This is a genomic window from Anaeromyxobacter oryzisoli (genome assembly GCF_022690765.1).
Classification (GTDB): domain Bacteria; phylum Myxococcota; class Myxococcia; order Myxococcales; family Anaeromyxobacteraceae; genus Anaeromyxobacter; species Anaeromyxobacter oryzisoli.
In genome coordinates, this window is sequence record NZ_JALCZA010000025.1 from 1 (window position 1) to 54,638 (window position 54,638).

Consider the following 54,638-nt stretch of genomic DNA (forward strand, 5'->3'; position numbering starts at 1 on the left):
CGGGGCCCCGATGCGCGCGCGCCGGGCCGCCTCCGGCGCCGGTTCCGTCGGTGCGCGGGCGCGTCGCCCGGACCGCGCGCGCGGCGGGCGCTGCCCGGAGAGGGCGCATCGGCGTGCTCCGGGAGCGGGCGCGCGGCTCGCCCGCCGCGCACCGGCGCGGGGATCGCTCGCGGCACCCCGCTTGCTTGGCTGGCCCCGTCGGACGACATCGCTTGGTACACCAACAGTAAGGAAAGGACATCCCGTGACGAACAGGATCTTCTCCGGAGCGCTGCTGATCGCCGCCCTGCTCGCGCCGCAGGCGGGCCGCGCCGACGAGCCGGCCGCCGCCCCGCGCCGCCTCTCGACGCGCGTGAGCGCCGCCTACACCACCGCCTACGTGTCGCGCGGCCGCGTGCTCGAGGCCCGGGGCGGCATCGCCCAGCCGGACGTCGAGGTCGGGCTCGCCCTGCACGAGGGGACCGGCCTCCTCGAGAAGCTGTCGGCCTTCGGCGGCCTCTGGGCGAGCCTCCACGGCGACGACCGCTTCGCCGCGCCGGGCAGCTCGACGCGCGCCTGGTACGAGTTCGACAGCTACGCCGGCGTGTCGGCCGCGTTCGCGGGCGGCGTCACCTCGACCCTCTCCTACTGGTCGATCGTCAGCCCGAGCGACGCCTTCCGGAACTTCCAGTACGTGGAGCTGAAGGTCGGCTACGACGACGGACCGCGCTGGGGGACCCCGGGCGGCTTCTCGATCTCGCCGTCCGCGAAGCTCATCGTGCCCGTCCACAACACCGCCGGCACCGGGACGAGGAAGGGCCAGTACCTCGAGCTCGGCGTCGCGCCCGGCTACACACTCGCGGCGGGCAGCGCCTACCCGGTGCGGCTCTCGGTCCCCGTCGCCGTCGGGCTCGGCTTCGACGGCTTCTACGCGAAGGACGCGGACGGCGTCGCGCCGTACGCGGCGGGCGCGAGCGAGTCGTTCGGCTTCGCGTCCGCCGGCCTCGCGGCGAGCGTGCCGCTCGCGTTCGCGAGCGACGCGGGGGTGGGGAAGTGGAGCCTCTCCGCCTCGGCCACCTATTACCGCTTCGGCGACGGCGTGAAGGACTTCAACCGGCTCGCCGTCGCGACGACGAGCAAGGACGGGACGGTCGCCGGCTCCGTCGGCCTCGCCGCCGCGTTCTGACCGCCGAGCGCACCGCCGGCCAGACGATCGGCCCGGTGCGCCCTGCGCGGTTCTCGTGCGAGCCGGCCCGGCCGCGCGGCAGCTCGCGATGGCCCGCCTTCTGCACGACCGGATGCCCGCCAGATGGATTGCACGATCTCCGAGCCGATCGGCGCGACGCCGGCGCGGCGCTGCCCGCTCATCGAGCAGCGGCGCCCGGAATCCGGGCTCCGCGCCGGGGCGGGGCGGATCGAGACGGCGCAGGTGGACGGCGCGAGCGCGCTCGTGGCGTGCGCCGCGGCGAGCCCGCTCCAGCTCCTCTCGCCCTCCCCGCGCGGCCGCTGCGCCTGGGTCGTCCAGGCGAGCCACGGCGGCGGCCTCGTCGCGGGGGACGACGTGTCGCTCGACGTCGCGGTGGGGGCGGGCTCGACCGCCCTCCTCTCCACGCAGGCGGGGACGAAGGTCTACCGCTCGCGCGGCGCGGTCTCGTCCCAGCGGCTCACCGCCCGGATCGCCTCGAACGGCGTGCTCGCGGTGCTCCCGCAGCCGGTGAGCTGCTTCGCCGGCGCGCGCTTCCACCAGGACCAGCGGTTCGCCCTCGCCCCCGGCGCGAGCCTCCTCTGGCTCGACGCGCTGGTGGCGGGCCGCGTCGCGCGGGGCGAGCGCTGGGCCTTCGACGCCTACCGCGCGCGGGTCGAGATCGCGATCGCCGGCCGGACGGTGCTGGCCGACGCGCTCCGGCTCGTGCCCGGCGAGGGCCCGCCCGTGCCCCGCCGCCTCGAGGGCGTGGACTTCCTCGCGACCGTCGTCGCGCTCGGCCCCGCCGTCGCGCCGCACGCCGCGGCCCTGCGCGACGCCCTCGCCGCCGCGCCGGCCGACGGCGACGCGCCGGTCCTGGCCGCGGCGAGCCCGCTCGCGGACGGCGTCCTGCTGCGCGTCGCGAGCCGGAGCGCCGAGGCCGGCCTCGCCTTCGTCCGCCGGCGCCTCGCGTTCGTCGAGGCGGTCGCCGGCGCGGATCCCTTCGCCCGCATCCCCTGAGATCGGAGACCCGATGCACCTCAGCCCCAGAGAGCTCGACAAGCTCACCCTCCACCAGGCCGGGTTCCTCGCGCAGAAGCGGCTCGCGCGCGGGGTCCGGCTCAACCATCCCGAGGCGATCGCCCTGGTCGCCACCCAGCTCCTCGAGCTCGCCCGCGACGGCCGGCGGGTCGCCGAGCTCATGGACGTCGGCCGGCGGATGCTCGGCCGGCGGCAGGTCCTCGCCGGCGTCCCCGAGCTCGTCACGGAGGTGCAGGTGGAGGCGACCTTCCCCGACGGCACGAAGCTCGTCACGGTCCACCACCCCATCGCGGCCGAACACGGCGACCTCGCCCTCGCGCTCTACGGGTCCTTCCTGCCCGTCCCGCCCCTCTCGGCGTTCCCGGAGCTCCCCCCCGCCGATCCCGAGGAGGCGATCCCGGGCGAGGTGCTGCCCGCGCCGGGCGAGCTCGTGCTGAACGCGGGGCGGGAGGCGATCACGCTCTCCGTCACGAACCTCGCCGACCGGCCGGTGCAGGTCGGGAGCCACTACCACTTCGCGGAGGCGAACCCGCTCCTGCGCTTCGACCGCGCCCGCGCCTACGGCCGCCGCCTCGACGTGCCGGCGGGCATGGCGGTCCGCTTCGAGCCCGGAGAGACGCGCACGGTGGCGCTCGTGGAGATCGCGGGGCGCCGGATCGTGAAGGGCGGGAACGCCCTCGCGACCGGGCCGGTCACGGAGGAGGGCCGCACCGCGGTCGTCGCCGCGGCGAAGGCGCGGGGCTTCGCGCACGAGGAGGAGGAGCGATGACGCGGCGGATGGACCGGCGGCAGTACGCGCAGGTGTACGGCCCGACCACGGGCGACCGGGTCCGGCTCGGCGACACCGCGCTCGTGCTGGAGGTCGAGCGCGACCTCACGGTGTACGGCGACGAGTGCGTGTTCGGCGGGGGCAAGGTCCTGCGCGACGGCATGGGGCAGGCCGCCGGCGCGCCGGCCGGCGAGGTGCTCGACCTCGTCATCACGAACGCGCTCGTGCTCGACCACGTCGGCGTCACCAAGGCGGACGTGGGGATCCGGGGCGGCCGGATCGTCGCCCTCGGCAAGGCGGGCAACCCCGACGCGATGGCGGGCGTGACCCCGGGGATGGTGATCGGGCCCGGCACGGAGTGCGTCGCGGGCGAGGGGCTCGTCCTCACCGCGGGCGGCATCGACACGCACGTCCACTTCATCTCCCCGCAGCAGGCGTACGAGGCGATCTCGAGCGGCGTCACGACGATGGTCGGCGGCGGCACCGGCCCGGCCACGGGGACGAACGCGACGACCTGCACGCCCGGCGCGCGGCACGTCGCGCTCATGCTCCAGGCCGCCGACGCCCTGCCGGTGAACGTGGGGCTGCTCGGCAAGGGGAACAGCGCCTCGCCGGAGGGGCTCGCCGAGCAGCTCCGCGCCGGGGCGATGGGGCTGAAGCTCCACGAGGACTGGGGGACCACCCCGGCGGCCATCGACACCTGCCTGCGGATTGCCGATCAGCTCGACGTGCAGGTCGCGATCCACACCGACACCCTCAACGAGGCCGGCTGCGCCGAGCACTCCATCGCGGCCTTCGCCGGCCGCACCATCCACACCTTCCACACCGAGGGGGCGGGCGGCGGACACGCGCCGGACATCATCCGGGTGTGCGGCGAGCCGAACGTCCTCCCCTCCTCGACCAACCCGACGCGCCCCTTCACCGTGAACACCGTCGACGAGCACCTCGACATGCTCATGGTCTGCCACCACCTCGATCCCTCGCTCCCGGAGGACCTCGCCTTCGCGGAGAGCCGGATCCGCGGCGAGACCATCGCGGCCGAGGACGTCCTGCACGACCTCGGCGCGATCTCGATGATGAGCTCGGACGCACAGGCGATGGGGCGTGTCGGCGAGGTGATCACGCGCACCTGGCAGACCGCCGACAAGATGAAGCGCCAGCGCGGGCGGCTCCCGGAGGAGCGCGGCGACAACGACAACGTCCGCATCCGGCGCTACCTCGCGAAGTACACCATCAACCCGGCCATCGCCCACGGCATGGCCGACGAGATCGGCTCGGTCGAGCCGGGCAAGCTCGCCGACCTGGTGCTCTGGCGCCCCGCGCTCTTCGGGGCGAAGCCGGAGCTCGTGCTGAAGGGCGGGCTCATCGCCTGGGCGCAGATGGGCGATCCCAACGCCTCCATCCCGACCCCGGAGCCGGTCCTGGCGCGCCCGATGTTCGGGGCGTTCGGCCGCGCCGTCGGGGCGACCAGCGTCGCGTTCGTGTCGCGCGCCGCCCTCGAGGACGGCGCGGTGCACGGATACGGCCTCTCGAAGCGGCTCGTCGCGGTGCACGGGTGCCGGCACCTCGGCAAGCGGGACATGAAGCTCAACGACGCGCTGCCGAAGATGGAGGTGGACCCGGAGACCTACGAGGTCCGCGCCGACGGCGTGCTGCTCCGCTGCGAGCCCGCCGCCCGCCTCCCCCTCGCCCAGCGCTACTTCCTGTTTTGACGCCCGCTGCATCGAGGCGACGACCGTGACCCCGTGGTCCCTCTGGCAGCTCGCCGACTCGGCCCTCCCCACCGGCGGCTTCGCGCACTCCGGCGGGCTCGAGGCGGCGGTGCAGCTCGGGCGGTGCCGCGGCGCCGCGGGGCTGGACCGCCTGGTCGAGGAGGCGCTCTGGCAGGCGGGGACGCTCGCGCTCCCGTTCGTCGTGGCGGCGCTGCGCGCGCCGGAGCGGCTCGCCGAGCTCGACGCCCGCTGCGACGCCGCGATCCCCGGGCACGTCGCCAACCGGGCGAGCCGCGCCCAGGGCCGGGCGCTGCTCCGGGCGGCGCGCGCCTTCGGCCCCGCGGCCGAGGCCCTCGAGGACGAGGTGCGCCGCGACGGGCTCGCGGGCCACCTCGCCCCGGCGTGCGGGGCGCTCCTGGGCCGGCTCGGCGTCGCCGAGGAGGACGCCGCCCGGCTCCACCTCTACTGGGTCGCGCGCGGGATCGTCTCGGCGGGGGTGCGGCTCGGGCTCGTCGGACCGCTCGAGGCGCAGGCCACCCTGCTCCGCGCCAGCGCCGTCGCCGAGGCGGTCCGCGCCGCCACCGCCGGGCGCTCGCCCGAGGAGGCCGCCGCCTCCTCCCCGCTCCTCGACCTCGTGCAGTCCCACCAGGACCGCCTCTACTCGAGGCTCTTCCAGAGCTGACCATGAACGGACTCTCGCTCCACTCCGGCAACGATCACGGCAACGAGCACGGCCACGATCACAGCCCCGATCACGCCCCCGGCCCGGGCTCCTTCCACGACCGCGACCGCGACGGCGCGCGCCGGCGCGACGCGCTCTCGCGGCGCGCCTTCACCGTCGGCGTCGGCGGGCCCGTCGGGAGCGGCAAGACCGCCCTCGTCCTCGCGCTCTGCCAGGCGCTGCGCGACACGCGCTCGCTCGCGGTGGTGACGAACGACATCTTCACCCGCGAGGACGCCGAGTTCCTCGTCCGCAACCAGGCCCTGCCGCCCGAGCGGATCCGCGCCGTCGAGACGGGCGGGTGCCCGCACGCCGCGATCCGCGAGGACATCACCGCGAACCTCCTCGCCCTCGAGGAGCTCACCGCGGCGCACCACCCCGAGATCCTCTTCTGCGAGTCGGGCGGGGACAACCTCGCCGCGCACTTCAGCCGCGAGCTCGCCGACTACACGATCTACGTCATCGACGTCGCCGGCGGCGACAAGGTGCCGCGCAAGGGCGGGCCGGGCATCACGCAGGCGGATCTCCTGGTGGTGAACAAGACCGACCTCGCCCAGGCCGTCGGCGCCGACCTCGACGTGATGGCCCGCGACGCGGCGCGGATGCGCGGGGACGGCCCGGTGGTGTTCGCGCAGGTCACGCGCGGCGTGGGCGTCGCCGACATCGCCGCCCACGTCCTGCACGCGCACGCGCACGCGGTGGGCGCGCTGCACTGATCGGCGCCGATCGAGCGCCGGCGCCCCGGGGGGCCCGCCGATCGCGGGGGGGGCGGGCGCCCGGGCGGGCCGGGCGAGCGGGTGACCACGCCTGAGCCGGCGCCGGCCGCGCCCGCGGCCGCTACCCTCGGCACGGGAGGCTCACATGACCGGAAGCTGCGAGGTGTGCGGGAACCAGTACGACAAGGCGTTCGAGGTCGTCGCCGCGGGGTCGCACCACGTGTTCGACAGCTTCGAGTGCGCCATCCAGGCGCTCGCGCCGCACTGCGAGCACTGCGGCTGTCACGTCATCGGGCACGGCGTCGAGGCGAAGGGCGCGTTCTACTGCTCCGCCCACTGCGCCCACGCCGCGGGCGTGAAGGAGCTCATGGATCGGGCGTAGAGCCGTCCGCGACGCGGTGACGATCGACGACCGGGGTGGCGGGACCGCGCCGGCGCCGGGCCGCGGGTGCTCACCGCTCGCGTCGAGCTCGAGGAGCGCCCGTGCCCGTCGTCACGCGAGGACGACCCCGGTGAGCGGGTGGACGCCGAGCGCGCGGTTCTTGCGGACCGCGTCGAGGTAGCGCGCGTCCTCCGCGAAGGTGGTCGGGTGGATCACCGGGACCGGCTGCGGCACGAGCGCGTCGTCCACGTTCACGAAGGTGAACAGGCAGGAGTTGGACAGCGCCTTCGCGGTCCGGTCGCGGCTGATGCGCTCGATGCTCGCCTGGACCGAGACCGCGCAGTGGCCGGAGTAGACGATCCGGCTCGTGTAGTGGAGCATGTCCCCGAGCCGCACCGGGTGGAAGAAGTTGATCCGGTTCACCGCGGCGATGATCGGGCGGTCGGGGGCGATGCGGTACGCCGAGATCGAGCACAGCTCGTACGCGCGGCGGATCAGGTACCCGCCGAAGATCTTCCGCGGGACGTTCTCCTGCTCGGGGTACATCCGCTCCCACGAGTCCGTCACGAAGTTCCGCGCGAGCTTCCCCTCGAAGTCCGGCGCCTGCTGCGCCTCGTGCAGCGCGGCGAGCTCGTCGAACTCCTCGCGCGTCGGCGGCTCGTGCGCGGCGGCCTCGGCGATCCGCAGGACCTCGCGCTTGTGGATGGCCTTCTCGGCCCGGTGCCGCTCGCGCTCGTCCACCACCTCGAGCGGCGGGACGGGCAGGCTCCGCTCCTCGTGGATGGAGCGCGCCACCATCGTGAAGTAGCAGGACGCGACGTGCACCGGCGGGGCGCCCGCCTGCTCGATGCGGATCCCCACCTCCATCGAGGTCCGGCCGACGTAGTTGATCCGCGCGAGGAAGACGAGATCGCGCGTCACGTCGGCGGCGGCGCGCACGATGACGTTGTCGATGGCCGCGGTCACCACCCGCGCCGCCGGGTGGTGCCGGCGCACGTAGTCGAGCGCCGTCTCCTCCGCGAGCTTGTCGAGCACCTCGAGGAGGAGCCCGAAGCGGAGGTTCCCCTGGAGCGGCACGTCCATCACCATGAACCGCCGGCGGAGCGCGGGATCCGAGCCGAGCGGCAGCGTGTGCTGGCGCGACGTGTCGAGGGGTCGGGTCATGACCCCGATCCAGTAGTCAACCGCCGGGCGGCGCGCCAGCCACACCTCGGGGCGGGCGCTCGGCTTCGACGCGCAGGCGTGCGGCGGCACGCACGTGCGCTCCGCCGCGGAGCTCGGCATGACACGCATCGTGAAGTCCGACGACGACGAGGGGAAGGACGGCGAGCGGCTCCACCGGAAGGTCGCGCGCGACGAGGGGTGAAGAAGGGAGCGGCGCTCCTGCAAGCGCGGCGGAGCTCCTCGAAGACGTCCTCCCGTGATCCGACCGCGCGTTCGCCCGGGGACGGCGCGCCTTCTCGAAGACACGCCTTGGCGGGTGCCAGAACGGTCCGCAGGCCGCGCAAGACGCACACGCACCTCTTGCGCGCAGAGCCTGCGGCGCCGGCCCCAGTCGCTTCGAAGCCTCGTCGCCGTTTCCCGGAGAATTCAGCGGTTAGCGCCGCGAACGCGCTCGTTCACGACGCGTCGCGTGGTCACGCATGCAGTGCGCGCACCAGTCCCCAGGATGCGGACTTCGATCGTCAAGAACGCGATTCTGCGGCGGTTTGGCACGATTGCCCCTTGCGCGACACGGGCGCGATGTGCGAGCGATGAAGGCACCGAGGCCATCGTGTAGTTGCGAGGCCCACGGCCCCAGGACACCTGCAGTTGGCTGATCGCCGCGTCCCTGCTTCTCGGGACGCACTGACCGACCGCTTCTCTTGCCTCTGGACGTGACAGGCGCGGAGCAACGATGAACATCCTCGTCCTCAACTGCGGCAGCTCCTCGGCGAAGTTCGCGGTCATCGACTCCTCCTCCGGCGAGGAGCTCCTCTCCGGGATCGCCCAGCGGCTCGGGTCCCCGAACGCTTCCCTCGACTGGAAGCACGCCGGCCAGAAGCACTCGAAGGTCCTCCACCACGCGGAGCACGACGCCGCGCTGCGCGAGGTCGGCGAGCTGCTCGACGAGCTCGGGCTCGTGGACAAGATCGCCGGCGTCGGGCACCGCGTGGTGCACGGCGGCGCCCGGTTCTCCGGCTCGATCCCGATCACGCCGGAGGTGATCGCGAAGATCCGCGAGTGCATCCCCCTCGGCCCCCTCCACAACCCGCCGAACCTCCTCGGCATCGCCATCGCCCAGGAGCTCTTCCCGACGCTGCCCCAGGTCGCGGTCTTCGACACGGCCTTCCACCAGACGATGCCGCCGCGCGCGTACCTCTACGCGGTGCCGTACGAGTGGTTCGAGAAGTACGAGGTGCGGCGGTACGGGTTCCACGGCACGAGCCACCGCTACGTCTCGCAGCAGGCCGTGAAGCAGCTCGGCCTCGACCCGGACGACCACGCCATCGTCACGGCGCACCTCGGCAACGGCTGCTCCCTCGCCGCGGTCCGCGACGGCGAGAGCCAGGACACCACCATGGGCCTCACGCCGCTCGACGGCGTGGTGATGGGCACGCGGAGCGGCTCCATCGACCCGTCGATCATCGCGCACATGAAGAAGGCGCTGGGCTGCTCGGCCGACCAGGTGATGGACGCGCTCAACAAGCGCTCCGGCCTCCTCGGCATCTCCGGGCTCAGCAACGACATGCGCACGCTCCAGGAGGCGGCGGAGCAGGGGCACGTGCGCGCGGCGCTCGCCATCGAACTGTTCTGCTACTCCGTCGCGAAGGCGGCGGCCAAGATGATGGTCTCGCTCGGCCGGGTGGACGCCCTCGTCTTCACCGGCGGCATCGGCGAGAACGCGGTCCAGGTGCGCGCCCGCATCGTGGACCTCCTCGGGTTCGCCGGGTTCGCCCTCGACCCGCACGTGAACGCCACGCACGGCCGCGCCCAGCGCGGCCGCATCACGCGGACCACGAGCCCCATGGCGGCGGTCATCCCGACCAACGAGGAGCTCATGATCGCCCTCGACACCGCCGAGAGCGTCTCCAGCGCCGAGAAGAGCACCGCGGCCGCCTGAACCCCGCTCCCGGGAGACCTCGCCCATGCCCCACACCCTCCTCGTCGCGCCCGCCGGTCGCCAGGTGGGCCTCACCAGCGCGTGCCTCGGCCTCGTCCGCGCCCTCGACCGCGAAGGGATCCGCGTCGCCTTCGCCAAGCCCGTCGCCGCGCGCGGCGAGGACCGCTCGGCGGCGCTCCTCGCCCACGGCGCGAACCTCCGCCCGCCCGCGCCCCTCGCGCGCGCCGTCGCCGAGGAGCTCCTCGCCGCGGGCGACGACCAGACCCTCCTCGAGCAGATCGTGGCGCTCTGCAGCCGCGCCGCGCAGGGCGCGGACGTCCTCGTCGTCGAGGGGCTCGCCCCGGAGCCGGGCTCCGTCTACGCCACGCGCGTGAACGCGCTCATGCTGAAGGCGCTCGACGCCGAGCTCGTCCTCGTCGCCTCGCCGCGCGGCGAGACGCCGGCGGAGCTGGCGAGCGCCGTCGCGATCGCGGCCCACGGCGCCGGCGTCCCGCAGGGGCGCGCCAGCTGCATCCTCAACCGCGTCGTCGCCGGCGGGGCCGCCGCGGAGGCGCGGCGCCCCGGGCTCGACGCCGCCGCCGGGGACGTCGGCGAGGACGTCCTCGCCGCCTACCGCGCCGCCCTCGAGGCCGAGCACCTCCGGCCGGTGGCGGTGGTCCCCTGGCGCGCGGAGCTCGCGGCCCCGCGGGTGAAGGACCTCGCCCGGGCCCTCGGCGCGCGGGTGCTGCACGCGGGCGACGCCGACCGCCGCCGGATCCGCCGGGTCGCCGTCTGCGCGATGACCGTGCCGAACGCGCTGCGCGCCTTCGTCCCCGGCGCGCTCGTCATCACGCCCGGCGACCGGAGCGACGTCCTCCTCGCCGCCTCGCTCGCGGTCCTCGGCGGCACCCCGCTCGCCGGGATCCTGCTCACCGGCGGCCTCGAGCCCGACCCGCGCGTGCTCGACCTCTGCCAGGCCGCGCTCCGGACCGGCCTCCCGCTCCTCGCGGTGGACCAGGACAGCTACCCCGCCGCGAGCGCGGTCGCGGCGATGGACCCGCGGATGGCGGCCGACGACGCCGAGCGCGCCGAGCTCGTGATGAACGCCGTCGCGGACCGGGTGGACGCGGAGTGGACCCGGGCGTTCGCGCGGCCGCGGAGCGTCCGGCGCCTGTCGCCCCCCGCCTTCCGGCACCGCCTGGTCGAGGCGGCCCGCGCCGCGAACCGGCGCATCGTGCTGCCCGAGGGCGCGGAGCCCCGGACCGTCGCGGCGGCCGCGACCGTGGCGGAGCGCGGGATCGCCCGCTGCGTGCTCCTCGGGGCCGAGGACGAGATCCGCGAGGTCGCGCGGAAGCAGGGCGTCACCCTCCCCGCGTCGCTCGAGCTCCTCGACCCGGCCCGGCTCGCCCCCCGCTACGTGCAGCCGCTCGTCGAGCGGCGCAAGGCCAAGGGGATGACCCCCGAGCAGGCGGCCGCCGAGCTCGGCGACTCGATCATGGTGGGCACCATGATGATGGCCCTCGACGAGGCGGACGGCCTCGTCTCGGGGGCGGTCCACACCACGGCGCACACGATCCGCCCCGCGCTGCAGCTCATCAAGACGGTCCCCGGCTGCGACCTCGTGTCGAGCGTCTTCTTCATGTGCCTGCCCGAGCAGGTGCTCGTCTTCGGGGACTGCGCGGTGAACCCGAACCCCACGGCCGAGCAGCTCGCCGACATCGCGATCCAGAGCGCCGACTCGGCGAAGGCGTTCGGGATCGAGCCGCGCGTCGCGATGCTGTCGTACTCGACGGGCACGAGCGGCGGCGGCCAGGACGTCGAGAAGGTGAAGCGAGCGACCGAGCGCGCGCGCGCGGCGCGGCCGGAGCTCGCCGTGGACGGCCCGCTGCAGTACGACGCGGCGATCGTGCCGGAGGTGGGCCGCCAGAAGGCGCCGAAGTCCGACGTCGCCGGGCGCGCCACCGTGTTCGTGTTCCCCGACCTCAACACCGGCAACGTCACCTACAAGGCGGTCCAGCGGAGCGCCAACGTGGTGAGCATCGGGCCGATGCTGCAGGGGCTCGCGAAGCCCGTGAACGACCTCTCCCGCGGCTGCCTCGTCGAGGACATCGTCTTCACGATCGCCCTCACCGCGATCCAGGCGCAGCAGCGCGCCCGGCGCTGATCCGGCGGTCCCCCGCGGCGGCGCGGCGGCGTCCCCCGGTCGGGACCGCCCGCCCGCCCGTGGCGGGCCGTTCCGGGCGACCTTCCTGGTCCATGCCGCCCGGCCCGCCGGGGAGTAGCGCTCCCTTCTCCCGCGCGCGTGCGTGCGCGCGGGGTCGCCCGAGGAGCGCCGATGATCCGCCAGGACGTCCTCCAGCAGTTCCCCGAGCTGTTCGGGAAGAAGCAGGTGAACGGCCGCGAGGTGGACGTGGACGAGACGATCGCCACGCTCACCCGCGAGCTGCGCCCCGAGATCGCCGCGGTGCTCGGCGCCCGCCGGGCGCTGCTCGAGTCCTCCGCGCCCGTCCGCGAGAAGTACGCCTGGCCGCGGTGGGACGAGGCGTTCGAGGATCCGGTGACGGGGACGCCCCGGACCTTCCGCGAGATCGTCCAGGGGATGATCGACAACTTCCTGGGGCGCGACACGCCCCTGCGCTGGCGCCTCAACGACGAGGTGCCCATCCCCGCCGACGTCCACCCGTCGCGGAACCCCGGCCTCGAGCTCACCGGGCCGTGGTCCCCGCTCGACATGGCGTTCAACGCGCTGAACAGCCCCGCGCCCATGAACATGCCGGACTTCGAGGACGCCTCGCCGCCGCACTTCCAGCCCGACGGCACGCCCGCGAACCAGCCGGTGGGGATCTTCGCGGCGCTCCGCAACGCGAAGGACATCTTCGAGGGGCGCTGGGCCGGCAAGCCGTACGAGGTCGTGAAGAAGGGGAAGACGCGCGCCTACCGGATCGACCAGCCGCCGGCGCGGTGGCCGACGCGGCTCGCGCGGCCGCCGAGCCTCCACGTCCTGTACGACCACGTGACCGTGGACGGCACGCCCGCCCCGGGGCTCGTCGTCGTCACCGTCCTCTGGACGCTGAACGACCTCGACGCCCTCGCCCGCGCCGGCACCGGCGTCTACTTCTACGTCCCCAAGCTCCAGACCCCGCGCGAGGCCCTCGTCGTCGAGCGGCTCCTCTCGCGCCTCGAGGCGATCGTCGGGGTCCCGGCCGGCACCCTCAAGATCAAGATGCTCTACGAGGAGGGGAACGCCGGCCGCGCCCTGCCCGCCATCGCGTGGGTGCTGCGGCGCCGGCTGCTCGGCACGAACGTGGGGCGGTGGGACTACCTCGGGAGCCTCATCGAGATGTGGAAGGACGATCCGCGCGGCGTCTTCCCGGACCCGCAGACGATCGGGATGGCCACCCCGGGGATGATCGCCTACCAGCGCTACAACGCCCTCGTCATGCTGATGGCCGGCATGAAGGACGGCGCGCTCGAGAACGCGGCGCCCATCGGCGGGATGGCGGCGGTGATGATCTACCAGCCGGGCGATCCCTACGGCCGCGCGCGCTACAACCCGCTCGCGCTCCGCGCGATGGTCATCGACAAGCTGCGGGAGCGGCTGCTCGGCCTCATGTTCGTCCCCGACGCGCCGCTGCCCGCCGGGGCGCGGCCCACGCTCGAGGAGATCCTCGCCGGCCGGGTGAAGGGGCGCCTCCACGACGCCTACCGGCAGAGCTGGGTGGCGAGCCCGGAGGCGGAGTACGTCGCCGCCGGCAACGCGCCGCTCCGCGCCGGGCTCGAGGCGCTCCAGGCGATGGTGGACGCGCCGCGGGCCACCGCGGACGTGAAGGGGAGGCCGGTGCCGACGGTGGCGAGCGGCCTCGCCGACGAGGAGCGGAGGCTGTTCGAGGCGCGCGCGCTCCTCGACGCGAAGGGGCGGATCACCCCCGCCGTCCTCGTGCGGGAGTCGCTCGACGCGCCGGAGAAGCTCCTCACCCCCGAGCGCTGGGAGGCGATCTACGGCGTGCCGAAGGGGGACGTCACCATCGAGCACGTCCAGCACGCCTTCTACATGGCGGCGAACTACGGCTTCCAGATCCTGAACGGCAACTTCGCGGCGGCGATCGACGACTACGAGCTGAAGCTCCGCTTCATGAACGACCTCGCCACCTACCGGATCAACGTGTCCTGGCTCTGGGCCCTGGTCCATCACCAGGCCGCGATCACGCGGGACGGCCACCTCCTGCGCCAGGCCCTCACCGAGGACGGCGTCGTGCTCGGCGCCCCCGCCGAGCCGATCGCCGCCGGGACGCGCTTCACCCGCGAGCTGTTCGAGAAGGTCTGGGCCTACCACGACGAGTGGACGGCGGCGTTCTTCGCCGAGCTCGACCGCCGCGGAGAGCCCGGCCGCTTCGACCGCGCGAAGGCCCCGGTCATCATGGAGCTGCTCCGGCGCCAGCTCCTCTCGCCCCGGTACGTCCAGCACAGCGCCCGGGTCCTGTTCGTGATCGGGCAGGCGGGGGCGGCGGAGCGCGGCCCGCTCCTCGACGCGATCTTCGACCTCTCCCGCCCCGAGCTCGTCGCGCGCGTCCACGCCGGGACGATGGAGCCGCGCGCCCTCGCGGCGCACGACTACGTCCTCGACGTGTTCGAGGGGGCGGAGCGGTCCTAGCTCGCGGTGGCCAGCCCCGCCTCGTTGACCCAGCGCGCCGCGCCGCCGCAGTCGCGGGCGACGATCTCGGCCGTCTCCACGGCGATCTGGAGCTCCTCGTTGGTCGGGATCACCGCGGCCATCGGGCTCGTCGAGCGCGTGATCCGGCCCCCGAGCGGCTTCCCATGCGCCTCGTTCGCCCGCGCGTCGAGGGCGAAGCCGGCGAAGCCGAGCAGCCCCACGATCTGCGCGCGCACCCGGACGGCGTTCTGGCCGATGCCGCCGGTGAAGACGAGGGCGTCCACCCGGCCGAGCGACACGATCATGCCCGCCACGTTCTTGGCGACGGAGTAGCAGAACTTGTCGATGGCGAGCGCGGCGCGCTCGTGCCCCGCCTTCGCCGCGTCCTGCAGCGTGAGCATGTCCTTCGAGAGGCCGGAGACGCCGAGCAGCCCGGAGTCGCGGTTGAGGTGCTCGAGCACCTCGTCGGCGCTGCACCCGAGGGCCTTCTTCATGTGCGCGACGATCGACGGGTCGATCGCGCCGCTGCGGGTGTCCATCACCACGCCGTCCACCGGGGTGAGGCCCATGGTGGTGTCCATGCTCACGCCGTTGCGGACCGCGGCGAGGGAGCAGCCGTTGCCGAGGTGCGCCGTGACGATGGCGTGGTCGTCCGGGTCGAGGCCGAGCTGCTTCACGGCCTGCTGCGAGACGTACTGGTGGCTGATCCCGTGGAACCCGTACCGCCGCACCTCGTACTTCTCGAACCACTCGTACGGCACCGCGTAGAGGTACGCGCGCGGCGGCATCGTCTGGTGGAAGGCCGTGTCGAAGACCGCGACCTGCGGCAGCTTTGGGAAGCGCTCCTGCGCGAGCTCGATGCCGCGGACGTTGGACGGGTTGTGGAGGGGGCCGAGGGGGATGCACTCGCGGATCTTCGCGACCACCTCGGGCGTGATGAACATCGAGCCGGAGAACTTCGCGCCGCCGTGCACCACGCGGTGGCCGATCCCCAGGAGCCGATCGGCGAGCCCCTCCTCGTGGAGCAGGTCGAAGACGGCGTGGAGCGCGCCGTCCCGGTCGTCGCCGCGCACCCCCCGGAGCGCCCGCGCCTCCCGGCGCCCCTCGAGCGTGTACTCGAGGGTCGCCTCGGCCGCGGGGCTGACCTGGACGATGCCGGAGATGTGCTCGTGGCCGTTGGAGGAGTGGACGACCGCGAACTTGGTCGACGCGCTGCCGCAGTTGAGGACGAGGATGTTCATGGCGTGCGTGTGGCCGCCGCGGGGAGCGCCGGGGCGGGACACCTACACTCGCACTTCGGCGGGCGAGGGCGCAAGCGGTCCGCGCCCGGATCGCCCCGGGGCCCGCCGCCCCGCCGCGGGCGGATCGCCCGACCGCCCGGGCAGTCGCCCGCCCGCGCGGCGACCGTCAGCGGCGGCTGATCGGCTTGTACCGGATGCGCCGGGGCTTCGCCCCCTCCTCCCCGAGCCGCCGCCGCTTGTCCGCCTCGTACTCCTGGTAGTTGCCCGTGAAGAAGGTCCAGCGCGAGTCGCCCTCGGCCGCGAGGATGTGCGTGGCGATCCGGTCGAGGAACCAGCGGTCGTGCGAGATCACCAGCACGCTCCCGGCGTACTCGAGGAGCGCGTCCTCCAGGGCGCGGAGGGTCTCGACGTCGAGGTCGTTCGAGGGCTCGTCGAGGAGCAGCACGTTGCCGCCCGTCATCAGGGTCTTCGCGAGGTGGAGCCGGCCGCGCTCGCCGCCGGAGAGCGTCCCGACCACCTTCTGCTGGTCGGTCCCCTTGAAGTTGAACCGGCCGATGTACGCCCGGCTCGGCATCTCGAACCGTCCGACCTGGATCTGGTCGCGGCCGCCGGAGATCTCGTCGAACACGGTCTTCTCGCTCGAGAGGTTCTCGCGGCTCTGGTCCACGAAGGCGAGCTTCACCGACTTGCCGACGGTGACCTCGCCGGCGTCGGGCCGCTCGTCGCCCGTGATGAGCTTGAAGAGGGTGGACTTGCCGGCGCCGTTCGGGCCGATGACGCCGACGATGGCGCCCGGCGGGACGATGAACGAGAGGTCGTCGATCAGGAGCCGGTCGCCGAAGCCCTTGCTGACGCCCTCGAACCTGATCACCTGGTCCCCGAGCCGCTCCGCGACCGGGATGAAGATCTCCCGCGTCTCGTTCCGCCGCTGGTACTCGACCGAGGACAGCTCCTCGAACCGGGAGAGGCGCGCCTTGCTCTTCGCCTGACGGGCCTTCGGGCTCTGGCGGACCCACTCGAGCTCGAGCTTCATCGCCTTGACGCGGGCGCTCTCCTGCTTCGCCTCGAGCTCGAGCCGCTGCTCCTTCTGGTCGAGCCAGGACGAGTAGTTCCCCTTCCACGGGATCCCGCGGCCGCGGTCGAGCTCGAGGATCCACTCGGCGGCGTTGTCGAGGAAGTAGCGGTCGTGGGTGACCGCGACGACCGTGCCGGGGAAGCGGGTGAGGAACTGCTCGAGCCACTCGACCGACTCCGCGTCGAGGTGGTTCGTCGGCTCGTCGAGCAGCAGCATGTCCGGCTTGGAGAGGAGGAGCTTGCAGAGCGCGACGCGGCGCTTCTCGCCGCCCGAGAGGTGCTCGATCACCGCGTCCCAGGGCGGGAGGCGCAGGGCGTCGGCGGCGATCTCGAGCGCGGTGCCGGTGTCCGCCCCGGCGTTCGCGATGATCGCCTCGAGCCGGGCCTGCTCCTCCGCGAGCTTCTCCATGTCGGCGTCGGGCTCGGCGTACGCGGCGTAGACCGCCTCGAGCCGGCGCTGGGCGTCCGCCACCTCGCCCATCGCCGACTCGACCTCCTCGCGGACGGTCCGGCGCCCCTCGAGCTTCGGCTCCTGGGGCAGGTAGCCGATCCGGATGCCCGCCTGGCGCTGCAGCTCCCCCTCGAACTCCTCGTCCACGCCGGCCATGATCCGCAGCACGGTGGACTTGCCGGCGCCGTTCAGGCCGAGGAGGCCGATCTTGGCGCCCTGGAAGAAGGAGAGGGAGATGTCCTTGATGATCTGCCGCTTGGGCGGGACGACCTTGCTCACGCGGAGCATCGACATCACGTACTGGGGCATGGCGCTCGAGGTGGGGTTGGAGTGAGGGGCGGGAGCCTACCCGAAAACCGGCGCGGCACCGAACATGGCGATCGCGCGCGCGCCACGCCCGCCGCGCCGGGTGTACGCTCGGCCCCCCGCATGCCGCCGCCGTGCCGCTTCGACGCCGCCTACTTCCGCCGCTACTACGAGGGGGCCGGCCGCACCCACTCGCCGCGTGAGATCGCGCGGCTCGCGAGCGGCGTCTACGGCCTCGGCGCCTGGCTCGGCGTGGAGCTCGCCTCGGTCCTCGACGTCGGGGCCGGGACCGGGATCTGGCGCGGCTGGTTCCGGCGCCACCGGCCCGGCGTGCGCTACCGCTCGATCGACGTGTCGCCGTACGCGTGCGCGCGCTACGGGCACGAGCGGCGCGACATCTCCCGGTGGCGGGCGCGCGAGCGCTTCGATCTGGTGATCTGCCACAGCGTGCTCCAGTACCTCGACGCCGCCGCCGCCGAGCGCGCCCTCGCCAACATCGGCGCGATGTGCCGCGGGCTGCTCTACCTCGAGGCCGTCACCCGGGCCGACGTCGCGATCCTGGATCTCGAGAAGACCGACACGATCATGCACCTCCGCTCGGGCGCCTGGTACCGCGCCCGGCTCGCGAAGGACTTCGTCCAGGTCGGCGCCGGGCTCTGGGCGGCGCGCCGGAGCGGGATCCGGCTCTACGAGCTGGAGGGGCCGGGCCCGGTCCCCTCGAGCTCCCTGAGGCGCCGGGTGAGCTCCTTCTCCCGCAGGTAACGCTTCGTCACCTCGCGGATGATCGCGACGGGGCCGAGGATCTCGCCGGCGGGCCCCTTCAGCATCTGGATGGTGAACTCGATGGAGATCGTCCGGCCGTCCTTCGTCGTCGCGGGGACGGCGAGCAGGTCCCCCGCCCCGTACCGCGAGACGCCCGTCTCCATCGTCCGCGAGTAGCCGGCCCAGTGGCGCGCCCGCAGGCGCTCCGGGATGATGAGCTCCATCGAGCGGCCGATCGCCTCCTCGGCGGTGAAGCCGAAGATCGACCGGGCGCCCGCGTTCCACAGCCGGATGATCCCCTCGCGATCCCCCAAGATGATCGCGTCCGGACTGCCTTCGACGATCTGCCGGTAGAGCGGCTCGAGGTCCATGGGGCGATCCGATGCGAGAGGCCGGCCAGCGGACGACCCGCGACGATCCGCGAGATTCCGCGTGCGGCCTGCCGCCGGGCACCGAGCCGTGGGTGCCCCGCCCCCGAAGATCCGATGAGCCGGCGAGCGTGCCGCCACGAACACGCGCCGGGAAGCACGAGCGCGGCCGCCTCGCCCGGGATGGCGGACGGCCGCGCTGGGGGCCACCCCTCGCGGGGGCGTGCTCCCCGCCGGGACGGCGGGCGCCGCTAGCGCTTGCCCATCACCGGGTTCGAGTCCGGGTGGCAGGTCACGCAGTTCGTGACGCCGAGGCTGTTCGTGAGCCGGACCTGGTCGGGCGTGGGCGGCGGCGGCGGATCGATGTGGCAGTGGACGCACTCGGCGTAGAGCTCGGGCGGCGGTCCGTAGATCGGCACGTACCGCTGCCCGGGCACCAGCCGGTTCAGGATGATCGCCGCCATCTTCCCCACGTCGCCGGTGATCTTCCCGCAGCGGGTCTTCCGGTCGGTGGACGACGACAGCTTGCCGGAGGCCTTGCACCAGCTCGACACCGAGACGTGACAGAGGGGCGAGGCGGACACGCTCTGCGCCTGGTTCGGATAGCGGCGCTTCGGGTCGAGGTAGTCCATCTCGCGCGAGGGCAGCGCCGCCTCCTGGTACCAGCGCAGGAGGTCCCCGCCCATCTCGACCTCGTAGGCGGGGGAGGCGAGGGCGAAGATCGGCAGGGCGCCGGCGAGCGCGCCGCAGAGCGTCCCCGTCTCGACGCAGCCGGTCTTGCCCCACTTGAACATCTCGAGCGGCAGCATCTCCCAGGGCGAGCCCGGGCCGAGGCCGCGCTTGATCTCGCCGAGGAGCGCCCCCGCGACGCCGTAGGCGCAGCCGTAGTTGGTGCTCCGGTACGGGTCGTTCGTCCAGTAGCCGAAGTAGCCGGCGTCACGGACGGCGTCCGGGTTCAGCACCGGGATCGGCCACGCGCCAGCGGGCGGCGTCACCGCCTGGGCCCGCGCCGGCGCCCCGAGCGCCGCGGCGACCGACCCCGCCGCCATCGCGCCGCCCGCGCCGCTGAGGAAGGCCCGCCTGGAGAGACCTGCGTTCGGCTGCTTGGACATGGCTACCTCCGGAGAAGCTCGCGCGTTCCGCGAAGTCAGACGACCGTGACGTGCACGGCGCAGCCCATGCACGGATCGAAGGAGTGGATCACCCGGTAGAGCTCGACGGGCTGGCTCCGGTCGGCGATCTGCACGCCGACCAGGGCCTGCTCGATGGGGCCCGGCGCCTCGCGATCGTCGCGTGGCGAGGCGTTCCAGGAGGTGGGGGTGATGATGCGGTAGCCCGTGACCTTGCCGCCGGCGTACTCGACCCAGTGCGCGAGCGCCCCGCGCGGCGCCTCCGAGAGGGCGTAGCCGCTCCCCGAGGTCGGCATCGCCGTCACCGGCCGGTAGCCGCTCCCGTCGAGCGCGAGCCCGCCGAGCCACTCCCGCATCGCGACGGCGACCTTCTCGGTCTCGTACGCCTTCGCGAGGAGCCGATCCATCACCGACAGGCCGCCGCGGTAGTTGCCGCTGATCACCATCCGGGCGAGCGGGCCGACCTGGTAGACCTGGCCGTCGAGCCGCGGCGCCTTCACCCAGGAGTACGCGCCGGGCTTGTCCAGGCTCGGCGCCGCGCCCGCGCGCCCGGCCCGGCCCTGCCCGCCGCCGTAGTAGGAGTGCTTCACCGACTCGCCGATCGCGGCGACGTCCGCGCCCGTGAGGGGGAAGACGTGCCGCTCCGCGCCGCGGTCCGCCACCGGGGAGCGGCCGCGCCCCGTGTACTTCCCCGCCTCGAAGAGCTGGCCGCCGGCGCCGTCCGGGAAGGCGCCGAAGGAGAGCAGGCTCGGCGGGCCTCCGCCGATCTCGAAGTACTCCGGGTAGACCTGCGCGACGCGCATCACGTCGGGGATGTAGACGTCCTCGACGAAGGGGATGAGCTCGTCGAGGTACCGCCCGAACTCGGCCACGTTCTCGGCGGTCGGCTGCTGCGTGACCCCGCCGGGCGCGTAGGTCATGACGTGCGGCAGCTTCCCCGCGAAGAGCGCGCCCATCTCCTGGGCCATCTTCCGCATCTCGAGGGCGACGACGTAGTGGTCGGCGAAGACGTCGGCGTCCGCCTGGGAGAAGCGCTGGTCCACGGCGAACGCCGGCGTGAACGGCGGCATCGACGGTCCGTGCACGTAGTCGAGGAGCGCGAGGTGGTAGAAGTGGAGGAGGTGGTCGGAGACGAGCCCCGCCCCCTGCACGAGGTTGCGCAGGAGCACGGCGTTCCCCGAGACCTCCACCCCGAACGCCCGCTCGACCGCCTCGACCGCGGTGCGCGCGTGGGGGATGGGGCAGACCCCGCAGATCCGCTGCGTGAGGTGGATCGCGTCCCGGGGATCGCGGCCGAGCATGATGCTCTCGAAGCCGCGGAACATCGTGCCGGACGCCCACGCGGCGATCACCCTCCCCGTGTCGCTGACGTCCACCTGCAGGCTGAGGTGCCCCTCGACCCGCGTCACCGGCGCAACCGTGATCCGCTTCGACATGGTCGTGACCCTCGTCGCGCTAGGTGTAGCTGCCGGTCGGCGTCAGCGGCGACACCGGAAAGTCCGGCATCGCGCAGCCGATGCAGGGGTGACCGGCGGCCGCGCACCAGTTCCGGCCGTTGTTCCACTTGTGCCGCGGGCACATCGCGGTGGTCACCTTCCCGCGGCAGCCGAGGTCGAGCAGGCACCCGGGCTCGCCGAACGCCGTCGCCTTCGGGAGGTGCTTGCGCGGGCAGGTGAAGTGGACGGTGTGCGGGAAGCAGGTGGCGGGCCGGCCGTCGGCGTCGAGCTTGTACGCGCCCCCGGCGAGCACCCCGATGACGACCTGGAAGAGCTGCTCCGGCGGCGCGGGGCAGCCCGGGACGTTGATCACGGGCCGCGCGAGCCTCCCGGCGAGGACGTCGCCGAGCGGGCGAACGCCGGTGGGGTTCGCGCCCGCCCCCGCGACGCCCTTGTACGACGCGCAGGTGCCGAGCGCGATGACGCGGGCGGCCCGCGGGCCGAGGTCGTTCACCGCGTCGAGCAGGGTGATCGGCACGCCGCCGCGCTCGCCGATGACGCAGTAGCGCCCGCCCGCGGCGGTGGGGACGCCGCCCTCGACGACGAGGATGAACCTCCCCTGGTTCGCCCGCGCCGCGTCGTCCATCGTCCGGATCGCGAGCTCCGCGCCGGCCGCCATGACGAGGCTGTCGTACTTCGTCGAGACGTGGTTCACGACGAGGTCGCCGAAGGTCGTGGGCGTCACCGCGTTCAGGGCGGCGATGGAGCACCCCGAGCAGCTCGACCCGTGCAGCCAGATGAGCGGCGGCGAGGACTCCGCCGCGAGGGCCTGGTTCAGCCGGGAGAGGCCGAGCTCCGAGAGCCCCAGCGCCGCCGCGGACCGGCCGGTCCACTTCAGGAAGTCGCGCCTCGTGAACATGCGGTCCCTCTCCTTCCGCTGCACGCACGGCTTTGACGAGTCGAAGCGTAGGACCGCCCTCGCGCGCGCGTCGATGTGTGTCTATCGGGCCCATGTCGTCGTTTACCTACCGTCAATGCCGTGATCCGGTTCACCGAATCGGGTTTGACGATGCGGAAACCCGTGCCGTGGCGAGGGAATACCGCCGCGCCGGACCGGCGCGCCCCCCGGCGGGTGCCGGCGGCCCCGTGAGACGATAGACCGCGGGTCGCAGATCAATCCTGGCGCGGGTGAACTAGAGCGATTGATCGCGCGCAGCGCATCGTGGCGCCCGCACGTGCCACAACCTTCGAGGCCTTCCATCCAAGCAAGGAGTGTCGCGATGGCCGTGAAGAGGATCCTCGCCGCGCTGGTGCTGCTGCTCCTCGGAGCCGCCGCCCCCGCAGGCGCCCAGGAGATCAAGCTCGGCGTGCTGCCCCGCCTCTCCGCCACGGAGCTCAACGTCATGTTCCGGCCGCTCGCCGACCACCTCGGCCGCGCGACCGGCCGGAAGGTCACGCTCGTCATCGCCAGGGACTTCGACACGTTCCAGAAGCAGGTGCGGGACGGCGAGCTCGACCTCGCGTTCGCGAACCCGCTCGTCTACGCGCAGCTCAAGAAGGAGCGCGACCTCGTGCCGCTCGGCCTCGGGGCGGAGAAGAAGGGCGGCACGAAGTTCCGCGGCGTGATCATCGTCCGGAAGGACAGCGGCTTCTCCAGCGTCGCCGCGCTCCGGGGGAAGCGGCTCATCTTCGTCGACGCCGACTCGCTCGGCGGCTACATCTCGCAGGCGCTCCTCCTGAAGAAGCAGGGGCTCGACCTGAAGCGCGACTTCGTGCTGCTCCCGTTCGCGAAGAAGCACGACAACGTGACGATGGCCGTCTTCAACCGGGCCGCCGACGCGGGCGGGATCCGGGAGGACGACCTCGAGAAGATGAAGGGGAAGATCGACCTCGGGCAGATCAAGGTCCTCGCCTACACCGACTCGTACCCCAACTGGCCGCTGTTCTCGACGCCGCGCCTCCGTGCCGCGGATCGCGAGACCGTGCGCGCGGCGCTCCTCGCGCTGCGGCCGGGCGATCCGGTGCTCCAGGCCGCGAAGCTCACGGTGTTCGCGCCGGTGAGCGACAAGGACTACGACGCGCTCCGCGAGGCGGCGCGCACGGTCGGAGCGCTCTAGGGCGAGCGAGCGCCGGCGACGTCGACGACGCCGAGGAGGTCCCATGCGAAAGCTGATGCGGAGGTGGCGACTCGGGACGAAGGTGACCGCGGGGGTGATCCTCGTGCTCGCCCTCGTCTTCGCGGCGGTGATCGGGATGATCTCCGCGAGCGAGCGCTCCGTCTTCGAGCAGCAGCTCTCGAGCAAGGGCGAGAACCTCGCGCGCCTCGTCGCCAGCATCTCCCTCGACCCGATCCTCTCCTACAACTTCGACTACCTCGAGACCTACGCGAAGGAGATCGGCAAGGACCCCGACGCCGCCTACGTCGTGGTGCTCGACCAGGCCGGCAACCCCCTCACCCACGCCTACGAGGAGCCGAAGGACAAGGCGGGGATCATGGCGTTCTCGGCCGACGTGAAGCAGGGCGACGAGGTGCGCGGCTCGGTGCGGCTCGGCCTGCGCACCGCCGCCATCGAGGCGGGCATCCGCCGCTCGCGGATGCTCGTGAGCGGCCTCGGGGTCGGGGCCCTCGTGCTCGTCGCCGCCCTGATCCTGCTGCTCTTCCGCGCCATCGTGCTCGGGGGCGTGGAGAGGCTGCGCGGGAGCCTCGCGCGCGTCGCGGACGGCGACATCGGGATCGAGGTCGACACCGACGGCGCGGACGAGGTGGCCCTCGTGAACCAGTCCCTCGACGAGACGGTGGAGCGGCTCCGCGTCGTGGTCGGCGAGGTGAAGACGGCCGCGGACGCGGTCTCAGTCGCGAGCCAGGCGATGGCGTCGAGCACCGTCCAGATGAGCCAGGGCGCCGCCGAGCAGGCCTCCTCGTCGGAGGAGGCGTCCACCTCGATCGAGGAGATGACGAGCACGATCCGGCAGACCGCGGAGAACGCCGGGCAGACGGAGCGGATCGCGACCCGGACCGCCGACGACGCCCGCGAGGGCGGCCGGGTGGTCGCGGAGACCGCGGCGGCGATGCGCGCGATCGCCGAGCGGATCACCATCATCGACGAGATCGCCTACCAGACGAACCTGCTCGCCCTGAACGCCAGCATCGAGGCGGCGCGCGCGGGCCAGCACGGGCGCGGGTTCGCGGTGGTCGCGGCGGAGGTGAGGAAGCTCGCCGAGCGCAGCCAGGTCGCCTCGAAGGAGATCGGCGATCTCTCCAGGACGAGCGTCCAGCTCGCCGAGCGCGCGGGCGCGGTCCTGGAGAGGATCGTGCCGGACATCCAGCACACCGCGACGCTGGTCGGCGAGATCACCGCCGCCACGCGCCAGCAGAGCACCGGGACCGAGCAGCTCGGCCGCGCGATCCAGCAGCTCGATCGCGTCACCCAGCAGAACGCCGCGTCCGCGGAGGAGCTCTCGGCGACGGCGGAGGAGCTGGCCGCCCAGTCGCGGTCGCTCCAGAGCAGCGTCGCCTTCTTCCACGGCGCGGAGCTGCTGGCCGAGCCTCCACGCGCGCCGCGCGACGGCGCGCCCGCGGCCCGGGCGGGCTGACGTCGCGCCGGCCGGCCCGGTCCCCCGCCGCTCGACGACTACGTGAGGAAGCACTCCCGCGCGAAGGCGTCCCAGCGATCGCCGGCGAGGGCGCGGGCGAGGCCGCGCACGGGCGTGCCGCCGTCCTGCAGCACCTGCCCCAGCTCCGGGCTCAGGCGGCGCGCGAGGAGCTCCTCGGCGTCCTCGAGCAGCCGCCGGGCCGGCGCGTCCGCGTGGAGCTGGCGGAGGTTCGCGGCGAGCCGCGGCGCCTTCACCTTGAAGAGCCAGCCGGCGCCGTACGGGTCGTCGAGCGCGTCGCCGTTGGTCCGCGCGCGAGGGTTCACCGCCACGACGGTCCCGTCCACGGGCGAGAGGAGCGGGACGTCGCGTTCCTCGTCGCGGAGCTCGATGGCGGGCTCGCCCTGGGCGACCTGGCTCCCCGGGGGCGGGAGCCCGATCGACGCCGGGCCGACGAGCTTGTGGGCGAAGTCGTCGAGCCCCACCGCGACGAGGCCGTCCGGCTCGAGCCTCGCCCAGGTGTGCCCGGGGTGGAGGTGCACGCCCGGCGGGACGTGGAACCAGCCCGCCCCCGCCGGCCGCGACAGGGCGATCGCGCCGGCGGGGACGACGGCGACCGCAGGGGCGACGGCCGCGCGGGCGGGCGCCGCGGCCCGCACGACCGCGGTGGCCGCGCGCCGCCCGCCCTGCACGTAGCGCCAGAACGGGACGAAGAGGAGGAGGTACCCGATGGCCAGGCAGTACTCCATCAGCTTGGCGGGATAGATGGAGAGGAGCTCGTGTTCCATCGCATCCTCCGGGAGCGAGATCGGCGATCCGGCGACTACCGGAAGGCGGCGAGCTCGAACATCGAGAGGACGGCGGCTCCGACGAGGGCCAGCGCGAACGCGAACATCATGGCGTGCTCCTTCCGGCGGCGCGGTGGGTCGCTGCTCGAGCGCTCCGCCAAGCATCCCGATGGCAAGCGGCGCGCCAGATCCTCCCGGCCGTCGTTCGCGAACGGTGAAGGCCGGCCATTTCGCAGGGTTGAAGGGGGCGGGGCGAGCGGTGCGGCGCACCGGGCACGGGCGGCGGAGCGCCGTCGATCGTCGAGTTTCGCAGCGGAGCACGGGCGCCCCCCAGGCGACGCCCAGTCGATCCACGGGGTTGCCGCGCAGGGCGGCGGTGGAGAGGACCGCAACGGCGTGCAGAGTTTCGCGACTGCACGCCGGTCGCACGCGCGAGGGCGACCCCGGAGACGACTGGAGCCCGACCCTCGCGGGCCAGGCTCCGGTCACTTCACGATCGCGAGGCGATCAGATCGCGCGGACGTTCGCCGCCTGCAGGCCCTTCGGGCCGCGGACGACCTCGAACTCGACCTTCTGCCCCTCGGCGAGGCTGCGGAACCCCTCGGCCTGGATCGCGGTGTGGTGGCAGAACACATCCTCACCACCGCCGTCCTGCGTGATGAACCCGAAGCCCTTCGCGTCGTTGAACCACTTCACCGTGCCGCTCGCCATTGATTCTGAACTCGTTTCTCTGTGTGCCGGAGCGCGGCAGAAATGCCGCCTCGGTATCGCCTCGTAGCGAAGCGACCGTATGGTATAGCCGTTTAAGCGACCGCTGTCGAGCGGGATGCCCATATTCCTTTCTCTTTCCTCCACGCCCGCTCTGCCGCCTGGTTCTCCGGGCGCCGCGCGACGATCGCGGTTACGCTGGGGAGTGCCGCCGTCGGGGTGGAGCGGGGGCGATATCGGTCTCCGCGCGGCCTCCCGGGCGCCCGCACGACGAGCGGGCGCTCACGAAAGGAGAGTCGGGCGTGAACGGTGACATCGGCGATCTCAAGAAGCGGCTCCGGGACGCAGAGGCGTTACTCCAGCGCAGCGGCAGCGCCAGCATCGAAAACCTCCCGCTCGCGCAGGCGATCGACCGCACCCGCCGATTGCTGAAGCATGCGTCGCGGGGGCACGCGCCTTCCGCGGAGCTCATGCACGCGATGGAGCGGGTGGACGCGCTGACCGCCGGGTGACGCGGCGATCCCCGCTCGCCTCGTGGTTCGACGCGAGCGGGGATCACCACGATGGATGGATCCGGCCGGGGTGCCTCGCTGTGCACCTCGGCCGGAGGTGGTACCCCGGGCTGCCCACCGCCGCGCGCCGCGTCGGCGTTAACGTCGCGTCCATCCGCGCGCCGCGCCGGACCGCGCGGAGGGGAGGGAGCCCCGATGGAGATCGCCGCCGTCCGCATCGACAAGCCCGACGACGTGAACGTGATCGTCGGCCAGTCGCACTTCATCAAGACGGTCGAGGACCTCCACGAGGCGCTCGCCGCGAGCTCGCCGGCGCTCCGCTTCGGGATCGCGTTCTGCGAGTCGTCCGGGCCGCGCCTCGTCCGGCGCTCGGGGAACGACCAGGCCCTCACCGAGCTCGCCACCCGGAACGCGCAGGCGATCGGCGCCGGCCATTGCTTCGTCGTCCTGCTGCGCGAGGGCTTCCCCGTGAGCGTGCTGAACGCCCTGAAGCTCGTGCCCGAGGTGTGCGCGATCTTCTGTGCGACGGCGAACCCGGTGGAGATCCTCGTCGCGGCGACCGCCGCGGGGCGCGGGATCGTCGGCGTGGTGGACGGCGGCGTGCCGCTCGGCGTCGAGACCGAGCAGGACGTCCAGGACCGCAAGCAGCTCCTCCGCCGGTTCGGCTACAAGCTCTGACTCGCCTTTCGAGTCAGAGGTGATTCCCCGACCGGAATGAGCGAAACCCGAGTCTGAGGTCACTCCTTCGGCCCGCCCCGGCGAGCCGTCGCCGGCGCGGGCGGCCGGTGAGACGATGTCCTCGTGTCCGGCCTCGCGCTCGCGCTCTTCGTCGGGATCGTCGCGTTCCTGGGCATCGCGTCGGGCCTCCTCGCGTGGGAGGGGTTCGCGGCGGCGGGCCGCGTCGCCGCCCCCGCGCAGCGGCGGCGCGCGAGGTTGCGGCTCGGGGTCGGGATCGCCGGCCTCGCGGTGGCGCTCTGGCTCGCGCTCGGGCTGCTCGGCCACGCACACTGACGCGAATCCTTCACGGTGGGCGAGGCGAGGTCGGGGGCGAGGGCGACCGCAGCAATCCTCGAGGAGGAAGCCATGACGCCGCGCACGCTGCTCCCCGTGGTCCTCGCCGTCGTCGGGTCGCTCGGGCTCGCTCCGGCGATCCCTCGCGCGGACGCGCCCGCGCCGGTCGTGACGCGCGAGACGTTCGAGCGCTCGATCGCCGGGGGCGAGTGGCGCACCCTCTCCCCGTACGGTCGCGTCTGGCGCCCCTTGCAGGTCGGTCCCGGCTGGCGCCCGTACCTGTACGGCGAGTGGGTGTGGACCGACGAAGGTTGGCTCTGGGTCACCGACGAGCCGTGGGGGTGGGCCACCTACCACTACGGTCGATGGGTGCTCGATCCGGCGCTGGGCTGGGTCTGGATCCCGGGGCTCGAGTGGGCGCCGGCGTGGGTCGCGTGGCGGTTCGGGGACGGGGTGGTCGGATGGGCCCCGCTCTGGCCGGGGAGCGCGGACTGGTGGATGGACCCGCTCTTCGGGGATCCGGCCATCTGGATCTTCGTGCCGGAGGCCCGCTTCGTCGGCGTCCCCGCTCACCGGGCGGCGTTCCCGCCGGCGCGCGCCCCGACCTTCGTTCGCCGCACGCGCCCTGCACCGCCCGCGCGTCCGGTGCCCGGACGCCCCGTGCCCGGACGCCCCGTGCCCGCGCGCCCGATGCCCGCGCCTCCGTTCGGCGGGCCCCCGCGCGCCGAGGTGGGCCGCGTGACGCCGAGGCCGGTGCCCGAGGTCCGGATCGTCCCCGTGCCCACGCCTGCCGAGGCACAGCGCGCCCCTCGCGGCGGGACCGCGCCCGCGTTCAGGCCCGCGCGGCCGGCTCCGGTTCGCACGCCGGGGGGCGGGCGGGCGGGGGCCCCCCCCCCGCCCCCCGGCCGCCCCGCGCCCGCCCGGCCCCGTCCGGAGACGGAGCAGCGGAGGTGAGAGTCCTCGTCAGGGCCTCGGGCTCGGCCACGACCGGAGCGGCCTCGTGATCAAGATCCTCGTCGGCGTCGTCCTCGGCGTCCTGCTCGTCCCGTTCGCCGCCGCCATCTACCTGTGGTCCGGCTCCTTCGACATGTCGGCGACCCGACCGCCGGGGACGCTCGAAGCGCTCGTCGGGGACACCCTCGTGGCGCGCTCGCTCGAGCGGCGAGCGCCCGCCACGGCGCGGAACCCGCTCGCGCCCGGGCCGGAGACGCTCCGGATCGCGCTCGCGCACTTCCGGGAGGATTGCCTCTTCTGCCACGGCGCCCCGGGCGTCGCGCCCGGGGACGCGGCGAAGGGCCTGAACCCGCGCCCACCGGAGCTCGCGCGCCCGGAGACCCAGCGGGCGGCGGACGGCGAGCTGTTCGAGGTGATCGCCCACGGCGTGCGGATGAGCGGCATGCCGGGCTGGCTCCCGACCCACTCCGAGCGCGACATCTGGGCGCTCGTCGTGTTCGTCCGGCACCTCCCCACCCTCGGCGCCGAGGAGCGGGCGGCCCTCACCACAGGCGAGGCGGAGCGGGGCCGCGCGCCCGGCGCGGAGGCGCGACCCGAGGAGCCGGCGCGAAAGCATCATCACTCACCGTGATCGCGAGGCTGCTCGTCCCGGAGCCGCGCCAGGATGGCGTCGAGCGCCAACGAGTCCTCGCCGTCGGCCGCGACCACCTCCGGCGCGAGGGGCGGCTCGTAGGGCGTCCCCGTCCCCGGGAGCTCCGGCGCCTCGCCGCGCCGGGCGGCGGCGTAGAGCCCCTTCGGATCCCGCAGCGCGCACGTGCGGGGAGGCGTCGCGACGAGCACCTCGAGGAAGCGCGGCGCGATCGCGCGGGCGGCGTCGCGGTGCGCCCGGCGCGGCGCGGTCGCCGGCACGACCGTGACGAGCCCCTGCCCGGCCAGCAGCGCCGCGAGCCGGCCGAGCGCCGCGTAGAAGCGGTCCCGCTCCGCCTCGCCTCGGCCCGCGGGGAGGTCGAGGGCGGCGCGCACCTCGTCGCCGTCGAGCACGGCGCAGGGGACGCGCTCCGCCCGCAGCCTCGCCGCGAGGCGCGCCGCCAGGGTGGACTTGCCCGACGCGGGCAGCCCGGTCACCCACACCACGGCCCCGGAGGTCACCGGAGCGCCGCCTCCGCCAGCGCGGGGTCGAAGGTCTCGGCGTCGAGGGCGCGCTCGGCGAGGCCGAGCAGCGCGTCGCGGGCCGGGCCGCCCAGGCCGGGATAGAAGCGCGGGCAGCACACCACGAGGGCGCGCCACGCGAGGAAGGGCGCGAGATCCTCGAGCACCTCCTCGCCCCCGCCGGCCTGGAGGTAGCTGGAGAAGAGCAGCGACCAGAGCGGCCCGAACCCGCGCGGCCAGCTGCCGGGCGCCTGGACCGCGAAGAACGGGAAGTTCACGGCGAGCGCGGCCAGATCGTCGGCCGGGTCGCCGAGGCAGCCGCGGCTCGCGTCGAGGAGCGTGAACCGGACGCCCCCCCCGAACACGATGTTGAAGGGGTGGAAGTCCCCGTGGACGCGGCGGAGGCGGTCGCCGCGATCGCGGAGCCTCCAGCGCCACTCCAGGCAACGGCGCTCGATCGCCGCGAGGCGAGCGGGCGCGGCGCCGGGCACGTCCGAGGGGTACGCGTCCACGATCCCGAAGATCCCCTCCCCCGAGCCGAGGAGGTCGCGGACCGCGCGCCGCCACGCCACCGCGTCCGATCGCGGCTCGCGGTGGAGCCGCGCGAGCCAGCCCGCCAGCGCCTCGCATCTCGCCAGGTCCCCCTGCGTGGCGACGCCGTCCCGCGCGACGCGGCGGAGGTCCTCCGCGTATAGGGTCCCCTCCGCGAAGGTCGTGACGAGGTACGCCTCCCCGACCTCTCGCAGCGACACGAGGCCGTCGGGGCCGATCGCCCCGACGTCCACGGCGCGCACGTGGTCCGGGATCGCGCCCCAGGTGTCGAACGAGAGGAGCAGCTCCGCCCAGCGGTCCGCCCGGCGATCGTGGCCGAACGGATCCGGGAGCGCGGTGCGGAGCACGAACGTCCGCCGCCCCCCGTCCGGCTCCTGCACCTCGATCCGCACCGGCCGGCCGTACCCGAGCTCCTTGTGCGCGACGCCGGCGCCGGAGTCGGGGGCGAGCGGCCGGACCGAGACCAGCCGGCCGCCCGGGACGAGCCGGGCGATCGCCCTCCTGATCGCGTCCTCGCCGGCGCGCTCCATCCCGTCACGATCCGTGGACGGCGAGCGTGGAGTGCGACGCGCGGGGCGGCGGCCCGAAGGTCCCGGCCGGCGCCGGGCGGCCGCGGGCGCCGAGCGCCGCGGCGATCTCGCCCTCGGAGGGGCGGAGCGCCTGCGAGTACCAGTACCCGACCGCGATGAACTCCGGCGGCAGGTCGAGCACCACCAGCTCGTCCACCGCGGCGCGGAGCGCCGGGAGGTGCTTCGCGTCGGCGATGGGCGTCGCGAGGACGAGCCACTCGGGCCGTGCGGAGCGGGCCGCGCTCAGCACCGCGCGCGGGGCGATTCCGCCGTCCACGCCGTCGGCGGCGACGATCACGATGCGCCCCGCGAGGTCGGTGGGCGGCCGGCCGCCGCGGCAGGAGGCGCCGTGCTCCTCCGCCTCGGCTCGGCGACGAGCGAGCAGGTGCTCGAACTGCTCCGGCCCGAGCCCGAGCCGCGCTGCGGCGCGGGGCTCGATCACGCAGGCCCCGCCCTCGGCCACCGCGCCGAGGGACGGCTCCGAGCCCTCGAGCGGCATGAGCTCCGCGGCGCCGAGCACGTCCAGCTCGGCCCCGAGCACCTCGGCGATCTCGACGGCGACGGGGAACCCGCCACACCCCACCGCGAGCACCACCGGCTTGGCGTCCGCCAGGTGCATGAGGCGACGTGCGAGCTGCCGCCCCGCCTCGCTCCGGTTCCGGAATGTCATGACGCACCTCCCGCCGATCGGACCCCGGTTCACCTCGCCCCTGCCCGCCCTCTCGACCGGGGCCCACCGGCACGCCGCTCGCCCCCTCGTCGGGGGCCCCGCGCCCGGGCCGCGCTCGCGACCAGCGCGCGGTGAAACCATCAGCGCACTGCGCTCAGCAAGACCGTGTGCATCGCACGTTCCGTCAGGCCGATGCGCGCGGATCCTCGCGACGGCTCGCGCAGATCACGCTCCCGCGCCCTCCCGGGAGCGGCGCTTCTTGCGCACGGGCGCAGGAGGAAGCGCACCCACTGCGCAGTGACCGGAGGAGGAAGGGATCAGCGCTCCCGGACGGGCCGGTTCAGCTCGCGCCCGCGGCGGGGGCCTCGCCGGCGCCGAGGCAACCGAGCGCCTCGACGTCCGAGACGGGCTCGAACCGCCGGTACCACCAGCTCACTGCGAGGAAGTCCGGCGGCCGCTCGATCGCCACCACCTCGTCGAAGTCGCCGCGCAGCGCCTCCTCGCTCACCGCCGCGATCACCGGCGCGGCGAGGACCAGCCGGCCCGCTCCCCGCCGTCGCGCCGCGAGCGCCGCGGCGCGGGCGGTGGCGCCGGTCGACACGCCGTCGTCCACGAGGATCGCGGTGCTCCCGCCGAGCGGCGGCGGGGCCGCCCCGGCCCGGTACGCGCGGATGCGGCGAGCGAGCTCCGGCGCGGCGCGCGCCACCAGCTCCGCGAGCTCCTCCTCGCCCACGCCCGTCTCCTCCGCGAGGGCGCGGTCCACGAACAGGGCGCCGTCCTCCGCGATCGCGCCGACCGCGAGCTCCGGGGAGCCGGGCACCCCGAGCTTCAACGCGATCACCACGTCGAGCGGCGCCCCGAGCGCGCGGGCGACCTCGCGCGCCACCGGGACCCCACCACGCGTGAGCCCCAGCACGGCCGGGCGCTCCGCGCGGAGGTGCTGGAGCCGGGCGGCGAGCAGGCGCCCGGCGTGCTCCCTGTCGTCGAAGACCATCCGCGCACTCCCTCGCGGTCGTGCGGCCCCTGCGACGACGACCGCGCCCGGCGACCGTGCCACCTCCGCTCGCCAGGCACAACCGGCCCGCATGAGTCCTCCTCGCGGCGTGCCCCGTGGCGAGCCGGACCCGATCAGGGCTGGGGCATCGCGCCGACGCGCGTCCGGAGCAGCTCGAGGACGAGGTCGCGGAAGGCGGTCACCTTCCGGGGGATGTGGCGTGCGGCGGGCATCACCAGGTGCAGCCACCCCGAGCGGCTCTCGTAACGCGGGACCACCCGCACCAGCCGACCCGCCACCACGTCCGCCTCGACCATGAACCCGGGCAGCAGCCCCAGCCCGGCCCCGGCCCGCACCGCGTCGCGCGCGAAGAGGACGTCGTCGCAGACGATCCGGCCGCGGGGCACGACGCCCTCGCCGGCGTGCGGCGCCGTCACCCGGAGCCGCTGCGGGCCGGGACGGAACACCACCCACTCGTGCCCGGCCAGGTCCGCCTCCGAGCGCGGCGTCCCGCGCCGCGCGAGGTACAGCGGCGAGGCGTACACCTGGTTCACGATCGGCGCGACCCGGCGCACGAGCAGCGTCGAGTCCTCGAGCTTCGCGGCGGCCCGGATCGCGACGTCGAACCCTTCGCCCACGAGGTCCACGACGCGGCCGGTGAGGTGCAGGTCCACCGAGACGGACGGGTACCGGGCGGTGTAGCGGGCGACGGCCTCGGCGAGGAAGAGCACGCCGAGATCCACCGGCGCGGTGACCCGCAGCTCGCCCGAGGGCAGCTCCTCGCGCTCGGGCATCTCGCCGAGCGCGGCCTTCACGGACCGGAGCAGGGGCGAGAGCCGGTCGTAGAGCGCGGTGCCGGCCGCCGAGAGCGACACCCGGCGCGTGGTGCGGAAGACGAGCTGGACCCCGAGGTCGGCCTCGAGCCGCGCGATGCCGCGGCTGACCGAGGACTTGGGGAGCCGCAGCTCCTTCGCCGCCGCCGAGAAGCTCGAGGTCCGGGCGACGGCCTCGAAGGTGGTGAGGAGGTTCAGGTCCATCGTTGCACCCTTGGAACGGTGAAGTGCTCATCGTCACATTGCGCCATGACCGCAACACGCGCAAGTTCCCCCCGTCAGCCACGAACACCGCGTCACGCACCGCACCGGGCGCCACGCCACACACGAAGGGAAATCCAATGGCCACCACCAATACCTGGAACATCGACGTCAGCCACTCCGCCATCCACTTCTGGGTCCGCCACATGGTCATCTCCAAGGTCCATGGGCGGTTCGCGAAGTGGTCGGGCGCCATCCAGCTCGACGAGGCGGACCTCACCCGCTCGAGCGTCGAGGTGAAGGTCGACGCGGCCTCCATCGACACGCAGGTCGCCGACCGCGACACGCACCTCAAGTCCCCCGACTTCCTCGACGTCGCGAAGTACCCGGAGCTGACCTACCGCTCGCGGAAGATCGAGAAGGCCGGCGACGGCTACCGGGTGACCGGCGACCTCACGCTCCACGGCGTCACCCGCGAGGTCGTGCTCGACGCCGAGTTCGCCGGCACCGGCAAGGATCCCTGGGGCAACCAGCGCGCCGGCTTCTCCGCCAAGGCCGCCCTCGACCGCCGCGACTTCGGCCTCGTCTGGAACGCCGCGCTCGAGACGGGCGGCGTGCTGGTGGGCGAGAAGGTCGAGATCACCATCGAGCTCGAGGCCGTGAAGGCGGCCGCCGCCGTCGCCGCGTAGTCGCCCCTCACCGCAGCTCCAGCCAGGAAGGATCACCGACCATGAAGAAGCTCATCGCCGTCCTCGCCGCCGCCCTCCCCGCCCTCGCGCTCGCCGCCCCCGCGGCCTGGAACCTCGACCCGTCGCACTCCACCGCGGGCTTCGCGGTGAAGCACCTCGTCATCTCGACGGTGCGGGGCGAGTTCCGCACGTTCTCCGGGATCGTGAAGCTCGACGACGCCGACGTCACGAAGTCCACCGTCGAGGCGACCATCGACGTGAACAGCCTCGACACCCGCGTCGCCGACCGCGACGCGCACCTCAAGTCGCCGGACTTCTTCGACGTCGCGAAGTACCCGACCATCACGTTCCGGTCCACGAAGGTCGCCCGGGCCGGCCGGGGCGCGCTCAAGGTCACCGGCGACCTCAGCATGCACGGCGTCACGAAGCCGGTGACCCTGGACGTCGTGCCCTCGGCCGAGGTGAAGGGCATGTACGGCGAGACCCGCCGCGGCTTCTCGGCGAAGACCCGGATCAACCGGCAGGCCTTCGGCCTCACCTGGAACAAGCTCGTCGAGGCCGGGCCGGCGGTGGGCGACGAGGTGACGATCGACCTCGACCTCGAGGTGGTGAAGGACCAGCCGAAGGCGGCCGCGAAGTAGCGCGCGCCCGCCGTCGAAGCACCACCGGGCCGGCTCCGCTCCGCGGGGCCGGCCTCTTTCGTCCGTCCCGGAGCTGATCGAGATCGGGCCATCCCGCCCGCGTCGACGCGCCGTGGACCGCCCCGTCGCCCCCCGCGCCGCCCGCGGCCCCGGAGGCACCGCGCCGCTCCTCGGAGCGCAGCGCGCGCTCGCTCGGCCGTGAGGCCGGCGCCTCGCCGCCCGCTGTGACTTCCGCGAACGTGCGCAGCTTTTCGTCCGGCGCACCAGCCGACGTGAACGGCGACGTGCGTTCCGGGCAGCGGCGAAGGGTCCGGCCCCCGGCCGGCTCCCTCCCGCGACTCCCGGTGACGAACCGGCCCGCGTACGCGCGGGCCATCGGAGGAGGGGAGCACATGGTGAAGAGGCTTGCAGCGATCATCGCCGGCGCGATGCTGGTCACGAGCGTGTCCGCCCAGACGAGCGGGTCGTCCGGCAGCGCCGGATCGACGCAGCAACCGTCCGACGGCAGCTCGAGCAGCGACAAGGGCGCTCCCTCGGGAAGCCAGACGGGGACGAGCGGTGGCGGGACGATGGGGGGTGGGACCGGGACGGCCGGTGAGACCGGGACGACCGGCACCGAGCCCAGCACCCCCGGCGGCACCGCGGCGCCCGGCGCGACCACCACGGAAGGCGAGAAGACGACGACCACTACGACGAAGAAGAAGACGAAGAAGCACCGCCGCGCCCGCACCCACAAGAAGAAGGCGGCGCCCAAGGCTGAGAAGGGCACGACGGAGGCGCCCTCCGGCGCCGCGCCGTCCGGTGCTGCGCCATCCGGTGCTGCGCCGTCCGGCGGCGAGACCGGCGGTGGGACCGGCGCCGGCGGCGGGACCGGCGCCGGCGGCGGCGCCGAGCAGCCGCCTCGGGGCGGCGGGAAGTAGCGCGGTCGCCGCGCGATCCATCGGCTCGGCGGGGGGATCCTCTCCGCCGGCCGATGGGTGCGCCCCGAGTGATCGCCCGCCCGTCCCGTTCGAGGGGCGCGGCTTGGCTGTGTCCGTTCTTCGCGAACCCGAACGCGAACCCGAACGCGAACCCGAACCCGGCTTCTTCGTGGCCCGTCACCGCGTTCCCGTGTCCCGTTGGCCCTGTGTTCCGGGCACGTGGGGCCGGGCCACGGGACCTGGGCATGGGCGCACGGGCACGGGCACGGGCAGGGATGACGGGTTGGCGTGCGGGTTCGGGTGCGGGTCTACCCCGGCGCGCGCCGCTCCATCTCGGGAAGAACTTCGACGTCTACACAAGCAAGCGCGCCTGTCCTCCCCGACCGTCACGTGACACGTGATTGATCCGGTGGTCAGGCGTCCGGCCCGAGCACGGCCAGCGCTTTGCCATCGGGACCCAGCCCGAGCTCCCATCGGAGCGCGTCCGGCGCCCGTCCGCGGACCCGGATCCACCCACGGTGGATGGCGTGCAGATGGTGCGCGGCGCAGAGGGCGATCCCGTTCTCCTCGGAGTCGTCGCCCCCGTGGGAGCGGAAGCACACATGGTGCACGTGCGCGGCGGGACGGCTGCACCCGGGGACCTGGCACCGGCCCCGATCGCGCGCGAGGACCTTTCGCTGCCGCGCCGGTCGCGAGCGCTCCTGGTGCTTCACAAACTCGGTCCACGTCTCGATGAAGTGCTCCGCGATGAGGACGACACACTCCTCCGGCGTGAGCCAGTGCCCTGCGGCGGCCCGAGCCGCGCGGAGGGAGGCGTCGATGAGGAGGGCCACCCGGCGCGGCACGCGGAGGATCAGCCAGGCGCGCGCACACATCTGCGCGGGGAAGGGGTCCGTTGGCTTGTTCGGGGTGCCCGTCGCCGCCCCGGAATCGTCGGTCCGATCCGACGGCGCACACATCTGCGTTGCCTTCGCCCCGAAGTCGTCGGTCCTCCCTGACGCCGCACACATCTGCGCGGGCTCCTCCGCGGAGTCGTCGGTCCGCCTCGACGGCGCACACATCTGCGCCGCGGCCCGCGCCTCGAAATCTGCCCGAGCGGCGAGCTCGTCCTCGAGCTCACGCCGGAACGCGATGCAGGTCGAGGCCTCGGCGTGGGCGATCAGCGCCTGGACGGTATCCTCGTCCGTGCTCGCTCCCGCGGCGCGGGCGACGAGCCGCGCCTGCTCGTAGCTGACCCTCCCCTCCCGGAGCGCCTGCCGGAGCGTCGGGAGCGCATAGAGCCGGCGCTCCAACGCGGCTCGCTGCGCCACGGTCCGCTCCGCCATGCCCAACCGCTCGGCGCAGTAGTGGCCGAAGGTGGCGAAGCCCATGTCGCGCCAGAGCCCGACATTCAGGACCAGCATGGTGAGGTGGCCGACCAGTTCGTCCCAGCGCTCGCGCATCGACGCAAGCTGACGGAGCTGGTCGTCGAGCCGCTCCGCGGGATCCCAGCCAGGCGCGCCGTCCGTGTCGTTCAAAGCCGCGTCCTCCAGGGCGGCGTCATCCAGGCCGGCGCCGTCCGTCACGGCGCCGAGCAATGGGGCCGCCACCGGCTCGACCTTGTCGAGCGCCGCCCAGCACGCCGTCTCCTCCTCGAGCGCCTCCCGCGCGGCGTCGAGCCACTCCGCCCGCGACTCCTCGGCGCTCCGCTCCTCCGCCTCCTCGTCCGCGTCCACCGGGTGCGCGCCGAGGTACTCCTGGCAGATCACCTCGAGCCGCTGCCACCGCGGCGAGGTCGCCTTGAGGAGCTTCCCCGCCAGGGCAAGGGCCTCGTCGAGCCGGGCCCGCGTCTCCGGTCCGAGAAGGAGGTCCACCCGGTCGAAACGCTCCTCCTCGAGCTCCACGCCGCCTGCCGCATCAATCGCACCACTCGCACCACTCGCGGTAATCGCAACGCCCGTACCGTTCGCGCTCTCCGCGCGCTTCCGGTCGGCCGCCCGGACCGCCACCTCGAGCGCCCGCGCCGTCGCGCTCCGCGCCCGCTCGACCCACACCGCCTCCGCGTCGCCCCGCGCCACCCGGAGGATGATCGTCGCCTTGCGCGCGCTCACCTCACCCGAGCGCACCGCCTCTCGGAGCCGCGGTCGCTCGCGCAGCGCCCGCGCGAGCTGGACCATCACCTGCGCGGTACGGCCAGCGATCCCGAGCCGCTCGCGGGCGTAGTCGGCGATCCCCGAGTACCCGAGCCGCAGCGTCCGGTCCCCCTGCGCCAGGGCCAGGAGCCCCTCGCCGAGCGCGATGTCCAGCGCGCCTCGCCCCCGCGCCACCCGGGCGAGGAGCCCGTCCACCAGCAGCGCCGCCTCCTCGCGGAGCACGTGCGGCCGCTCGTGCGGCATCGGCGGCTCGAGCTGCCACGCCGCGCGCGCGAGCGCCTCCGACGGCGGCGCGGCGGAGGTGACGAGCGGGCTGGAGCCGACGTTGCACATCGTCCAGAAGATTGCACGCGGGTCTGACAGTCGGCGCTATCCAGGATTGCGTCATTCGGTGTCGTCCGGTGCGGCTAATTGGCACAGATCCGCCTTTCGGGGGCGTCACCTCGAAGTGGCCACGGCCGAAGTGGCTCCCGCCAATCCGAAGCCACGGGGGCGTCGAGAGCGACAGTCACTGCACCTCGACATCGCGGTCGCGCTCGACGTGACCACGATCCGTGTGGACCACCGCACTCTGGCGACACCTTCGATTTACGTACAGAGGGCGGGACTTGCCCGGCGGCATGAGCGGGCGCATGTCAGACACCCCAGGTAACGCTCGATCCCCGGATGCCGCGCCCCCGACGCCCCGCCTCCCGCAGACCGGCGCTCCGCGCCCGCCGCCCCGCGCCGAGCACCGTGGGGCGGGCGAAGCCGGTGGTCCTGCGGGGCCGGCCGCGCGCGCGGCGCTGGGAGGACGACCTCGTCTCGCTGCACCACGGCGACGCCCTCGACCTCTACGCCTCGTGGCCCGCGCCGGCGGCGATCGTCTCGGACGGTGCGTACGGCGTGCTCGGCTTCGACGGCGACACCTCCGATCACCTCGACGTCCCGGCCTGGTACGAGCCGCACGCGGCGGCCTGGGCGCGCGCGGCGACCCCGGCGACCACCCTCTGGTTCTGGAACTCGGAGATCGGCTGGGCCGCGGCGCACCCGGTGCTCGAGCGCCACGGCTGGCGCTACGTCGCGTGCAACGTCTGGAACAAGGGGCGCGGCCACGTGGCGGGGAACGTGAACACCGGCTCGATCCGCCGCTTCCCGGTGGTCACCGAGGTCTGCGTGCAGTACGTCCGCGCGCCGGTGGCGCCGGACGGCGCGCCGCTCAAGGCGTGGCTCCTCTCCGAGTGGCGGCGCACCGGGCTCCCGCTCCGCGAGGCGAACGCCGCGTGCGGGGTGAAGGACGCGGCGGTCCGCAAGTACCTCGACCAGTCGCACCTCTGGTACTTCCCGCCGCCCGAGGCGATGGCCCGGCTCGCGGCGCACGCGAACGCGCACGGCCGGCCCGAGGGGCGCCCCTACTTCGCCCTCGACGGCGCGCCGGCGACGGCCGAGGCGTGGGCGGCGATGCGGGCGAGGTTCCGCTGCCCGTTCGGCGTCACGAACGTCTGGGATCGCGCCCCGGTCGCCGGCCCCGAGCGCGTCCGCGCTCCGGGCGGCCGGGCGGTCCACCTGAACCAGAAGCCGCTCGACCTCCTGGAGCGGATCATCCAGGCCTCGACGGACCCGGGCGAGGTGGTGTGGGAGCCCTTCGGCGGCCTCTTCACCGCCGCGCTCGCCGCGCGCCGCCTCGGCCGCCGCGCGTTCGCCGCGGAGCTCGACCCGACCTACTTCCGGTTCGGCGTGGCGCGGGCGGCGGGCACGCCGCTCCGCTCGCGTGGAGGATAGCGCGCGCGCCGCTCCGGGGCATCCGAGGGGCGACGGCGCCCAACGCCGTCTGGCCTACTCGACCAACTTTCGCAGCTCCATGAGCCGCCGGAAAACGTCGTACCGGACCACCGCGGCGGAGGCGAACGCGACGCTGCCCTGGAGCCACTCCCGCGACCCGTCACCGCGCCGGTCCAGGGCGTCGAGGACGTTCGCCGACGCGACCAGCGGCGCGATCCCGTCGAAGACCCACCGCTGGGGGCCGGCGCGACGATGGCGCGCCAGGGCCTCCTCCGCGGCGGTCCAGGCGGCGTCGCCGGAGAGCCGCCCTGCATCCAGCTCGGCGGCGATGTCGGCGGCGATGGCGTTCACCGCGATGGCGTAGCGGGTGACGGCGGCGGGGGCGACGGGGGCGGCGTCCGGGAGAGCGTCGGGCATCGCGCCTTCATACCGCGAACGGACCGGCCGCGTCGCAGCCGCGCGCGATCCGGCCGCGCGGCCTCATCGATCGAGCGCGTCCAGGAGGTCGCGCGCGACGGGGAGGTCCGAGCGGGCGCGCAGCGCGTCGAGGGACCCGACGTGGACCACCCGGCCCGCGTCGAGGACGGCGGTGCGTTCGCCGAGCGCCCGCGCCTCGCGCGGATCGTGGGTCACGTAGAGCGCGGTGGCCCCGCGCTCGCCCAGGAGCTCCCGGAACAGCCCGAGCAGCTCCTGCTTCAGGCCGACATCGAGGTTCGACAGCGGCTCGTCGAGGAGCACGGCGCGCGGCTCGACCACGAGCGCCCGCGCGATCGCGACGCGCTGGCGCTCGCCGCCGGAGAGCTCGCCGGGGTGACGGCGCTCCTTCCCGGCGAGCCCGACCCGGCGGAGGATCGACGCGATGCGCGCGTCGCGCTCCGCGCGCGGCACCCTCCTCGCCTCCAGGCCGAACGCGAGGTTGCCGTGGACGGTGAGGTGCGGCCAGAGGGCGAGGTCCTGGAACACCATCGCGATCCCGCGCTCCTCCGGCGGGAGCAGGCTCCGACCGCTGTCGGCGGCCACCACCTCGCCCACGCGCACGGTGCCCGAGCTCGGCGCGAGGAAGCCCGCGACCACCCGCAGGAGCGTGGTCTTCCCGGATCCCGAGCTCCCGAGGACGGAGAGCGTCTCGCCCGGTGCGGCGCGCAGCGAGACGTCGGCGAGCACCGCTCTCCCGTCGCGGGTCACGCTCACGCCGTCGAGCTGGATGGCCGCGCTCATCGCCTCCCCCGGAGCAGGAGCGCGGCGCCGAGCGCGAGGACCGCGGCCGTCATCGCGACCTGCACGCACGACAGCGCCGCGACCACGCCCTCGGGGCCGTTCGCCTCGAGGGTGAAGATCCGGACGGTCAGCGGCTCCTCCCCGGCCGGGTAGAGGAGCACGGCGGTCTCGAGGTCGCGGAGGCAGAACACGATCCCGAGCAGCCACGCGGCGCCGAGCCCGCGCGCGTGGATCGGCACGAGGACGCGGCCGAGGCGGCGCAGGAAGCGCGCGCCGCCTATCGCCGCCGCCTCCTCGTAATGGTCCGACCCTTGCGAGAACGCCACCGCCGCCGCGCGGAGGCCCACCGCGCCGTACCGCGCCGCGAGCGCCAGGACGACGATCGCACTCGTCCCGTACACCGCCTGGAGGGAGGGGCGGTTCCAGGTGGCGACGAGGGCCACCCCCAGCACGGTCGCGGGCGTCACGAAGGCGAGGACGGCCAGCGCGTCCAGCCCCAAGCCGCCGCGCCGGCGACGCGCCGCGGCGTGGCCGATGACGACGGCGAGCAGCAGGATGAGCGTCCCGGCGAGGAACGCGTCGAGCAGGCTGTTCCACGCGCTCGCCCCGATCCACCTCGGCAGCTCCGAGAACCCGCGGCCCCGCCCGGCGCGGATCGCGAGCGCCGCGAGGGGGAGGAGCGGCAGGAGCGCGGCGGCCGCGGCGAAGGCGGTCGCGGCCGGGCGCCAGCGTCCGAGGCGCAGGTCGGGCACCTCGCGGCTGCGGAGGCCGAGCACCCCGAACGCGCGCCGGCCCGCCGCGCGCCGCTCGAAGACGAGCAGCCCCACCGCGACCACGAACAGCGGCAGCGCCAGGGCGAACGCCTCGCCCGGCGCGTAGTCGACCCCGCCGAGCCGGGAGAACACCATGGCGGGATAGACGCCGACCCGGAGGAACATGGGGACGCCGAGCTCGGAGAGGGCGAGCGAGAAGACGACCAGGGCGGCGAGGGCGACGGCGGGACGGACGAGCGGAAGGAGGATCCGCACCGAGACGCGCCATGGGCCGGCGACGAGCAGCGCCGCCTCCTCGAGCGACGGGTCGACGGCTCGGAGCCCCACGACCACGAGGGAGGTGACCACCGGCGCGAGCGCGAGCGCGAGGACGAGGACGACGCCCGTCGGGGAGAACAGGAGGCGCGCGCCGAGCGCGGAGCCGGCGAGCCCGCCGCGGCCGAGGAGGTGGAACCAGCCCAGGGCGATCAGGAACGGCGGCAAGGACAGCGGGAAGGCGTGGAGCCAGAGGGCGAGCCTCCGGAGCGGCACGTCCGTCCGGCCGAGCAGGACGCCGAGCGGCAAACCGATCGCGAGCGCCGCGACGGTCACTGCCGCGGCGATCCCCAGCGACGCGAGCAGCAGGGACCACGTTCGCGGGGCAGACAGCGTTCGCGCGGCGTGGACGAGCGCCTCGCCCCGCGCGAGCTGGCCGCCGAGGGACACGAGCGGCACGAGCACCAGCCCGACCAGGACGCCGCCGGCCACGGCGAGGAGCAGCGGCTCCTCCCTGCGCCGGAGCCTCATCGTCACAACCCAGCCCATTCCCGGAGCCATGGCTGGAGCCGCTCCATCGTGTCCGCGACCCTGGAGTAGTCCACCGGCATTGCCCTGAGCTCGCTCGCCCGCTTGCCGCCGAGCGGTGGGTTGACGTCGGCGCGCAGCGGGATGTGCGAGGCGGCGTCGACGAGCTCCTGCTCGGCCGCCGTCGAGAGGAGATGGTCGACGAGGCGGCGCGCCTCCTCCGGATGCGGCCCCCTGAGCGGCACGACCACGGTGGGCATGAGCAACGTCCCCATCCCGTCCTGGTCGGGGTAGACCACCTCGACGGGCGCGCCCTCCCGGAGCGCCTCCGCCGCGTCATCGGTGTCGGCGAGCCCGAACGCCACCTCGCCGGACGCGACGAGCCGCTTCACCTCGCCGTTCGAGCTCGCGATCCGGCACCCGTTCGCCTTGAGCTGGACGAGGAATGCCTTCAGGGCGTCCTCGCCCCACGCGTTCGCGAGCGCGGCGACGTGCATCGTGGTCGTCCCGAAGAGCGGGTTCGCGATGGCGGTCTGCCCCCTCCACCGCGGGCTCGCGAGCTCGCGGATCGAGCGGGGCCGCTCGTCCGGCTTCACGCGATTCGTGTTCACGAGGAGGAGGCGCGCCCGCGCGGCGCCGCCCGTCCAGCTCCCGTCGGCGGCCTTGAACCCGGGCGGCACGGCCGCGGCGTTCGGCGAGGCGTACGGCCGCACGAGCCCGCGCTTCACCAGGAGGAGCGGGCGGACGGGATCACCCGACCAGAACACGTCGGCCTGCGGGTTCGCCGCCTCCGCGACGATCCGGTTCAGGACGCCGGTGCTCTTCGTCTCCTCGGTGTCGAACACCGCGCGGACCTTCACCCCGCTCCGGCGCTCGAAGTCGCGCAGGATCGGCTCCGTGAAGACCTGGTCGATCGACAGGTACACGACCACCTCTCGCGCGCGGCTCCGGCAGCTCACGGCGGTGGACGCCGCGAGGAGCGCCAGGACCAGGAACGCCATCCGTCGTCGGATCATCTCGGGAACCCCACGCTGAAGCCCCACGTCAAGCCGACCCTCAGCTCGGTCGTGTCCGTGCCGCCCGCGCGGGCCCGCCGGACGGCCGCGTCGAGCGCGAGCCGGTCGGACACGCGCCAGATCGCGCCGAGGAGGCCGGAGACCGTCGTGGGCAGGTCGCGCTCGTGCTCCACGAAGACCTCCGCCACCGGTCGAACCGTCCAGGCGTCGTGCCCTTCGAGGATGACCCCGCCGAACACGCCGGGCTCGTGGGCCCGGGTCCACGCCGCGGCGCCGTTCACGTGGACGGTGAGATCCGGCCAGCGCTGCGACACGATCACCGCCCACTCCGCGCCGACGCCGGGCCCTCCGTTGATGGTCGGGAGGAGGGCGCTCAGCTCGGTCGCGACGCTCGGCCCCCTCTTCTCCTGGAGGCTCCCCTCGCGCAGGACTCCCTTCAGAGAGAGGGCGGTGTCCTCGACGCGCAGCCGCGGCTCCTCGATGTTGCTGCCCAGCTTGACGAAGTGGCGCCCCTCCAGCACCGCCTCCCAGCGATCCGTGAACCCCCAGTTCAGGACGAGGCTCGGCGCGACCAGCGTCCGGTCCGGGCCCTCGACCAGGTACCCGGGCCCGGCCTCGATCTCCACCTCTCCCTTCGCCGCGACGGCTGCGTCCGTCGAGTTGAAGGGGCGATAGGCGCTCGCCGCGAGGGGCCAGGCGGCGACCCCGAGCGCCAGGAGAAAGCCGACGGCGGCGGCCAGGCGCCGCGAGGCTCCAGGTGTCGTCCTCACGCGGATCCTCAGCGGCTCGCCTGCACGGTGAGAGGCAAGGTGAAGCGTGAGATCTCCCGCTGGTCCCCCTTGAACGAGCGATCGTTATACCGGTTCAGATCGTAGACGAGGCTCGCCTCGACGGTGTAGCTCCCGTCGCGGAGCCTCGGCTGCCACGTGAGGACCCGCTCCTCGCCCGCCCGGATGGGCGCCTCGTGCGGCCCCTGCTCGTCCGCCTGCGTCGCGGCGATCCGGTCGGGGAGCTGCGCGTCCGCCTTCACGAAGGCGCGGTCGTCGGGGCGCGCCCCGTACCAGGGCGCGAACATCCACTCGCGCGTCGTGACGACCTTCCCCGCCCGATCGACGACCCGGGTCTGGAGATGGATGGCGCGGCGATTCGAGCCGGTCGGCACCGAGTGCCCGGCGCCGACGTTGATGAGGTGCAGCTCCACGTTCGCGCGCTTCGGCTGCGGCTGGAGCAGGACGAGGGAGAGCGCGCTCCCGAGCCGCTGGCCGGAGTGACCGCCGGTCCAGAGGTGACGGGCGACGGCCCGCACCGGGCTGTCGGCGTCCTCGACGGTCTTCCGCTGGGTCCGCGGCATGTGGCAGTCCTGGCACTGCTGCCGGCCGAGGCCCGGGCCGGCGAAGTCGTCGCGCCACTCGTAGTAGGTCTGGGTCTGCTCGCCGGGGACCCGCTTGCCCTTCGCGTGGCAGAACGCGCACATCTCCGAGCTCGACATCCGCGGGTCGGCCACGGTCTCGTGCGGCGCGCTCACCTGGTGCGGGCCCCTGATCTTCCCCTCGGGCGTGAGGTGGCAGGAGGCGCAGGTGATGCCCTCGGCCTGGGCCTCCGGCCGCGGCTGCGGCTTCACGATCTCGGCGCTGGAGCGCTCGGGGATCGCGAAGGGCTGCGGGAAGTGGCAGACGTTGCACCTCCTCCCCTCCTCCTCGGCCTCCCGGGCGTGGGCGGGCCACGGATCCGTCCCGGCCACCGCGTGGGCGCTCGCCGCGACGGAGGTGCCGGCGGGCATCGTGAGCGTCCGGTCACCCATCGTGCGCAGCTTCACGCCGGGTAGCGCATGTCGCTCCCGAACCCCTCCGCGTACTCGCGGTAGATGGCCTGGTGGCAGGCCCCGCACTCCACGGACGGCGTCGCGGTGCCCTTCGGGAAGTCCCTGGAGGGCGTCGGGGTCGCGGGTGCGGAGGGGGACGCGGCTCGCGCGCCGGTGGCGGCTCCGGTGGAGGTGGGCGCCTGCGCGCCGGCCACCGGAGCGGCGAGCGCGAGCAGCGAGAGCAGCAGCGCGAGAGCCTTCATGGGTGAGCTCTTGGTGATCGAGATGCGAAGCAAAGCCTAGCGAAGCGTGGTCACGGTGAGGGCGTCGAAGGAGGTGACCGAGTCGGCCTTGGTCCAGACGCCCACCTTCCCGGCCTCGCGGAACGTGTCGTCGGTGGCGTCGATGATCGGCTTCCCCTCCCAGATCACCCGGAGTCGATCGCCGCGCGCCTCGAGGGCGAGGGCGTGCCACGTCCCCGAGGCGACCCGTCCGCTCCAGCCCGCGATCTGCCGGCGTCGGCCGTTCACCACGCGGTACAGGTTCACGTTGTCCTCGCGGGCATTGGCCCGGGCCACGTAGTAGTTGTCGGCATCGCGGTAGCGGACGACCACCCCGCAGGCCTGATCCACCTTCCCGGAGACGGGCCTGCAACGGACCTCGGCGCGCACGTCCTTCGGCGCCGGCGCGTCGGCGACCGCCACCGGGAAGCGGTAATCGGTGCCGTCGTCGTCGACCTGGGCGAGCACGTGGTCGCCGGCCGGGGCGGTCGGGTCGGTCACGACGACCCACCTGCCGGGGGGGCCACCGCCCGTCCGACCGAAGGAGAAGCTGGCGGGCGGCGAGCCCACCGCGTCGCCCTGGAAGTCCCATGTCCGGTCCGCGCCCCGCGCCGGCGCCGCGCCCATGAGCGCGAGCCCGGCCACCAGCGCGGCGAGCGTCTTCGAGTGCCTGGTCATCGGTTCCTCCGGTCGGGGCGATCCGCTCCCCGTGCGAGCGCAGGATGGCGCGCCGGCGCCCCCGGCGCTCCTGAAGACTCCCTGACGGCGTCGTCAGGATCCGCTCGCCGCCGCGGCGCTATATCTCCCGGCGTGGCCGGGGAAGCGCGCGCCAGGATCCTGATCGTGGAGGACGAGGCGAAGGTGGCGCGGGCCCTCGCCGCGGGGCTCGCCGCGGAGGGGTTCGAGGCCCGCGTCGCGCCGACCGGGGAGGAGGGCTTCTTCCTCGTCTCGAGCGAGCCGTTCGACGTGGTGCTGCTCGACCTCATGCTCCCGAACCGCGGCGGACTCGAGATCCTCGCCGCGCTCCGCGCGCGCGGCCTCCACACGCCGGTGCTCATCCTCACGGCCCGGGACAGCGTCGAGGATCGGGTCTCGGGCCTCGACGCCGGCGCGGACGACTACCTCGTGAAGCCCTTCGCCTTCCCCGAGCTGCTCGCGCGACTCCGCGCCCTGCTCCGGCGCGGCCGGCTCGACCCCGCGTCGCGGCTGCGGCACGAGGACCTGGAGCTCGATCCCGTGAAGCGGTCCGCCGCCCGCGGCGAGCGGGCGCTCGAGCTCACCGCGAAGGAGTTCGAGCTGCTCGAGTACCTGCTCCGTCACCGCGGGCGCGTCGTCTCCCGCGAGATGCTGGCGCGCGACGTCTGGAAGGTCACCGCGCGCGCCACGCCGCTCGACAACGTGATCGACGTGACGGTCGCGCGCCTGCGCCGGAAGGTGGACGATCCCTTCCCGGCGAAGCTCGTCCACACGATCCGCGGCGTCGGCTTCCTGCTGGGGGCGGAGCCCGGATGACGCTCCGGCCGCGCAGCGTCCGGGCCCGCCTCGCGCTCTGGCACGCGGGGGTCCTCACGCTCCTCGTCTGCGCCTTCTCGGGCGCGGTCTACCTCCTCGTGCGCGGCCAGCTCCTCCGCGATCTGGACGAGCGGCTGGACCGGGATCTCGCGACCATCGAGCGGACCTACCGGCAGGCCGACTACGACCTCGCGGAGGTCGAGACCCGCGCCGGGGTCGAGCTCTTCGAGGTCACCCGCGGCGAGCGCGTCCTCTACCGGACGGCCGGCTGGACCCGGCTCGGGCTCGACCGGGCCGCGACGAGGGCGGCGCCGGCGAGCTGGTCCTCGCCGCGCGGCCCGTGGTACCGGGTCGAGGCGCGCTCTTGGGACGGCGTCCGGATCGCGGTCGCGGCCGACGAGGCGCTCACCCGCGCCGCCCTGGACCGGCTCGGGCTCGTCCTCGCCCTCGGGGTCCCCTGCGCGGCGCTGTTCGCGATGGGCGCCGGGTACCTCCTCGCGGGCCGCGTCCTGGCGCCGGTCGGCGCGATGGCCGAGCACGCTCGGCGCATCACCGCCGAGTCGCTCGACGCGAGGCTGCCCGTCGAGGATCCGCGCGACGAGTTCGGCCAGCTCGCCGGGGTCTTCAACGACACGCTGGCGCGCCTGCACGACGCGTTCGAGCGGCTCCGCCGCTTCACCGCGGACGCGTCGCACGAGCTGCGGACGCCGCTCACCGCCCTGCGGAGCGTGGGCGAGGTGGCGCTCCAGGAGCCGCGCGAGCCGGCGGCCTACCGCGAGGTCGTCGGCAGCATGCTGGAGGAGGTGGAGCGGCTGACCGGGCTCGTCGAGAGCCTGCTGCTCCTCACGCGGGCCGACTCCGGGCGGGTCGCCGCCGCCCGGGAGGCGGTGGACCTCGACGCGCTCGCGACGGGCGCGGTGGACCACCTGCGCGTCCTCGCGGAGGAGAAGGGGCAGGTGCTCACGACGGAGCTCCCGGTCGCGGTCCGGGCGCGGTGCGCTCCCGCGCTGGTGCGCCAGGCGATCGTGAACCTCCTCGACAACGCCATCCAGTACACGCCGCCGGGCGGGATCATCCGCGTCCGGGCCCGGGTCCTCGCCTCGGGCGAGCCCGCCGTCGAGGTCGAGGACACCGGCCCGGGGATCGCCGCGGCGCACCTGGAGCGGATCTTCGAGCGCTTCTACCGGGTAGACGCGGACCGATCCCGGCGGACCGGCGGCGCCGGGCTCGGCCTCGCCATCGCGCGCTCGGTCGTCGGGGCGACCGGCGGGCGGATCGAGGTCCAGAGCGCGGAGGGCCGGGGGAGCCTCTTCCGGATCGTGCTCCCCGACGCGGGCGCGCCCGGCTCACCTCCCGCGTGAGGCGATGATCCCTCGGCGGCTCGCCGTCACCTGGAACCGCCAGGAAGGCCGCGGCGCAGCTCATCCCAGTGGACCTCCGAACGGGCCGGGGGCGAAGGCGCGAAGGAGGCCGAGCACGCCTCCCCCGAGGACGACCGCGACGACGTTGAGGCGCCACTTCCAGAAGGTCATCGCCACGAACGCCGCCAGGCCGAGCACGACGGTGATCCAATCGATCGCGCCGCGCGGCATGAACGCGATCTTCGCGAGCGGGATCGAGATGGAGAAGATGAGCCCGACGACGCCCGAGGTGACGCCCTTCAGGAACTCCTTCAGGCCGGGTCTCGAGGTGAGCCAGTTCATGTAGCGGGCCGCCGGGAGGACGAAGAGGAAGGACGGCAGGAACAGCCAGACCGTGGAGAGCGTGGCGCCGGTCCACGGGATCCGGGCGCCGTGCCCGGCGAGGAAGCCGACGAAGATGCCGATCGAGATGAGCGGCCCGGGCGTGGTCTCGCCCAGCGCCAGCGCGTCGATCATCTGCCGGTCGCTGATCCACCCGTGGGTCGCGACCGCACCCTCGCGGATGTACGGCAGGACGGCGTAAGCGCCGCCGAAGGAGAAGAGCCCGACCTTGAAGAAGAACACCGAGATGTCGAACGCGCGCCTCGCCGCGGACTCGGCGGCGTCCGCGCGAGCCGCGGCGAGGAACGCGGCGGTCGTCGCCGCGGCCCGCGCCCAGGGGCCGACTCGCCGCCACGCGATGAAGAGGAGCCCGCAGGCGAACAGCACCAGCAGGAACGGGAGCTTCAGGAAGTAGAACGAGACGAAGGCCGCGATCGCGAGGACGACCGGGAAGACGCCCTTCAGCGCGGCGCGCGAGATCCGGACCAGCGCGGCGAGGAGGAGGGCGAGCCCGACCGGACGGAACCCCCAGAGCACCCCGAGCACCTGGGGCGTCTTCCCGTAATGAACGTAGATCCACGCGAGGGCGGACAGGGTGATGTAGCCGGGCAGGATGAAGAGCACGCCCGCGAGGATCCCGCCGCGGTAGCCGCCCTTCTTGTAGCCGACGTAGATGGCGAGCTGGAGCGCCTCCGGGCCGGGGAGCAGGTGGCAGAAGTTGAGCGCGCGGATGAACTCGTCCTCGCCGATCCACCTCTGCCGCTCCACCATCTGGAGGTGCATGAGGCCGATCTGGCCGACCGGCCCGCCGAACGCGAGCCACCCGAGCTTGAGGAAGTACCAGAAGAGCTCGCGCCACGAGACGCGCTCGGCCTCGGGCGGTGCTTCCGCGCGCGACTGGAGGCGGTCGTGCAAGCGCGCTGCTCACCTCGTCCCGACTTGCGTGGACGTGCGGTCGAGCGCGGCGCGCAGCCCCCGGGCGAGGTCCTGAGCAGGCCCGACGCCCCAGTAGTGCAGGAACATCATCCGCGGCTCCTCACCGGTCATGTGCTGGTGGATCGCGACGATGTCGATCCTGGCGCCGCGGAGCGCCTTCAGCACTCCCTGCAGCTCGCTCTCGAGCATGGCGAAGTCGCCGTCGACGACCGCTCGCTCGTCCGACCCGGCGAAGGCGGCCCAGGTGTTCACGCCCATGGAGTTGCCGACCTTCGTCCCGTGCATGCGGATCGTGCGGCCGATCTCGACCTTGTAGACGCCCTGGTTGGCCTTGCCCTCGGCGCCGAGGATCGCCGCAATCTTCGCGGTGTCGAGCGAAGATTGCGCGGGGTCGATCTGAACCGATGGGGTCTCGCCCTTCCCGCCGGCCGTCTCCTTCAGCTTCGCGAACACCTTCCCGACGGCCCCCGCGAGCGCGCGCTGGTCGCCTGTGCCGCCGATGTGCATGAACATCACGCGCGGCGTCTCCCAGAAGAAGTGGTTGTGCAGCGCGGTCACCTCGAGGCCCGCGTCGAGCGCCGCGCTCATCACGGGGTTCACCTGGTCCTCCGTGAGCACGATGTCCCCCATCACCATGGTGTGCCCGTGCGACGGCTCGAACGCGGCCCAGGCGGTGAGCCCCATGGATGTGGGGAGCTTCATGCCCGCCACGGTCGGCTGGAGGTCGCTCCGCGGGACGGAGACCTTGAACACGCCTTCCTTCCGGTCGATCTGCCCCTTCGCGCCCGTGAGCTGCTCGATGGCCGCGGTGTCGAGGCCGGGCACGTCCGGAGCCGCCTTGGCCGCCTGCCCGATCCCGGCGGCCAGCGTCACCTTCGAGTTCGGGAGTGCCTGCATCAGCGCCCCCGTGCCCGCGGGCTCCTCGTCCCTCTCGTCTTCGTCCGCGCGCGCAACGCCGAGGAGGGCAACGGTCGCTCCCGCCAGCGCGACCATCCCCCATGTCACCGTCACCCTGGATTCCATGTCGTTTCCCATGTCTCGTGATCGCCCTGCCGTGGCGCGGTGGCCTCCAAGAGCCGCTGCCGGACCTGGTCCCAGTCGACGTTCCGCATGAACGCGTCCACGTAGCGGGCGGCGGCGGCGCCGTAGTCGAGGTGATAGGCGTGCTCGTACATGTCGAGCACGAGCAGGGGGTGGCTCTCCGGAGCACCGCTCGTGTGATCCCAGGCCCAGTAGTTGTGGAGCTCCCCCCGCGAGGTGACGGCGAGGATGGCCCATCCCGAGCCGCCGGCCAGCGCATTGGCGGTCCGGCGGAACTCGGCCTCCCAGCGCGAGAACGAACCGAAGGCCCGCGCGAGGATCCGGTCCATCGTCTCGCCCGCGGCGCCGTCGCCGCCGAGGTTGCCGAAGTAGAGCTCGTGCAAGCGGACGGACCCGGTTCGCAGCAGCTCCTCGCGTTTGATGTCACCGTAGACGTAGGGCGGCAGCTCGGCGTCCTCGAGCATCGAGGCGAGCCGCTGCTCGATGGCGTTCAGCGCCTTGACCGCGCCGCAGTAGTTGTTCTCCCAGTGGGAGCGGAGGAGGCGCTCGGAGAGGCCCGGCAGCTTCGCGGGGTCGAACGGCAGCGGACGCGGCTCGTGGTTCCCCGCGAACGCAGGCGCGGTCCCCGCCGCGTGGGGTGATTCGTTCGCCATGGCACCTCCTCGCCCCGTCGGGCGTCGGCGCGGGCACCGACACGCTCGGGAGACATCGTGATCCGAGTCACTCGCGATGTAACAACTGTACCTGACGGATTCAACACACCGTCCGCGCGGGGGCCATCCCGAGGTGCGGGGCGGCGGGCCTCCGATCGAGAGGGCGGCCGGGATACCTCGAGGGCCGGTGGTGATTGTCGCCGCGGAGTCGTCGTGATCGGGAGGCGCCTCGCCCGACCGCGGACCATTGAATCTCGAGATGCAGTTGTTATATCCGGGACAGGTCAATGCGACCTCAGGACGCGAGCGCGGGAGCCGCGAAGACCCGCTGGCTCTTGCTGATTCATCAGATCCCGCCACGGCCCGCCTACCTGCGCGTGAAGGTCGGCAGGCACCTCCAGCGCGTCGGGGCGGTGGCCATCAAGAACTCGGTCTACGCGCTGCCGCGGAACGACGAGACCCAGGAGGACTTCCAGTGGGTCCTGCGCGAGGTGGTAAAGGGGGGCGGCGACGCGTCGATCGTCGAGGCGCAGTTCGTCGACGGCTTGTCGGACGACCAGGTGCTCGCGCTGTTCCAGTCCGCGAGGGAGGCGGACTACCGGACCCTCGCGGAAGAGGCGCGCAGGGTCGCCGGGTCGCTCCCCAGGCGGGGGTCTCCTCCCGAGAACCGCCGGAACGAGGTGGCGAACCAGATCGCTCGGCTCAGGCAGCGGCTGTCGGAGCTCGAGGCGATCGACTTCTTCGGGGCGCCTGGGCGTGAGATCGCCGAGGGCGTCGTGTCCGCGATGGAGGGGCGCATGAAACCCATCGAGCCGCGCGAGCCGCCGAAGCCCGCGCTCCGCCGGGAGGAGTACCGGGGGCGGACCTGGGTCACCCGGTCCGGGATCAAGGTCGATCGGATGGCGAGCGCCTGGCTCATCCGGAAGCACATCGACCCGCAGGCACGGTTCAAGTTCGTGCCGGCGAAGGGATACCGGCCGCAGCAGGGCGAGCTCCGGTTCGACATGTTCGACGCGGAGTTCACGCACGATGGCGAGCTCTGCACCTTCGAGGTCCTCCTCGAGCGGTTCGGGATCGACGACCCCGCGCTCCGCGCGATCGCCGAGATCGTGCACGACGTCGACGTGAAGGACGCGAAGTACGGCCGCGAGGAGGCGCCGGGGGTGGGCCAGGTGGTCGCCGGGATCGCGGCCGCGCACCCGGACGACGAGGCGCGCCTCGAGCGCGGCGCGGCCCTGTTCGACGACCTGTACGCGCTCCATCGCGGCGCGTCGAGGCGCTGAACGCCGAGCGACGGACCCGACCGCTTCGGCCGGCGGTCGTTATGTGAAAATGGGGACGTTCTGTCGCCCGCGCGGCGACCGGCCCCGACGAGGGCGCATCATGAAATGGATCACCCGCTCCGGCGTGAAGGTCGATCGCGTCGCGTGCCCTTGGCTCATCCGGAGGTTCGTGGACCCGGATGCCGAGTTCCTGTTCGTTCCTGCCGATCAGGTCATGCAGGTCGCGAGTCGCGAGGGGGCGACGCCCTACGATGCCGCTGGGGCGGAGCTGAACCACCGCGGGAAGGAGTGCTCCTTCGACGCGTTCTGCCGGAAGTTCGGCCTCCTGGAGAGGGACCCCGCCCTCGTGCTGATGGCCAAGATCGTGAACGGCGCCGACACGGACAACACGCTCTGGGACCAGCCGGAGAGCTGGGGCCTCGAGGCGATCGCCGAAGGGTTCCGCCACCTCGGCTTCAGGGACGACCACGAGATCAACGCGGCCGAGCGGATCGTGTACGACGCGCTCTACGCGTACTGCCAGCAGTGCGTCGGGAAGGGGCGGCCGGACGGGCAGTTCCGGAAGGTGGGCTGACCGCGATAGCTGCGCTGTGTTGCTGCGGCGCGCGGCTCAGTGGTCGTGGCGGTGGTGGATGTCCGGCAGGTGCGAATGGTCGTGCTCGAGCCGCTCGTGCCTGTGCGCGTGCGAATGCGGCTCCGTGACCGATGCGTCGTGCGCGTGCACGTGATGCGCGTCGTGCACATGGGCGTGCTCGTGCACGAGCGGCTCGTGGACGTGCGGGTGCGCGTGGCGCGCGCGGACGACGACGATGATTCCGAGGGCCATGACGGCGCCCGCGAAGAGGTGAGCGGCAGGCGGGCGCTCGCCCAGGAGCGGGACCGCCAGCAGGGCGCCGATGAAGGGCGCCGTCGCGAAGTAGGCCGCCTGCCGCGCCGCGCCGATGGCGCGAACGGCGAGGAGGAAGAGTACGAGACTGGCTCCGTACCCGAGAGCGCCGGTGAGGAGCGCCGCGGACACGCGTGCATCAGTGGGCCCGAACCGGGCACGAGGAGCTTCGCGACGGGCGTGCTCGCCCCGAAGAGAGCGGCAGCCAGGAGTCCGATCGCTGGGCCGTGGGAAGAGAAGCGTGCGGAAGCTTCGGATTGACGTGGGATACCCGGCATCGCAATCGACCAGAAAACACCGCACGAGGAAGACGGGCCACTGCTCGTGGGCCGTCGGAGATCCTCGATCACGATCTGCCACGGCGCGTCCATCACGACATCGCCGTCAGCGCCTCCGTGACGAGGAGGTCATTGTACGACGCTCTTTCGAGTGCCCGGACTCCGAAGCGAGTTGGGGTCGCCGTCGGAGGCGCGCGCGCCGGGCGCGTGAGCGCCGAGGAACCGCGCGACGCGCGCACGGGCCTGCTCCCGGTGCGTGAAGATGGCGACGTGCCGTCCGCCCTCGAGGGCGAGCAGCTCGGCGCGGGGGACCCGGGCGGCCATCTCCTCCGCCTGCTCGAACGGCGCGGCCTCGTCGGACGTGCCGTGCACCACGAGGAGCGGCGCCGCGAGCCGCTCCAGCGGGAAGGAGAGCTCGCTCCGGGTCACGGCGACGTCGTTCTCCGTGCCCGGCAGCCGGAGCGCCATCCGCTCCAGCGTGGAGGACTGCAGCTCGCGCAGCAGCGGCCCGACCTCCGGGTTGCGAAGCGTGCGCGCGCGCAGCTCGGGATCCGGGATCGAGCGGCGGGCCGCCTCCTCCGGATCGCGCTCCGCTCGCCGCCGCATCGCCGCGACGAGCGGACCGCAGCGGGCCATGAGCCGCATGACGTACCAGCCCAGGGGCAGCCGGGCCTCGACGCGCCGGCACACCGACGACACCATCACCACCCCCCAGCAGCGATCGGGGTGATCGAGCGCGAACGCGAGCGCGGACGG

At 73.7% G+C, this 54,638-nt stretch carries 56 protein-coding genes (1 of these 56 running past the window's edge); 27 read left to right on the forward strand and 29 right to left on the reverse strand.

Annotation, left to right across the window (positions count from 1 at the left end):
• Positions 1 to 244 precede the first annotated feature (244 nt).
• From MNZ27_RS10030 to MNZ27_RS10060, 7 genes are all read left to right on the forward strand, one after another.
• Entirely contained in the window at positions 245 to 1,165 is a 921-nt protein-coding gene (locus MNZ27_RS10030; protein WP_242393909.1) for a hypothetical protein, read from the forward strand.
• Between the two features lie 123 nt (positions 1,166 to 1,288).
• On the forward strand, positions 1,289 to 2,182 hold the full coding sequence (locus tag MNZ27_RS10035) for an urease accessory protein UreD (RefSeq protein WP_242393910.1): 894 nt from the start codon (positions 1,289 to 1,291) through the stop codon (positions 2,180 to 2,182).
• 13 nt (positions 2,183 to 2,195) lie between these two features.
• Positions 2,196 to 2,972, forward strand: a complete 777-nt coding sequence (locus MNZ27_RS10040; RefSeq protein WP_242393911.1) for an urease subunit gamma — start codon at positions 2,196 to 2,198, stop codon at positions 2,970 to 2,972.
• The gene (gene ureC / locus MNZ27_RS10045; protein ID WP_242393912.1) at positions 2,969 to 4,684 is read left to right on the forward strand and encodes an urease subunit alpha; all 1,716 of its coding nucleotides are present in this window, start codon (positions 2,969 to 2,971) and stop codon (positions 4,682 to 4,684) included. The genes MNZ27_RS10040 and ureC overlap by 4 nt, the downstream gene beginning before the upstream one ends.
• Positions 4,685 to 4,709: 25 nt before the next feature.
• Positions 4,710 to 5,366, forward strand: a complete 657-nt coding sequence (locus tag MNZ27_RS10050) for an urease accessory protein UreF (protein WP_242393913.1) — start codon at positions 4,710 to 4,712, stop codon at positions 5,364 to 5,366.
• Positions 5,367 to 5,368: 2 nt separating this feature from the next.
• A complete protein-coding gene (ureG, locus tag MNZ27_RS10055) occupies positions 5,369 to 6,121 on the forward strand; it encodes an urease accessory protein UreG (protein ID WP_242393914.1) in 753 nt (250 codons plus the stop codon).
• A gap of 145 nt (positions 6,122 to 6,266) precedes the next feature.
• Positions 6,267 to 6,503, forward strand: a complete 237-nt coding sequence (locus tag MNZ27_RS10060) for a hypothetical protein (RefSeq protein WP_242393915.1) — start codon at positions 6,267 to 6,269, stop codon at positions 6,501 to 6,503.
• Between the two features lie 111 nt (positions 6,504 to 6,614).
• On the opposite strand, the gene MNZ27_RS10065 is transcribed toward MNZ27_RS10060, so the two are convergent.
• Complete coding sequence (locus MNZ27_RS10065; protein ID WP_242393916.1) at positions 6,615 to 7,667, reverse strand: acyl-CoA thioesterase; 1,053 nt, start codon at positions 7,665 to 7,667, stop codon at positions 6,615 to 6,617.
• A 94-nt stretch (positions 7,668 to 7,761) separates the two neighbouring features.
• Here MNZ27_RS10065 and MNZ27_RS10070 point away from each other — a divergent pair, with 94 nt between their 5' ends.
• The 4 genes from MNZ27_RS10070 (at position 7,762) to MNZ27_RS10085 (ending at position 14,236) form a co-directional block, all read left to right on the forward strand.
• On the forward strand, positions 7,762 to 7,869 hold the full coding sequence (locus MNZ27_RS10070) for a hypothetical protein (RefSeq protein ID WP_242393917.1): 108 nt from the start codon (positions 7,762 to 7,764) through the stop codon (positions 7,867 to 7,869).
• A 531-nt stretch (positions 7,870 to 8,400) separates the two neighbouring features.
• Positions 8,401 to 9,606: an acetate/propionate family kinase gene (locus MNZ27_RS10075; protein ID WP_242393918.1), complete on the forward strand. Its 1,206-nt coding sequence runs from the start codon at positions 8,401 to 8,403 to the stop codon at positions 9,604 to 9,606.
• 25 nt (positions 9,607 to 9,631) lie between these two features.
• Positions 9,632 to 11,749 carry a phosphate acetyltransferase gene (pta, locus tag MNZ27_RS10080; RefSeq protein ID WP_242393919.1) on the forward strand — a complete coding sequence of 706 codons (2,118 nt, stop codon included), beginning with the start codon at positions 9,632 to 9,634 and terminating at the stop codon, positions 11,747 to 11,749.
• Positions 11,750 to 11,920: 171 nt separating this feature from the next.
• On the forward strand, positions 11,921 to 14,236 hold the full coding sequence (locus MNZ27_RS10085) for an aldolase/citrate lyase/malate synthase family protein (RefSeq protein WP_242393920.1): 2,316 nt from the start codon (positions 11,921 to 11,923) through the stop codon (positions 14,234 to 14,236).
• On the opposite strand, the gene MNZ27_RS10090 is transcribed toward MNZ27_RS10085, so the two are convergent.
• Entirely contained in the window at positions 14,233 to 15,477 is a 1,245-nt protein-coding gene (locus MNZ27_RS10090; RefSeq protein WP_242393921.1) for an acetate/propionate family kinase, read from the reverse strand. The genes MNZ27_RS10085 and MNZ27_RS10090 overlap by 4 nt on opposite strands.
• 166 nt (positions 15,478 to 15,643) lie before the next feature.
• Positions 15,644 to 17,311 (reverse strand): energy-dependent translational throttle protein EttA, encoded by a 1,668-nt coding sequence (ettA, locus tag MNZ27_RS10095; protein WP_242393922.1) that lies wholly within the window; start codon positions 17,309 to 17,311, stop codon positions 15,644 to 15,646.
• Positions 17,312 to 17,431: 120 nt separating this feature from the next.
• On the opposite strand from ettA, the gene MNZ27_RS10100 reads away from it, so the two are divergent.
• On the forward strand, positions 17,432 to 18,070 hold the full coding sequence (locus tag MNZ27_RS10100; RefSeq protein WP_242393923.1) for a class I SAM-dependent methyltransferase: 639 nt from the start codon (positions 17,432 to 17,434) through the stop codon (positions 18,068 to 18,070).
• Here MNZ27_RS10100 and MNZ27_RS10105 read toward each other — a convergent pair.
• The 4 genes from MNZ27_RS10105 to MNZ27_RS10120 all read right to left on the reverse strand — a co-directional run bounded on the left by MNZ27_RS10105 (position 17,995) and on the right by MNZ27_RS10120 (position 21,947).
• Positions 17,995 to 18,441 carry a PAS domain S-box protein gene (locus MNZ27_RS10105; protein ID WP_242393924.1) on the reverse strand — a complete coding sequence of 149 codons (447 nt, stop codon included), beginning with the start codon at positions 18,439 to 18,441 and terminating at the stop codon, positions 17,995 to 17,997. The two genes, MNZ27_RS10100 and MNZ27_RS10105, sit on opposite strands and share 76 nt — an antisense overlap.
• A gap of 248 nt (positions 18,442 to 18,689) precedes the next feature.
• Entirely contained in the window at positions 18,690 to 19,550 is an 861-nt protein-coding gene (locus MNZ27_RS10110; protein WP_242393925.1) for a C-GCAxxG-C-C family (seleno)protein, read from the reverse strand.
• A 35-nt stretch (positions 19,551 to 19,585) separates the two neighbouring features.
• Complete coding sequence (locus tag MNZ27_RS10115) at positions 19,586 to 21,004, reverse strand: nickel-dependent hydrogenase large subunit (protein ID WP_242393926.1); 1,419 nt, start codon at positions 21,002 to 21,004, stop codon at positions 19,586 to 19,588.
• 19 nt (positions 21,005 to 21,023) lie between these two features.
• Positions 21,024 to 21,947, reverse strand: coding sequence for a hydrogenase small subunit (locus tag MNZ27_RS10120; protein ID WP_308197943.1), 924 nt, complete (start codon positions 21,945 to 21,947; stop codon positions 21,024 to 21,026).
• Between the two features lie 337 nt (positions 21,948 to 22,284).
• Here MNZ27_RS10120 and MNZ27_RS10125 point away from each other — a divergent pair, with 337 nt between their 5' ends.
• Positions 22,285 to 23,121, forward strand: a complete 837-nt coding sequence (locus tag MNZ27_RS10125) for a phosphate/phosphite/phosphonate ABC transporter substrate-binding protein (RefSeq protein ID WP_242393928.1) — start codon at positions 22,285 to 22,287, stop codon at positions 23,119 to 23,121.
• Positions 23,122 to 23,164: 43 nt separating this feature from the next.
• Positions 23,165 to 24,598, forward strand: coding sequence for a methyl-accepting chemotaxis protein (locus MNZ27_RS10130; RefSeq protein WP_242393929.1), 1,434 nt, complete (start codon positions 23,165 to 23,167; stop codon positions 24,596 to 24,598).
• 38 nt (positions 24,599 to 24,636) lie between these two features.
• On the opposite strand, the gene MNZ27_RS10135 is transcribed toward MNZ27_RS10130, so the two are convergent.
• From MNZ27_RS10135 to MNZ27_RS10140, 3 genes are all read right to left on the reverse strand, one after another.
• Positions 24,637 to 25,383 carry a glycine cleavage system protein H gene (locus MNZ27_RS10135; protein WP_242393930.1) on the reverse strand — a complete coding sequence of 249 codons (747 nt, stop codon included), beginning with the start codon at positions 25,381 to 25,383 and terminating at the stop codon, positions 24,637 to 24,639.
• A gap of 35 nt (positions 25,384 to 25,418) precedes the next feature.
• The gene (locus tag MNZ27_RS23545) at positions 25,419 to 25,544 is read right to left on the reverse strand and encodes a hypothetical protein (RefSeq protein ID WP_277957799.1); all 126 of its coding nucleotides are present in this window, start codon (positions 25,542 to 25,544) and stop codon (positions 25,419 to 25,421) included.
• Positions 25,545 to 25,890: 346 nt separating this feature from the next.
• Entirely contained in the window at positions 25,891 to 26,094 is a 204-nt protein-coding gene (locus MNZ27_RS10140) for a cold-shock protein (protein WP_242393931.1), read from the reverse strand.
• Between the two features lie 299 nt (positions 26,095 to 26,393).
• Here MNZ27_RS10140 and MNZ27_RS10145 point away from each other — a divergent pair, with 299 nt between their 5' ends.
• From MNZ27_RS10145 to MNZ27_RS10165, 5 genes are all read left to right on the forward strand, one after another.
• Complete coding sequence (locus MNZ27_RS10145) at positions 26,394 to 26,603, forward strand: hypothetical protein (protein WP_242393932.1); 210 nt, start codon at positions 26,394 to 26,396, stop codon at positions 26,601 to 26,603.
• Positions 26,604 to 26,798: 195 nt separating this feature from the next.
• Complete coding sequence (locus tag MNZ27_RS10150; protein ID WP_242393933.1) at positions 26,799 to 27,281, forward strand: adenosine-specific kinase; 483 nt, start codon at positions 26,799 to 26,801, stop codon at positions 27,279 to 27,281.
• 123 nt (positions 27,282 to 27,404) lie between these two features.
• Positions 27,405 to 27,614, forward strand: a complete 210-nt coding sequence (locus MNZ27_RS10155) for a hypothetical protein (protein WP_242393934.1) — start codon at positions 27,405 to 27,407, stop codon at positions 27,612 to 27,614.
• A gap of 72 nt (positions 27,615 to 27,686) precedes the next feature.
• Positions 27,687 to 28,568, forward strand: coding sequence for a DUF6600 domain-containing protein (locus MNZ27_RS10160; RefSeq protein WP_242393935.1), 882 nt, complete (start codon positions 27,687 to 27,689; stop codon positions 28,566 to 28,568).
• Between the two features lie 46 nt (positions 28,569 to 28,614).
• Positions 28,615 to 29,199 (forward strand): c-type cytochrome, encoded by a 585-nt coding sequence (locus tag MNZ27_RS10165; RefSeq protein WP_242393936.1) that lies wholly within the window; start codon positions 28,615 to 28,617, stop codon positions 29,197 to 29,199.
• Here MNZ27_RS10165 and MNZ27_RS10170 read toward each other — a convergent pair.
• The 5 genes from MNZ27_RS10170 to MNZ27_RS10190 form a co-directional block, all read right to left on the reverse strand.
• On the reverse strand, positions 29,187 to 29,717 hold the full coding sequence (locus MNZ27_RS10170) for an adenylyl-sulfate kinase (protein ID WP_242393937.1): 531 nt from the start codon (positions 29,715 to 29,717) through the stop codon (positions 29,187 to 29,189). The genes MNZ27_RS10165 and MNZ27_RS10170 overlap by 13 nt on opposite strands.
• Positions 29,714 to 30,799 (reverse strand): phosphotransferase, encoded by a 1,086-nt coding sequence (locus MNZ27_RS10175; protein WP_242393938.1) that lies wholly within the window; start codon positions 30,797 to 30,799, stop codon positions 29,714 to 29,716. The genes MNZ27_RS10170 and MNZ27_RS10175 overlap by 4 nt, the downstream gene beginning before the upstream one ends.
• A gap of 4 nt (positions 30,800 to 30,803) precedes the next feature.
• Positions 30,804 to 31,508 (reverse strand): phosphoribosyltransferase, encoded by a 705-nt coding sequence (locus MNZ27_RS10180; protein WP_242393939.1) that lies wholly within the window; start codon positions 31,506 to 31,508, stop codon positions 30,804 to 30,806.
• Positions 31,509 to 31,848: 340 nt separating this feature from the next.
• Positions 31,849 to 32,502 (reverse strand): phosphoribosyltransferase, encoded by a 654-nt coding sequence (locus tag MNZ27_RS10185; protein WP_242393940.1) that lies wholly within the window; start codon positions 32,500 to 32,502, stop codon positions 31,849 to 31,851.
• A 134-nt stretch (positions 32,503 to 32,636) separates the two neighbouring features.
• Positions 32,637 to 33,539, reverse strand: coding sequence for a LysR family transcriptional regulator (locus MNZ27_RS10190; RefSeq protein WP_242393941.1), 903 nt, complete (start codon positions 33,537 to 33,539; stop codon positions 32,637 to 32,639).
• Between the two features lie 137 nt (positions 33,540 to 33,676).
• Between MNZ27_RS10190 and MNZ27_RS10195 the strand changes: the two genes are divergently transcribed.
• The 3 genes from MNZ27_RS10195 to MNZ27_RS10205 all read left to right on the forward strand — a co-directional run bounded on the left by MNZ27_RS10195 (position 33,677) and on the right by MNZ27_RS10205 (position 35,786).
• The gene (locus MNZ27_RS10195; protein ID WP_242393942.1) at positions 33,677 to 34,225 is read left to right on the forward strand and encodes a YceI family protein; all 549 of its coding nucleotides are present in this window, start codon (positions 33,677 to 33,679) and stop codon (positions 34,223 to 34,225) included.
• Between the two features lie 41 nt (positions 34,226 to 34,266).
• Positions 34,267 to 34,866 (forward strand): YceI family protein, encoded by a 600-nt coding sequence (locus MNZ27_RS10200; RefSeq protein ID WP_242393943.1) that lies wholly within the window; start codon positions 34,267 to 34,269, stop codon positions 34,864 to 34,866.
• A gap of 392 nt (positions 34,867 to 35,258) precedes the next feature.
• Positions 35,259 to 35,786 (forward strand): hypothetical protein, encoded by a 528-nt coding sequence (locus tag MNZ27_RS10205; protein WP_242393944.1) that lies wholly within the window; start codon positions 35,259 to 35,261, stop codon positions 35,784 to 35,786.
• A 413-nt stretch (positions 35,787 to 36,199) separates the two neighbouring features.
• On the opposite strand, the gene MNZ27_RS10210 is transcribed toward MNZ27_RS10205, so the two are convergent.
• On the reverse strand, positions 36,200 to 38,251 hold the full coding sequence (locus MNZ27_RS10210) for an HNH endonuclease signature motif containing protein (protein WP_242393945.1): 2,052 nt from the start codon (positions 38,249 to 38,251) through the stop codon (positions 36,200 to 36,202).
• A 333-nt stretch (positions 38,252 to 38,584) separates the two neighbouring features.
• On the opposite strand from MNZ27_RS10210, the gene MNZ27_RS10215 reads away from it, so the two are divergent.
• Positions 38,585 to 39,679 (forward strand): DNA methyltransferase, encoded by a 1,095-nt coding sequence (locus MNZ27_RS10215; protein WP_242393946.1) that lies wholly within the window; start codon positions 38,585 to 38,587, stop codon positions 39,677 to 39,679.
• A gap of 54 nt (positions 39,680 to 39,733) precedes the next feature.
• Here MNZ27_RS10215 and MNZ27_RS10220 read toward each other — a convergent pair whose 3' ends face one another.
• The 8 genes from MNZ27_RS10220 to MNZ27_RS10255 all read right to left on the reverse strand — a co-directional run bounded on the left by MNZ27_RS10220 (position 39,734) and on the right by MNZ27_RS10255 (position 46,229).
• A complete protein-coding gene (locus tag MNZ27_RS10220) occupies positions 39,734 to 40,096 on the reverse strand; it encodes a hypothetical protein (RefSeq protein ID WP_242393947.1) in 363 nt (120 codons plus the stop codon).
• A 63-nt stretch (positions 40,097 to 40,159) separates the two neighbouring features.
• Entirely contained in the window at positions 40,160 to 40,897 is a 738-nt protein-coding gene (locus tag MNZ27_RS10225) for an ABC transporter ATP-binding protein (RefSeq protein ID WP_242393948.1), read from the reverse strand.
• Positions 40,894 to 42,456: an ABC transporter permease gene (locus tag MNZ27_RS10230; protein WP_242393949.1), complete on the reverse strand. Its 1,563-nt coding sequence runs from the start codon at positions 42,454 to 42,456 to the stop codon at positions 40,894 to 40,896. Before MNZ27_RS10230 ends, MNZ27_RS10225 begins: the two co-directional genes overlap by 4 nt.
• Positions 42,457 to 42,458: 2 nt before the next feature.
• Positions 42,459 to 43,454, reverse strand: coding sequence for an ABC transporter substrate-binding protein (locus MNZ27_RS10235; RefSeq protein ID WP_242393950.1), 996 nt, complete (start codon positions 43,452 to 43,454; stop codon positions 42,459 to 42,461).
• A gap of 11 nt (positions 43,455 to 43,465) precedes the next feature.
• Complete coding sequence (locus tag MNZ27_RS10240) at positions 43,466 to 44,239, reverse strand: hypothetical protein (protein WP_242393951.1); 774 nt, start codon at positions 44,237 to 44,239, stop codon at positions 43,466 to 43,468.
• Between the two features lie 8 nt (positions 44,240 to 44,247).
• Positions 44,248 to 45,285 carry a hypothetical protein gene (locus MNZ27_RS10245; RefSeq protein ID WP_242393952.1) on the reverse strand — a complete coding sequence of 346 codons (1,038 nt, stop codon included), beginning with the start codon at positions 45,283 to 45,285 and terminating at the stop codon, positions 44,248 to 44,250.
• Positions 45,282 to 45,533 carry a hypothetical protein gene (locus tag MNZ27_RS10250; protein ID WP_242393953.1) on the reverse strand — a complete coding sequence of 84 codons (252 nt, stop codon included), beginning with the start codon at positions 45,531 to 45,533 and terminating at the stop codon, positions 45,282 to 45,284. The genes MNZ27_RS10245 and MNZ27_RS10250 overlap by 4 nt, the downstream gene beginning before the upstream one ends.
• Before the next feature lie 36 nt (positions 45,534 to 45,569).
• Positions 45,570 to 46,229: a hypothetical protein gene (locus MNZ27_RS10255; protein ID WP_242393954.1), complete on the reverse strand. Its 660-nt coding sequence runs from the start codon at positions 46,227 to 46,229 to the stop codon at positions 45,570 to 45,572.
• Positions 46,230 to 46,361: 132 nt separating this feature from the next.
• On the opposite strand from MNZ27_RS10255, the gene MNZ27_RS10260 reads away from it, so the two are divergent.
• Entirely contained in the window at positions 46,362 to 47,063 is a 702-nt protein-coding gene (locus tag MNZ27_RS10260; RefSeq protein WP_242393955.1) for a response regulator, read from the forward strand.
• On the forward strand, positions 47,060 to 48,424 hold the full coding sequence (locus tag MNZ27_RS10265) for a heavy metal sensor histidine kinase (protein WP_242393956.1): 1,365 nt from the start codon (positions 47,060 to 47,062) through the stop codon (positions 48,422 to 48,424). The genes MNZ27_RS10260 and MNZ27_RS10265 overlap by 4 nt, the downstream gene beginning before the upstream one ends.
• 60 nt (positions 48,425 to 48,484) lie before the next feature.
• On the opposite strand, the gene chrA is transcribed toward MNZ27_RS10265, so the two are convergent.
• From chrA to MNZ27_RS10280, 3 genes are all read right to left on the reverse strand, one after another.
• Positions 48,485 to 49,720 carry a chromate efflux transporter gene (gene chrA / locus MNZ27_RS10270; protein WP_242393957.1) on the reverse strand — a complete coding sequence of 412 codons (1,236 nt, stop codon included), beginning with the start codon at positions 49,718 to 49,720 and terminating at the stop codon, positions 48,485 to 48,487.
• 9 nt (positions 49,721 to 49,729) lie between these two features.
• On the reverse strand, positions 49,730 to 50,638 hold the full coding sequence (locus MNZ27_RS10275) for a DUF1259 domain-containing protein (protein ID WP_242393958.1): 909 nt from the start codon (positions 50,636 to 50,638) through the stop codon (positions 49,730 to 49,732).
• 110 nt (positions 50,639 to 50,748) lie between these two features.
• On the reverse strand, positions 50,749 to 51,435 hold the full coding sequence (locus MNZ27_RS10280; RefSeq protein ID WP_242393959.1) for a superoxide dismutase: 687 nt from the start codon (positions 51,433 to 51,435) through the stop codon (positions 50,749 to 50,751).
• Positions 51,436 to 51,770: 335 nt separating this feature from the next.
• Between MNZ27_RS10280 and MNZ27_RS10285 the strand changes: the two genes are divergently transcribed.
• Both MNZ27_RS10285 and MNZ27_RS10290 read left to right on the forward strand, forming a co-directional pair.
• Positions 51,771 to 52,718, forward strand: a complete 948-nt coding sequence (locus tag MNZ27_RS10285) for a chromate resistance protein ChrB domain-containing protein (protein WP_242393960.1) — start codon at positions 51,771 to 51,773, stop codon at positions 52,716 to 52,718.
• Positions 52,719 to 52,818: 100 nt separating this feature from the next.
• Complete coding sequence (locus MNZ27_RS10290) at positions 52,819 to 53,292, forward strand: chromate resistance protein ChrB domain-containing protein (RefSeq protein ID WP_242393961.1); 474 nt, start codon at positions 52,819 to 52,821, stop codon at positions 53,290 to 53,292.
• Positions 53,293 to 53,328: 36 nt separating this feature from the next.
• Here the strand turns inward: MNZ27_RS10290 and MNZ27_RS10295 are convergent, their stop codons facing one another.
• Both MNZ27_RS10295 and MNZ27_RS10300 read right to left on the reverse strand, forming a co-directional pair.
• Positions 53,329 to 53,736, reverse strand: a complete 408-nt coding sequence (locus MNZ27_RS10295; protein ID WP_242393962.1) for a DMT family transporter — start codon at positions 53,734 to 53,736, stop codon at positions 53,329 to 53,331.
• Positions 53,737 to 54,011: 275 nt separating this feature from the next.
• Positions 54,012 to 54,638, reverse strand: partial view of an alpha/beta fold hydrolase gene (locus MNZ27_RS10300; RefSeq protein ID WP_242393963.1) — the 3' portion only. 369 nt of this gene lie beyond the right edge of the window; the window shows 627 of its 996 coding nt (coding positions 370–996); its start codon lies beyond the right edge, outside the window; the stop codon is at positions 54,012 to 54,014.

Excerpts from the sequence above, each read along its gene's own strand:
- MNZ27_RS10035 (WP_242393910.1), top strand. The coding sequence starts at position 1,289 with ATGGATTGCACGATCTCCGAGCCGATCGGCGCGACGCCGGCGCGGCGC.
- MNZ27_RS10040 (WP_242393911.1), top strand. The coding sequence starts at position 2,196 with ATGCACCTCAGCCCCAGAGAGCTCGACAAGCTCACCCTCCACCAGGCC.
- ureC (WP_242393912.1), top strand. The coding sequence starts at position 2,969 with ATGACGCGGCGGATGGACCGGCGGCAGTACGCGCAGGTGTACGGCCCG.
- ureG (WP_242393914.1), top strand. The coding sequence starts at position 5,369 with ATGAACGGACTCTCGCTCCACTCCGGCAACGATCACGGCAACGAGCAC.
- MNZ27_RS10060 (WP_242393915.1), top strand. The coding sequence starts at position 6,267 with ATGACCGGAAGCTGCGAGGTGTGCGGGAACCAGTACGACAAGGCGTTC.
- MNZ27_RS10065 (WP_242393916.1), bottom strand. The coding sequence starts at position 7,667 with ATGACCCGACCCCTCGACACGTCGCGCCAGCACACGCTGCCGCTCGGC.
- MNZ27_RS10075 (WP_242393918.1), top strand. The coding sequence starts at position 8,401 with ATGAACATCCTCGTCCTCAACTGCGGCAGCTCCTCGGCGAAGTTCGCG.
- pta (WP_242393919.1), top strand. The coding sequence starts at position 9,632 with ATGCCCCACACCCTCCTCGTCGCGCCCGCCGGTCGCCAGGTGGGCCTC.
- MNZ27_RS10085 (WP_242393920.1), top strand. The coding sequence starts at position 11,921 with ATGATCCGCCAGGACGTCCTCCAGCAGTTCCCCGAGCTGTTCGGGAAG.
- MNZ27_RS10090 (WP_242393921.1), bottom strand. The coding sequence starts at position 15,477 with ATGAACATCCTCGTCCTCAACTGCGGCAGCGCGTCGACCAAGTTCGCG.
- ettA (WP_242393922.1), bottom strand. The coding sequence starts at position 17,311 with ATGCCCCAGTACGTGATGTCGATGCTCCGCGTGAGCAAGGTCGTCCCG.
- MNZ27_RS10100 (WP_242393923.1), top strand. The coding sequence starts at position 17,432 with ATGCCGCCGCCGTGCCGCTTCGACGCCGCCTACTTCCGCCGCTACTAC.
- MNZ27_RS10105 (WP_242393924.1), bottom strand. The coding sequence starts at position 18,441 with ATGGACCTCGAGCCGCTCTACCGGCAGATCGTCGAAGGCAGTCCGGAC.
- MNZ27_RS10110 (WP_242393925.1), bottom strand. The coding sequence starts at position 19,550 with ATGTCCAAGCAGCCGAACGCAGGTCTCTCCAGGCGGGCCTTCCTCAGC.
- MNZ27_RS10115 (WP_242393926.1), bottom strand. The coding sequence starts at position 21,004 with ATGTCGAAGCGGATCACGGTTGCGCCGGTGACGCGGGTCGAGGGGCAC.
- MNZ27_RS10125 (WP_242393928.1), top strand. The coding sequence starts at position 22,285 with ATGGCCGTGAAGAGGATCCTCGCCGCGCTGGTGCTGCTGCTCCTCGGA.
- MNZ27_RS10130 (WP_242393929.1), top strand. The coding sequence starts at position 23,165 with ATGCGAAAGCTGATGCGGAGGTGGCGACTCGGGACGAAGGTGACCGCG.
- MNZ27_RS10135 (WP_242393930.1), bottom strand. The coding sequence starts at position 25,383 with ATGGAACACGAGCTCCTCTCCATCTATCCCGCCAAGCTGATGGAGTAC.
- MNZ27_RS10140 (WP_242393931.1), bottom strand. The coding sequence starts at position 26,094 with ATGGCGAGCGGCACGGTGAAGTGGTTCAACGACGCGAAGGGCTTCGGG.
- MNZ27_RS10150 (WP_242393933.1), top strand. The coding sequence starts at position 26,799 with ATGGAGATCGCCGCCGTCCGCATCGACAAGCCCGACGACGTGAACGTG.
- MNZ27_RS10160 (WP_242393935.1), top strand. The coding sequence starts at position 27,687 with ATGACGCCGCGCACGCTGCTCCCCGTGGTCCTCGCCGTCGTCGGGTCG.
- MNZ27_RS10175 (WP_242393938.1), bottom strand. The coding sequence starts at position 30,799 with ATGGAGCGCGCCGGCGAGGACGCGATCAGGAGGGCGATCGCCCGGCTC.
- MNZ27_RS10180 (WP_242393939.1), bottom strand. The coding sequence starts at position 31,508 with ATGACATTCCGGAACCGGAGCGAGGCGGGGCGGCAGCTCGCACGTCGC.
- MNZ27_RS10185 (WP_242393940.1), bottom strand. The coding sequence starts at position 32,502 with ATGGTCTTCGACGACAGGGAGCACGCCGGGCGCCTGCTCGCCGCCCGG.
- MNZ27_RS10190 (WP_242393941.1), bottom strand. The coding sequence starts at position 33,539 with ATGGACCTGAACCTCCTCACCACCTTCGAGGCCGTCGCCCGGACCTCG.
- MNZ27_RS10195 (WP_242393942.1), top strand. The coding sequence starts at position 33,677 with ATGGCCACCACCAATACCTGGAACATCGACGTCAGCCACTCCGCCATC.
- MNZ27_RS10200 (WP_242393943.1), top strand. The coding sequence starts at position 34,267 with ATGAAGAAGCTCATCGCCGTCCTCGCCGCCGCCCTCCCCGCCCTCGCG.
- MNZ27_RS10205 (WP_242393944.1), top strand. The coding sequence starts at position 35,259 with ATGGTGAAGAGGCTTGCAGCGATCATCGCCGGCGCGATGCTGGTCACG.
- MNZ27_RS10210 (WP_242393945.1), bottom strand. The coding sequence starts at position 38,251 with ATGTGCAACGTCGGCTCCAGCCCGCTCGTCACCTCCGCCGCGCCGCCG.
- MNZ27_RS10215 (WP_242393946.1), top strand. The coding sequence starts at position 38,585 with ATGCCGCGCCCCCGACGCCCCGCCTCCCGCAGACCGGCGCTCCGCGCC.
- MNZ27_RS10220 (WP_242393947.1), bottom strand. The coding sequence starts at position 40,096 with ATGCCCGACGCTCTCCCGGACGCCGCCCCCGTCGCCCCCGCCGCCGTC.
- MNZ27_RS10225 (WP_242393948.1), bottom strand. The coding sequence starts at position 40,897 with ATGAGCGCGGCCATCCAGCTCGACGGCGTGAGCGTGACCCGCGACGGG.
- MNZ27_RS10230 (WP_242393949.1), bottom strand. The coding sequence starts at position 42,456 with ATGAGGCTCCGGCGCAGGGAGGAGCCGCTGCTCCTCGCCGTGGCCGGC.
- MNZ27_RS10235 (WP_242393950.1), bottom strand. The coding sequence starts at position 43,454 with ATGGCGTTCCTGGTCCTGGCGCTCCTCGCGGCGTCCACCGCCGTGAGC.
- MNZ27_RS10250 (WP_242393953.1), bottom strand. The coding sequence starts at position 45,533 with ATGAAGGCTCTCGCGCTGCTGCTCTCGCTGCTCGCGCTCGCCGCTCCG.
- MNZ27_RS10255 (WP_242393954.1), bottom strand. The coding sequence starts at position 46,229 with ATGACCAGGCACTCGAAGACGCTCGCCGCGCTGGTGGCCGGGCTCGCG.
- MNZ27_RS10265 (WP_242393956.1), top strand. The coding sequence starts at position 47,060 with ATGACGCTCCGGCCGCGCAGCGTCCGGGCCCGCCTCGCGCTCTGGCAC.
- MNZ27_RS10275 (WP_242393958.1), bottom strand. The coding sequence starts at position 50,638 with ATGCAGGCACTCCCGAACTCGAAGGTGACGCTGGCCGCCGGGATCGGG.
- MNZ27_RS10280 (WP_242393959.1), bottom strand. The coding sequence starts at position 51,435 with ATGGCGAACGAATCACCCCACGCGGCGGGGACCGCGCCTGCGTTCGCG.
- MNZ27_RS10290 (WP_242393961.1), top strand. The coding sequence starts at position 52,819 with ATGAAATGGATCACCCGCTCCGGCGTGAAGGTCGATCGCGTCGCGTGC.